Genomic DNA, 56,933 nt, shown 5'->3' on the forward strand with positions numbered 1-56,933 from the left:
AAAAGGGGAAGCTGTTCGCTAAAGACGAGTGGACGATTGAAGGAGACCCGACAGAAGGTGCGCTACTCGTCGTCGGAGCGAAGGCCGGATGGTATGCCAATACACTGTCGCAAAAATGGAAGCGCGTGGAAGAAATTCCTTTCGATTCAGAGCGAAAGCGGATGTCGGTCATGCTTCAGTCTGAAGACGGCAAAACGGTCATTTATACGAAAGGTGCCCCGACGTGCTGCTGGATCACTGCTCGCACATCTTGTGGAACGGCCAGGTTCGCATGCTGACGCCACAATTGAAACAGCAAGTGTTGCGCCAAAATGAGACGTTGGCCGGTCTGGCCCTCCGCAATCTCGCATTTGCGTACCGCGAAGTGAAGGAAACGGCAAGACACAGTTTGGAGCAGATGGAGAAGGAGCTCGTGTTTGTCGGGCTGATGGGAATGATGGACCCGCCGCGCGAAGAAGTGAAAGAGTCGATTAAAACGTGTGATGAAGCCGGCATCAAAACAGTTATGATCACGGGCGACCACCAGTCCACCGCTGTCGCCATTGCCCGTCAGTTGGGCATACTGCCCCGGCACGGGGAGGTGATGAACGGAAGGGAATTGGCACGCTTGTCGCCGGAAGAACTGGAGCGTCGAGTCGACAACATTTACGTGTACGCGCGGGTTTCCCCCGAGCACAAACTGAAAATTGTGCAGGCGCTGCAGGCGCGCGGTGAAGTGGTGGCGATGACGGGAGACGGCGTCAACGACGCACCGGCGATTAAAGCCGCCGATATTGGCATCGCCATGGGCATTTCCGGGACAGACGTCTCCAAAGAAGCGTCGTCCCTCGTGCTAAGCGACGACAACTTTGCGACAATTGTCGCTGCAGTGGAAGAAGGGCGCGGCATTTACGACAACATTCGGAAATTCATTCGCTACTTGCTGGCCAGCAACGTCGGAGAGATATTGGTCATGTTTTTTGCCATGCTGTTGGCCATGCCCCTTCCCCTCGTCCCTATCCAAATTTTGTGGGTGAATCTCGTCACCGACGGTTTACCGGCCATGGCCCTCGGCGTTGATCCCCAAGAGGGTGACACGATGAAGCGGCGCCCGCGAAACAGTCGAGAGAACGTATTCGCCCGAGGTTTGGGGTGGAAAATCCTGAGTCGCGGGTTGTTGATCGGCGTCTGTACATTAGGGGCGTTTTGGCTGACGTATCAGCAAAACCCGGACGATCTCGCACGCGCTCAAACGGTGGCTTTTTCGACCTTGGTCATCGCCCAACTCATCCACGTGTTTGACTGTCGCAGTGAAATATCTGTCTTTCACCGCAACATCTTTGAAAACGCGTATCTCGTACTTGCCGTTATCTCGTCTCTGTTGCTCCTCCTCGTCGTCATCTACTACGAACCGTTACAACCGATCTTCCGCACTGTGGGGGTTGGATTCCGCGAGTGGTGTCTCATCTTAGTGATGGCAGGCATTCCCACTTTTGTTGCCGGTATTTTCCCGAAGGTGATGTTTGACCACCGCCGCAGAAGAGCGCTGCCTCAGTAAAAGAGAAATATCTCGTTTCCAAAAACTCTGCCCGGAAAGCGGCAGGGTTTTTGTTTGAACCAGTCTCAAGTTTAGGACGAACAGTCTCACCTTTGAAAGCAGAGGAGCGCGCATCGTTCTATTTTGTGATAGAATAAAAAAGGTTTAAGAGACGGGTTCCTTCATCCGTGTAGGACGTGTAGGAAAGGATGTGTTTCTCTTGTTATACATACAAAACGACTCGACTGATCCCCGCTACAACTTGGCTTTGGAAGAGTACGTGTTCAAACACTTAAAGTTTGAAGAAGACTTTATCATGTTGTGGCAAAACGAACCGTCGGTCATTGTCGGGAAAAACCAAAACACCGTCGAAGAGATCAACGTGGATTACGTGGAACAGCACGGCATTCACGTCGTTCGTCGGAGCACGGGAGGCGGTGCCGTTTACCACGACTTGGGCAATTTAAACTACACGTTTATTACGAAAGCAGACGGTACCGGCATTGATTTCCGCAAGTTTACCCAGCCCGTCATCCGCGTGTTGAACAGTCTCGGCGTACCGGCTGAATTTAACAGTCGCAACGACATCGCCATTCGGGGGAAGAAGTTTTCCGGCAATGCACAGCGAGTGTACAAAAACAGAGTATTGCACCACGGAACGATTATGTTTAACAGCAAACTGGAAGACGTGCACAACGTGTTGAAGGTAAAGGCGGAAAAGTTCAAGTCCAAAAGCGTCAAGTCCGTGCGGAGCCGAGTGACGAACATTAGCGACTATTTGCCTGAGCCGATTACGATTGACGAATTTAAGAAGTTGTTGCTCGAGCGCTTGTTTCTTGAGCAGGACAGTCCGAAGCGCGAATACTTGCTGACGGAAGAAGACCAGGCTGAGATTCGCAAGATGATGGAGGAAAAATACGCGAATTGGGAGTGGAATTACGGATATTCGCCAAAGTTCAACTACGAGAAGACGGACCGTTTTGACGGGGGAACCCTTCAGGTGCGCTTGAATGTCGTGAAGGGCATCATAGAAGAGTGTAAAATTTACGGGGATTTTTTTGGAGTTGAAGATGTACAAGATGTGGAAAACCGGTTAAAAGGTGTACGTTATGACAGGGCGGCGATTCAGGAGGCGCTGCAGGGCGTCGACCTTGATCCTTATTTTGGTGGGATCACGCGCGACGAATTGTTGAGCTGCTTTTTTTGACCTTGAGAACTGTCCGACGGCGAGAACGGGAGAAAATAGGCGAAATTGAGCGTTTACCCTTGTAAGTCGGCGATTATTCCAGTAAAATAAAGTAACGGAAGTGATCGGCGTGGTAAGAAGCATGACCGGATACGGTCGAAGCGAGTGCGTGGTTAACGGCACGCTGTTTCGTGTGGAAATCCGATCGGTCAACCACCGCTACTTAGACGTCGTGGTCCGCATGCCGCGAGAATTTTTGCTATTGGAAGAGAAGATAAAAAAGGAAGTACAGTCGACCTTCACTCGCGGTCGGTTGGATGTGTTTGTGACGATCGACGCTGGCGGAGGAGGGAGACGCCAAGCGGAGATTGACTGGGGGTTGGCGGAGCAAGTGATCCGGTCAGTCCGTGCGTTGAAGGAGCGTTTTGGGTTGGTCGGCGAACCGAGCGTATCCGATGTCGTTCACATCCCGGACGTATTGGCTGTACAAGAGGTCGAGGAGAATGTTGAAGAGTGGGAAGAGCCGCTCTTACGCGTTGTCCGAGAGGCGAGTGCTGCACTGTTGGAAATGCGTCAGTCGGAAGGGGCTGAGTTGACAAAGGATGTACTAAAACGTCTAGAACGCATTCAACTGCTGGTGGCGTCCATACGCGAACAGGCACCCAAAGTTGTGGAAGATTACCGGGAGCGCATCGCGGCGCGGGCGCGCGAATACGTACAAGACCTTGACATCGACGAAGGCCGCCTGTTGACAGAAGTGGTGTTGTACGCGGACAGGTCCAACATTGAAGAGGAATTGACGCGTTTGGACAGTCACTGCAAACAATTTGAACACATCCTGTCTCAAGATTCACCTAATGGACGAAAGTTAGACTTTCTCGTTCAGGAAATGAACCGTGAAACGAATACAGTCGGGTCAAAGGCGAATGACCTTGTGATCAGCCAGGCAGTCGTGGAAATAAAGAGCGAACTGGAGAAAATTCGTGAACAAGTACAAAACTTCGAGTAGACGGGGTTTAAGACGTCCTTTACAGGAGAACATGAGGACAAAGATGCAGAGGAGGTTCGGGAATGGGGATACGCCTGATTAACATCGGGTTCGGCAACATCGTTTCGGCCAACCGAATCGTGTCGATTGTCAGTCCAGAATCAGCTCCGATCAAACGCATTATTCAAGAGACGCGTGACAGGGGAACACTCATCGACGCAACGTACGGCAGACGGACACGCGCGGTCATCATCACGGACAGCGACCACGTCATCTTGTCAGCCGTGCAACCCGAAACGGTAGCTCAGCGTCTGTCGAGCAAAGATCAGCCAGAAGAAACAGATGAATAGAAAGGGCTGTACACGGTGACAAAAATGAGAGAGAGAGGGTTGCTCATCGTTCTTTCGGGGCCTTCGGGTGTCGGGAAGGGAACGGTTTGCGCCGCTTTGCGAAAGCGTTCGTCAAACCTCGTCTATTCCATCTCCGCGACGACGCGCAAACCGCGTCGCAATGAAGTGGACGGGGTGCACTATTTTTTTAAAGAGCGGGCCGAGTTTGAAAAGATGATCGAGGAGAACGCATTTCTAGAGTGGGCAGAGTACATGGGAAACTATTACGGGACTCCGCGGAAGTTTGTGGAAGACACGTTGGCACAAGGACGCGATGTCCTCTTGGAAATAGAAGTCCAGGGGCCTTGCAAGTGAAAAAGAAGTTTCCGGAAGGGGTTTTTATTTTTCTCGCTCCGCCTTCGATGCACGAGCTGAAACAACGTATCGCAATGAGGGGTACAGAAACAGAGGAGGCGATGACTGGACGCTTGACGGTAGCCGAGAAAGAAATGGCGCTCGTACACGAATACGACTACTCGGTCGTAAACGACCGTGTAGATCTGGCGTGCAAGCGAATTTTGTCCATCGTGGAAGCTGAACACTGCCGCGTTGACCGGTTGTTCTAAAAAAATGTCCCGCGCAGTGGGAGACGTCTCGCGAAGAGGCAGAGGGGGATGGCCCAAAACAGCTTCCAAGTTCTGTGACTTCCAACGGTCGCTTTTTCTCGAAGCGGCACTTCAAAAAACAACGAGCGAACGAGGGGGATCTATCGACATGATGCTACATCCGCCAATTGACAAACTGATGGAACTGAAACATATCGACAGCAAGTACACGCTGGTCGTAGCCGCGGCGAAACGCGCGCGGCAACTGCAAGATGCACATTTAGCGAATAAGTCAGAAGCGGACAAATTCGTCCGCGCGGCTCTCGAAGAAATCGTCCAGAACAAAATTAAAATTGTGACCCAAGGGGAGCAGCCAGACAAGTCCTAAGAGTATAACAACCGGAAAGGTTGTTATTTTTTCACGTTTAGATATGTGGCCTATCGGGGTAGGCCTGGAGGGTGAAATATGAGGGGAAAACGCATCGTTTTAGGAGTCACAGGCGGCATTGCGGCGTATAAAGCGGCGTCTATTTGCAGTCAATTGAGCCAACAGGGAGCTGACGTTCGCGTGATCATGACACAGGCGGCGACCCAATTTGTCACCAAGATGACATTTCAAGCGCTGTCCCGCCATGAGGTGTACAGTGACGTGTTTGACGAACACGATCCGTCCGTCATTGCTCACATCGACTTAGCCGATCATGCCGACCTCTTCGTCGTTGCACCGGCGACGGCCCACACCATTGCCAAACTGGCTTACGGACTTGCAGACGACATGCTCACGTCGGCCATGTTGGCCACACGGGCTCCGGTCGTCATAGCCCCGGCGATGAATGTCCACATGTACCAGCACCCCACTGTTCAGAAAAATATCGAAACGTTGAAAGCGCGGGGGTACCGCTTTGTAGAGCCTGGCGAAGGTCAACTTGCCTGCGGCTATGTCGGCAAAGGACGCATGGCGGAGCCGGAAGTGATCGTGGATGTTGCCCGTGACGTACTGATGAGAGAAAAGGACTTGCACGGCGTGCGCCTGTTGGTGACGGGCGGACCGACGGTGGAGCCCATCGATCCGGTGCGCTATGTGACGAACCGCTCTTCGGGCAAGATGGGTTATGCGATTGCTGAAGCGGCGGTTAGGCGGGGAGCGGACGTGACGCTCGTGAGCGGGCCGACCCATTTGGACCCTCCTGCCGGGGTGACGACCGTACAGGTGACGTCAGCGGAGGAAATGTACCGAGAAGTGTTAGACCGGTTTGAGGCACACGATATCGTCATCAAAGCTGCAGCTGTGGCCGACTACCGCCCGGCACACTACGCAGGGCACAAAATGAAAAAAAACGACAGCTCTCTCGTCCTCGAGTTCGTGCGGACGCCGGACATATTGGCCGAGCTCGGCAAGCGCAAAAGTGACCAGTTTCTCGTCGGCTTCGCCGCAGAGACAAACGACGTGGAGCAGCACGCGATCCACAAGCTCAAACAGAAGAACTTGGACTTGATCGTGGCGAACGACGTTTCAAAACCGGGGGCCGGGTTTGACGTCGACACGAACGTGGTGTCCATCTACAGCCGGGACGGGCTCGTGAAGGAATTGCCCAAGATGGACAAGCGGGCGGTGGCTGACGCTCTTCTCGATGAAATTAAGGGTATCCGTGATGGGTAAGCATTTGAAATTTGCATCTGTCGTCGTCGATGTACCGTCAAGAGGGACAGATCGCCCGTTTGACTACGAGATCCCGGAGGAGCTGGCAGATCAAGTCGAAGTCGGGTGCCGCGTCCACGTTCCATTCGGGTCCCGCATTGTCCAAGGGTATGTCGTCTCCTTGCGCCCACAACCTGAGGTGGCCAACGTGCGCCCCATCCGGGAGGTCATTGACCTTTTGCCGCCGCTGAACGAAGAGCTGGTCAAGCTGGCGGAATGGATGAGCAAGTACTACTTTTCTACGCGGTTAGCAGCCCTTGAAGTCATGATCCCTTCAGCGCTCAGGGCCCGTTACGACAAAATCTTAATTCCCGGCAGCAATGTGGTAGAAGAAGGTGCCTATTTGCTCGGGGAAGCGGAACGGCAGTTGATGGAAGCCGTTCAGCGTGCGAGAACCGGATTGTCGCTCAAGAAGGCAGAAGCGATAGAAGGTGTGACGCGTTCCCTCATCCGCAAACTGATCAGAGAGAAACGGTTGGACGTGGTGGAGCGTGTACGGGACAAGGTGGCGCCAAAGAAGGTGACGTGGGTAAAACCGGCTGAATCCGTACCGTTAGATGAACAGATGTCCCGCATACCGGCAAACGCGCACAAACAGCGAGCGATTGTTCAGTATTTTGTGAAGCACCCAGAGCCCGTCATGCTTTCCGAGCTTCTGACCGCCTTAAAGGCGACGCGGAGCAGTGTCATGCGCCTGGTCGAGGCAGGCATTTTGGTATGCGAAATTCGGGAACAAATGCGCACCCCTTATCACCGCCGCGTCGTTCAGGATCAGCCGCTTCCCTTGACCGAAGAGCAAGACGCAGCACTTCAAGCGATTGTGACCCGGTTGGAGTCGCGGGAAGCCCACACGCTTTTGTTGCACGGCGTGACCGGGAGCGGCAAAACGGAAGTGTATTTGCAGGCCATTGACGCGTCACTTGCCCAAGGACGGGAGGCGATTGTACTCGTGCCGGAAATTTCCCTGACGCCGCAAATGGTTGAACGTTTCAAAGCGCGTTTCGGCGAACGGGTAGCTGTCATGCACAGCGGCCTGTCTCAAGGCGAACGGTATGACGAGTGGCGCAAAGTGGTGAACGGTGCGGTCCAAGTCGTCATCGGTGCCCGTTCGGCTGTTTTTGCCCCTTTTCGTAACCTCGGGCTGATCATTGTCGACGAAGAACATGAATCGTCTTACAAACAAGACGAGACCCCGCGCTACCACGCCCGCGACGTGGCTGTAAAGCGGGCGGCACACTTCGGAGCCGTCACCGTCCTGGGGAGTGCGACTCCTTCCGTCGAGTCCTACTACCGTGCCAAAACTGGCAAGATGGTGTATTTGCCGCTAAAGCAGAGGGTGCAGGGGAGACCGTTTCCCGACATCCACATTGTCGACATGCGCCATGAACTTGACGCAGGCAACCGTTCCATGTTCAGCCGCAAACTGACCGAGGCCTTGACTGCGTGCGTGGAGCGAGGGGAGCAAGCGGTTCTGTTTTTAAACAGGCGCGGGTACTCGACTTTCGTTCTCTGCCGCCAGTGCGGAGCCAACGTTGAGTGTCCCCACTGTGATATTTCGCTGACGTACCACAGGGTGAATCGCACGTTGCGTTGCCATTACTGTGGATTCGCTCAAGCAGTGCCAGACCAGTGTCCCCACTGCGGGAGTGATCACATACGCTACTTCGGTGCCGGAACGCAAAAAGTCGAACAGGAACTGGCTAAGCGCTTTCCGGGATTGCGCATTATCCGCATGGACGTGGACACGACAGGGAGGAAGGGAGCCCATGAAAAACTGTTGACCGCGTTTCGGGAGAAAAAAGCGGACGTTCTCTTGGGTACCCAAATGATCGCCAAAGGGCTGGACTTTCCAGATGTGACGTTGGTAGGCGTGATTGCAGCCGACACGGTGTTGAATCTGCCGGACTTTCGCGCTGCAGAAAGAACGTTCCAATTGCTGACGCAAGTCGGGGGGAGAGCCGGACGCCACGCTCGCCCCGGCCGCGTCGTCATTCAAACGTACAACCCGGAACACTACAGCATCGAGATGGCAGCGAACTACGCAGCAACGGCTTTTTACCGGAAAGAGTGTCAGGCGAGAATGAAAAAACACTACCCGCCTTTTTGTTCCCTCATCGCGATAAAGTTCAGTCATCCCGATCAAGCCACAGTGATGAAAGCGAGTCAGCGCATAACGGACGCGTTAAAACAGTATTTGCCCCGAGAGGCGGAAGTGCTCGGACCCGTCAGGGCCCCTGTTTTTCGGGCGAGAGATAGATATCGGATGCAAACCATGATAAAATACAAAGGCGGTAAAGACCTTTCCGCCGCCATTAACAGGGCCCGGGAAACGGCTGAGGCTAGTTTTCCGGCTGGCGACTTAAGAATAGTGATTGATCGTGATCCGTACGTGTTGTTATAAGAAGCAAGGGGGGACTGCAAATGGCCGTGCGTGCGATTGTGAAACATCCGGATCCCATCCTGCGGGAGAAAGCCGTGAAAGTGACGAAATTCAATGCCAATTTGCATAAACTGTTGGACGATATGGCAGAAACCATGTACGAAACTGGCAACGGTGTCGGGTTGGCCGCACCGCAAATCGGCGTCTCTAAAAGGGTTGTCGTCATCGATGTAGGTGACGGGTTAATCGAGCTCGTCAACCCGGAAATTGTGGAGACAAAAGGGGAACAAATTGGTCCGGAAGGGTGCTTGAGTATTCCAAACGTAGTGGGGGAAGTGAAGCGAGCCAACTACTGTAGAGTCAAAGCCCAGGACCGCAACGGAAACCCCGTGGAATACGAGGGTGAAGCGTTTCTCGCTCGCGCTTTACAACATGAGGTGGATCATCTGAACGGCGTTCTCTTCATTGACATTGCGGAACGGTTTCTCGACCCGGAGGAGACAGAAAAGTCATGACTGTGAAGGTCGTATTTATGGGCACCCCGGATTTCGCGGTGCCTTCTTTACACGCGTTAGTCGATTTAGGTTACACGATTCAGTGCGTGGTGACACAGCCGGATCGCCCGAAAGGAAGAGAGCGGAAGATAACGCCGCCGCCTGTCAAAGTGGCAGCCGAGTCCCTCGGATTGCCCGTGTGGCAACCTGACAAAATCTCACGAAACGAGGCCGTGAAAAAATTACTGTCGTTAAAACCCGATGTGATTGTCACAGCCGCCTTTGGCCAAATCTTGCCCAAAGCTGTTCTCGATGCGCCGCGGCACGGCTGCATCAATGTTCACGCGTCACTGTTGCCCAAGTACAGGGGGGGGGCACCGATCCATCGGGCGATCATGGAAGGGGAGACAGAAACCGGCGTAACGTTAATGTACATGGTCGAGCAACTGGACGCCGGAGACATTCTCACGCAGTGCAAAGTTCCCATTGACAAAGAGGATACGGTTGGCACGTTGCACGACAAACTGAGTCAGGCAGGCGCCGATTTGCTGCGAAATTCTTTACCGTCGATTTTAAACGGAGAGATCGAGCCGAAAGCCCAGGACGAACGCCTCGCCACTTATGCGCCGACAATTAAGCGCGAAGACGAACGCATCGACTGGGAGATGTCGGCTGAGGCCATCCATAACCACGTACGCGGGTTAAATCCTTGGCCGGTTGCTTTTACGACGTGCGGAGGAAAACTTTTAAAAGTCTGGCGCACGGAAGTGGTGAACACTCGGGCGACAGCCGCCCCTCCTGGCAGTGTGACGCGCGTGGCCAACGGCGATTTAACAGTTGCGACGGGGAAAGGGGAGCTGAGGCTTTTAGAAGTGCAGCCGGCTGGAAAAAAACGTATGGACGTGGCTCAATTTTTGCGCGGGAACGCTTTGCAGCCCGGGACCCGCTTGGGAGACGCCCATGAACGGTCGTAACGCGCGCGATGTCAGTTTGGAAGTCCTCACTCGAGTTGAGCGCAAAACGTCGTACAGCAACCTCGAACTGCATCAAGTGCTCAGCCGTTCCCAATTGTCCCCCGTCGATCGCAATCTAGTGACAGAATTGGTGTACGGAACAATCCAACGACGCAATACTCTCGATTGGATCTTGGCTCCGTTTACCCCCAGGAAGCTCGAATTGTGGGTGCGTCAACTGCTGCGGATGAGTGTCTACCAACTGAAGTATTTAGATAAAGTGCCTGCTCGCGCTGCCGTACACGAAGCCGTCGAAATTGCAAAACGGCGTGGACACCGGGGTGTCGCGTCTGTTGTGAATGCCGTCTTGCGAAATGTTTTGCGCCACCCTGACCGCTTGGGAACAATTTCGGAAACGGATCCTGTCAAAAAGCTGTCCCTTGAGTATTCACACCCCGAATGGCTGGTCAAACGATGGCTCGACATCTGGGATGTGCACACTGTGAGGGCCATGTGCGACACAAACAACCGGGCCCCGTCTCACACTGTAAGGGTAAACCGTTTAAAATTGTCACGGGAAGAGCTAGCCACTCAGTTAGAGGCGGAAAACCCCCAGGTGAAGGTCCGCGAATCGGACATTTCAGCGTACGGTTTGATCGTAGAAAAGTTCGGCAACGTGGCCGACAGTGTTTTGTACCGGGAAGGGACGTGCACGGTCCAAGATGAAAGTTCAATGCTCGTGGGAGAGATTCTGAAACCGGCACCCGGTTCGACCGTATTGGATATGTGTGCAGCACCGGGAGGGAAGGCGACACACCTCGCGGAGTTGATGGATGACGAGGGAACGGTGGACGCATTCGATCTTTACAGACACAAAGTGGAACTCATCGAAGAACAAGTGAGACGGCTTGGCGTGCGCAGTGTGAGGGCGAGGCAGGCAGACGCCCGCCAGTTGCCCCGCCTTCTTTCTAAAAAGTACGACTACGTCCTCTTGGATGCGCCGTGTTCCGGACTAGGGGTCATCCGCCGTAAGCCGGAGATAAAATGGCGCAGGTCATTAGAGGACGTCGGCGGTCTCGTGGCGCTTCAGCAGCAACTGTTGGATGCCGCCGCCCAACTAGTTCAACCGGGTGGAGTGTTCGTTTACAGCACGTGTACGTTAGAACCGAAGGAAAACGAACAGCAAGTCGAGTGGTTCCTTAGACGATACCCCGCCTTTCAACCGGACGAATCTTTTGTTCGTACGTTACCGGTAGACGTACGGGAAAAAGCGTGGCTGGGTTCGGGAATGGTGCGCATCTTGCCCCAGTACTTTTGCTCTGACGGTTTTTTTATCGCGCGGTTCACACATATGGCGTAAGAGATATCCGTTTGGACAGAAACTTTTGTGACTGATATAATTTCAATGGCAAAGATGTCGCGAACGAGCGTGTTCAGGTGGTGAGAGAGGTGGCACAGGTGGAATGGGTATACAAGTCGGATGTGGGGCGGGTGCGTTCACACAACGAAGACAGCATGTTCATCCACGCCCCTGACGAGGAACTTGTCGCCGTTGTCGTGGCAGACGGGATGGGAGGCCACAAGGCGGGAGATGTAGCCAGTCAGTTAGCGGCGAAAGTGATGGAAGAACAGCTTGTCCAGATTAAGGCGGAACACACGCTGGACGAGTTGAAAACTTTTTTGATCGAGAGCGTGCAACTGGCTAACGAGCGCATCCTGCAAAAATCACGCGAAAACGCGTCCATGTCTGGAATGGGGACGACACTAGTCGTGGCGATTATTAAAGGTCAGCACCTCTTAATCGGGAATATCGGCGACAGTCGAGCATATTTGATGAATGACGAAAAGTGTGAACAGTTAACACAAGACCACTCTTTCGTTAATGAACTGCTGCACATGGGCGAAATTACGGAAAAAGAAGCGATGGCCCACCCTCAAAAAAACGTCATCGTGCGAGCTGTTGGCATTGACGATGAGGTCAAACCGGACGTCACGGTTCACACTTGGGCAGAAAATGATTACTTGCTCGTGTGCACTGATGGATTGACAGACATGGTGTCTGATGAAGAGATCCACTCTGTCATCAAAAAAGAGGATCAGATGGAGCGAAAGGCAGATCAATTGATCCAGCTGGCTCTTGACGCAGGAGGGGTGGATAATATTTCCCTCGCACTCGTAAAACGAACTGGAATGTCCTCGTCTCGGACGGGGTCTGCACAGGAAGCGAGGTAGCGCCGCATGATTGGCAAACGTCTAGGAAACCGTTATGAATTAGTGTCGCGTATCGGCAGTGGAGGAATGGCCGTCGTCTACTTGGCGAAAGATTTAGTGTTGGATCGGCACGTAGCGGTCAAAGTGTTGAATGACTCTTTGAGTCACGACGACAATTTCGTCGACCGTTTTCGGCGCGAAGCACGTGCAGCAGCGAGACTGTCGCATCCGAACGTCGTGAACATATACGACGTAGGGGAAGACGATGCCATCCACTACATCGTGATGGAGTACGTTGACGGAAAGACACTGAAAGATCGCATTAAGGAAGAAGGGCCCCTCCCTGTTGACGAGGTTGTCTCCATCGGTGAGCAAATAGCGGACGCCCTCGATCACGCCCACGAAAACGGCATCGTCCACCGCGATGTGAAATCGCACAACATCATGATCGGCAAACGCGGACGTGTCAAGGTAGCTGATTTCGGGATTGCCCGAGCAACGAGTTCCCAGACGATTACCCATACGGGTTCTGTCATGGGATCCGTGCACTACTTTTCTCCCGAGCAGGCGCGCGGTGGCCACATCGGAGAGAAGTCTGACATATATTCCCTCGGGGTCGTTCTGTATGAAATGGCCACGGGAACCCTCCCCTTTTCTGGTGACAGTCCCATTGCCGTCGCTTTAAAACATTTGCAGGAAGAACCGGAAGAGCCTATTGACAAACGACCCGGTTTGCCGCAAAGCGTAGACAATGTCATCCGGCGGGCCATGGCGAAAGACCCGCTCCACCGTCACGCATCTGCCCGTGAGCTGCAAAAAGACTTGAGCACAGCCTTAAAGCCGATGCGGCTAAACGAACCCCGCTGGGAACCTGCCGATCCTGACGGAGAGGACACGATTGTCCTCCCTGCCATCAACCCTTCGGATCTCGCAAGCGGAGATCGTGAAAAGACGGCTGAAACGGCCCATGACGATACAGAAGAAGCGCCGGTTCTCGGAGAAGAAGACCCTCGCCCCCTTCAGTCCAAAATCTATCTCGTCTGGAACGTGCCAAAAAAGTGGTCGGCGGCTCTCCCGACGGGATTCCATTGTGGAAAAAAACAGGGTTTATCTTGTTGACTGTTTTACTGATTGGAATATTGAGTGCCGTCGGACTGAATGCCGTTTGGACGTTTATGAGCAACGACAGCGTTGAAGTACCGGAAGTCGTCGGCATGAGTTTGGAAGAAGCGAGTGCGGAATTGGAACGTGAGGGATTGACGTACGAAACGGTTGAACAGGCCCACGATTCAGAGAAGGGAACGGTATTCCGCCAATCTCCGAACCCGTCCCAACGCGTAAAACAAGGGTTTACGGTGACGCTGTACGTCAGTGCCCAGGAGGGCGTTTCAATTCCAAACATGATCAATACGCCGGAGGAAGAAGCGAAAAAAGCGTTGTATGACTTAGGCTTTACACCGGAAGATATCAAAGTCGAGCTGTTGGACGACGAAAACTACGCCCGGGGACATGTCGTTCGTCACGAACCGAAAAGCGGGGATACGGTAGCCCCAGGCGATCCGATCACGCTGTACGTTCGGCCGGAAGAGGATCTCGTCCAAATTCCGAATTTAAACGGCGAGTTCCAGAGCACAGCGGAAGAACGGTTGCGCGAACTCGGATTTAAAGTGTACCGGAACGGGGAGAACGGCGCCATTTACGACCGCAATGCCAACGCGCCACTGTACAAAGTGTACGGTTCAACCCCTTCTCCCGGGACGTATCACCCGAAAGGAGAGGTCGTGCGACTACACGTCAGTCTCAATGAGTCGTACGGCAGAGGAGGCGGCGACCGATCTTCCGACGATGACGACGGCGAAGACGGGAATGGGGAAGAGTAAACGACCAAAGGAAAGTGGTAAGGCTGCGAAAGAACTGACATGACGCAGGAGGTGCTTCATGCCTGAAGGGCGCATTGTCAAATCGTTAAGCGGATATTATTACGTGAAATCAGGCGGACAGCTGTGGCAGTGTCGCGCCAGAGGTCTGTTCAAGAAGAAGCAGTATTCTCCCCTGGTGGGAGACTGGGTTCATTTTGACGAGACGGAGAACGGAGAAGGGTATATTCAGTCGATCGAACCACGCAAGACTGAACTTGTCCGTCCGCCCGTCGCCAATGCAGACCAGGCGGTCATCGTCCATTCAGTCCGTGAGCCTGACCTTCAGCCGCTGTTAATTGACAAATTTCTCGTTCACGCCGAACGGGCCGGCATGAAGCCGTTTATCGTGTTCACCAAAATCGACTTGGGCGCCCCTAAAGGAGAGTTGGAAGAATTAATCGCCGTGTACGAGGGAATCGGTTATCCCGTTGTCCTCACGAGCGTCGTGAAAAATTGCGGTCTGGAACAACTGGGACAAATGCTGGACGGTCACATATCCGTGTTGGCCGGCCAGTCGGGGACAGGGAAGTCGTCCCTTTTAAATGCGCTGATTCCGGAAGTGCGTTTGAAAACAGGTGACATCAGCCGTAAATTGGGGAGGGGACGACATACGACCCGGCACGTGGAAATGCTGGAACTGTCCACAGGGGGATGGGTTGTCGACACGCCGGGATTCAGCCGGTTGTCTTTTGACGGTTGGGAAGCTGAGGAACTGGGTACGTATTTTCCTGAAATGGCGCCTTTGGCTGACCAATGTAAGTTCCGCGGATGCTTGCACTTCCGTGAACCGCAATGCGCCGTCAAGGGCGCTGTCGACACCCAAACGGTCCATGCCCTGCGCTATGAACACTACCTTCAATTTTTAACCGAAATTCAAGAGCAGCGGAGGTATGAGTGATGATTGTAACGGCCCCGTCGATACTCTCTGCCGACTTTGCGAAGTTAGGGGATGAAATAGCAGATGTTGAAAAGGGAGGGGCGGACTGGATACACGTGGACGTGATGGACGGGCATTTTGTCCCCAACATTACCATCGGCCCCCTCATCGTTGAAGCCATCCGGCCCCGCACGTCGTTGCCGCTCGACGTTCATTTGATGATTGCGAATCCTGACCAGTACATCGAATCGTTTGTCAAGAGCGGGGCAGATTGGGTGACGGTTCACCAGGAGGCGTCGCCGCACTTGCACCGGACCATTCACAAAATTAAGGAGCACGGTGTTCGCGCCGGTGTGGCACTAAACCCGGCGACGCCGCTGTCAGCCATCGAGTACGTGCTAGAAGACCTTGACATGGTGCTCATCATGACGGTCAACCCTGGATTTGGGGGGCAAACGTTTATTCGGTCCACCCTTCCGAAAATCCGCGCCTTGCGTCAAATGGCAGAGGAGAAGGGGCTCTCACTCAACATTGAAGTGGATGGAGGCATAAACGAACAGACGGCTTGCGATGCAGTCCATCACGGCGCCAATGTGCTGGTCGCCGGGTCGTACATTTTCGGAGCATCAGACCGCCGGACAAAAATCCAATCGTTAAAACGAGTAGAGGGTGCGATATGAAGGGGAAGGATAGCCGCGTCGTCATCGCCACTGGCGGGCAGTGGGGCCCAGACGATCACGCGTTGATCGCAAAAGACGATTTTGTCATCGGGGTGGACGGCGGCAATGACGAGCTGTTGCAGCGCAATATCACACCGCATTTAGCAGTCGGTGACTTTGATACTGCCCAACTCGAACGGGTGGAAGCCCTGCGGTCCCTCGGAGTACCGGTCGAGCAACTCCCTCGGGATAAGGATGTCACGGACACCGACTATGCCGTGACAAAAGCGTTGCAACGCCAGCCGAAAGAAGTGTTGCTTCTCGGGGCATGGGGAACGCGGTGGGATCATACTCTCGCAAACGTCAATCTGTTGGAAAGAATAGAGAGGGCGGGCGTGCGCGGCGTGATGCAAAACTACTTGAACCGCATGGAATTGGTCGGTCCAGGACAACACGTAGTACGGAGACAGCATTATCACTACATGTCAATGATCGCGTGGCAGGGGGCGGTAAAAGGCATCCACCTGTCAGGCTTTCGGTTTCCCCTTGTTGACGCCACGCTTGAACGTATGAGTTCTCTCGCCATCAGCAATGAGTGGATTGGGGAAAGCGGGACAGTCAAACTTCGGGAAGGAAAACTTTTGATCATCCAGAGCCGCGACCTGGTGTGTTAGTGTAAATGCTTTGGAAATGTGGTTCTAGGCACATTTCCTTTTTTATAGAATATAACTAATAAGGTATGGGGATTCAGTTTGCGATATGACAAGGAGGGCTAGCGGTGAAGTTTTACACGATAAAGCTGCCACGGTTTCTCGGAGGGATTGTCAAAGCGATTATGGGCGCCCTTTATCGCCAAAAGTGAACGCGACAAAATGGCCGGCGGGACTTTTGTGACGTCGTCAAAAAAGCACGTGGGGTGACGGTCTAAGTGCATAGGGGCGGGAAATGCTGTTTCTTGCCAAGTGAAAAAGCACCGCTTCAGGTGCTTTTTAATGCGTTACGGGCGCTCGACTAGCCCCGATTTTAAAGCTTTCGTACTAACGTAGACGCGCTTCGGCTTGCCGTTGACCAAAATTCGCACTTTTTGTAGGTTGACACCCCATTTGCGTTTCGTCTTTCTATGTGAATGGCTGACGCGGTTACCAGATTTTCCTCGCTTGCCTGTTACATAGCATTTGCGTGCCAATGGCTCCACCTCCTTACCCATTTCAACACGAAACAACTTTATCACAGAGACACGTGTTTTTCAAGGACTGGGACAGTCGAGAACGTCAGGTTTTACAAAAGACGTTGTTGTCTTTCCGCTCCCTTTTTCTTTTTTTCTCCAGTAGGTTATTGTACAATGATAATAATGTCAATTGGCAGGTGGGCACCCTCAAAACACAAGGAGGATTGCGTTCATGGCAGTTGAAATGTCGAACGACATGGGCAATATCGACGTGTCCGACGAAGTGATTGCAACGATAGCCGGCGGTGCTGCTTTGGAATGTTACGGTTTAGTCGGCATGGCGTCCCGAAGTCAGATCAAAGACGGGATTGCCGAACTTCTCGGGCGCGAGAACTTGAGCAAAGGGATCGAAGTGCGTACTCTCGAAGACGGCATCGAACTGGACCTGTACATTATCGTCAGTTACGGTACAAAAATTTCGGAAGTCGCCCACAATGTACAGGCAAAAGTGAAATACGCTTTGAACCAAGCGTTAGGTTTGCATGCCCGAGCCGTCAATATTTATGTGCAAGGCGTTCGTCTGACGAACGAGTAGAGGAGGTCACATCGTGACAAAGAACGAACTAGATGGACGAATGTTCGCCCACATGGTGTCCGCGGGAGCTCAGCATTTGTCACAGTCAGCCAAACAAGTCAACGCACTGAATGTGTTTCCAGTCCCGGATGGCGATACGGGAACGAATATGAATTTGACCCTCTCTTCCGGTGTCGACGAAATGAACCGGAACGCATCCAGCCATATTGGAGAAGTGGCAGGAGCGCTTTCTCGCGGTTTATTGATGGGGGCGAGGGGCAATTCGGGTGTCATTTTGTCACAGCTGTTTCGAGGTTTTGCGAAAGAAGTGCAGGACAAAGAGCGGGTGACACACCGCGAGTTTGCACAAGCCCTGCAACACGGTGTCGATACAGCCTACAAAGCCGTGATTAAGCCGGTGGAGGGAACGGTTTTGACCGTCGCACGGGAAGCTGCCAAACACGGCAAGGTGGCGGCCATCCGCGTAAACGATGTGGCGGAATTAATGGAAGAAGTGCTTCACGCGGCCAAAAAAGCGTTGGATCAAACCCCCGATCTTTTGCCGGTGTTGAAGGAAACGGGAGTCGTCGATGCAGGCGGACAAGGTTTGGTATACATATACGAGGGGTTTTTAGCAGCATTAAAAGGCGATGAAATCAGTGAGAGGCGAGAACAGACCGAATCGCTGGACACGTTGACCGAGATAGCGCACCAAAAGAGCGCCCAGTCCCACATTGCGACAGAAACCATCGAATACGGCTACTGCACCGAATTTATTATTCAGATTATTCCCGAGAAGGAATCTACCCGCCCATTTGATGAAGCGGCTTTTCGCGAAGCGTTAAACGCCCACGGTGATTCCTTGTTAGTCGTCGCCGACGACGATTTAGTGAAGGTCCACATACATACGGAAGAACCGCTAAAATTGATCGAATACGGTTTGCAGTACGGAGACATACGCACGGCTAAAATTGAGAACATGCGCGAGCAACACCGGTCCATCGTGGAGAAAAACACAGCACTCGAAACAAGTGATGACGTCAAGCGTTACGGCGTTGTCGCCGTGGCCATGGGGGACGGAATCGCTGACATTTTTCGCAACATGGGGGCGGATGAGGTGATCGCCGGCGGACAGACGATGAACCCGAGTACGGAAGACATCGTGAACGCGCTGAGAGGGGTACGTGCAGAACACTACATCGTTTTGCCGAATAACGGCAACATCGTCATGGCCGCTGAGCAAGCAGGAGAGATTTTGGAAAAGCCGGTGACGGTGATCCCGAGTAAAACGGTTCCCCAAGGGTTGTCAGCGATGCTCTCGTTCAACGCCGAAGCGGGGATCGAGGAGAACCGGCGTGCGATGATGGAAGCGGTCGAGCACGTCAAAAGTGGACAAGTTACCTATGCAGTACGGGATTCGCAAGTGGACGGCCTCTCGATACAAAAAGGCGATTTTATCGGGATCATTGACGGTAAAATTGCCGCGACCCACCCTTCTTTGCTGGAGACGGCCCAACAGTTGTTGCTGGGGATGGTGTCGGACGACACGGAAATTGTAACAGTTTTTTACGGGGAGGAGACAGAAGCCAGTCAAGTGGAAGATTTGGAGCGCTTTTTGACAGAGCGGTTTCCAGATGTGGAAGTAGAAGTACATAACGGCGGGCAGCCATTGTATTACTATCTTTTCGCCGTAGAGTAAGAACGGTAAAGGGGTTGATTCAATGAGTCGCCGGGTGAAAGTTGTCACGGACAGCACCGCGGATATTCCGGAACCGATTCGCAAGGAACTGGACATTGAAATGGTTCCGTTAAAAGTGCACCTGGAAGGGGAAACGTTTTTGGACGGCATCACCTTGAGGCCGGAAGAGTTTTATGAGAAATTGGCCCAAGCAAATGAATTGTCGACGACATCTCAGCCGTCACCCAATGAATTCGTAGAAGCGTACCGCAAAGCGGCAGGGGAAGATAAACATGACATCCTGTCCATTCACTTGTCTGCTGCTTTGAGCGGAACGTATCAATCGGCAGTGCTGGCGAAGTCGATGTTGGAAGATGAACTGAAGATTGACGTTTTTGACGGGAAAAAGGCGTCATACGCTACCGGCATGATGGTCGTCGCCGCGGCCGAAGCGGCAAAAGCGGGAAAAAGTCTTGAAGAGTGCCGGAAGATCGCCGAATCGTTCAGACGGGAGATGCGCGTGTACTTTATGGTTGACACGTTGAAGTATTTGCAAAAAGGCGGGCGCATCGGAAAAGCTTCCGCTCTCCTCGGTTCGGTACTGAACATAAAGCCGATATTGATGTTGGACGAGGACGGTGAAGTGGCGCCCGACGAGAAAGTGCGGGGTAAAAAGAAGGCGATGAACCGCATGTACGAGAAACTGCAGCAATATGCCGGGGACGAGCCCGTGTGGGTCGGGTTGTTACACGCCCAGTCCGAAGGTGAGACAGCGTCGATCTCTGCAACGTTAAAAGAGAAGTTGAACATTTCGCGTTTAGATGTCGTGGAACTCGGTCCCGTCATCGGGACGCATGCTGGTCCTGGAACGATCGGCGTTGCCGTTATGAAAGAGAGTGCCATCGCTTAGATCGGAGTTAGGAGAGAGTGGACAGATGACAAAGGTCAGCCGTCTCCCCGTAACGGAAGTCGCGGGTATTGGTGCCCAGCGGGCGAAACATTTGGCTCAGCTGGGCATCTATACTGTCTTGGACTTGTTTGAATACCTTCCTTACCGATATGAAGACTACCGGATTCGGGACGTACACGATGCAGCGCACGAAGAGACGATCACGGTGCGGGGAAAAGTGGCGGGCGTCCCTGCGGTACGCTGGTACGGGCGCAAAAAGTCGCGCATGTCTGTCAAAGTTCAAACAGATGGCGTATGGGTGAACGCGGTGTGGTTTAACCGGCATTACTTAAAAGACAAGCTTTACCCCGGGCGCACTGTCGTCCTCGTCGGCAAGTGGGATCGGCATCGACTGCAGCTGACGGTGAAGCGATCACTTTTCTCCGAGAAGGAACAAAAACGGCTGTTGGGGCGGTTGGAACCCGTTTACTCTGTCAGCGGTTCCGTCCGCATCGAGTGGCTGCGCAACGTCATTCGGCAGGCGTTCGACCAGTTTGGCGATGACATCGAAGAAACGTTGCCGCCTGAGCTCATCCGGCGCTATAAACTGCTCAATCGGCGGGATGCGCTGTACGTGATGCACTTTCCGCGGGACAGTCGTGATGGCCACCAGGCGCGGCGCCGCATGGTGTACGAAGAGTTGCTCATGTTCCAGTTGAAATGGCAGGTGTTGCGCCATACCCGTAAAAAACGGTTAAACGGGACAGCCAAGAACGTGCCGCTTGACAAGGTGCGCGAGTTTATAAAGGCGCTGCCGTTTACGTTAACGGACGCTCAGGCGAGGGTATTAAAAGAGGCACTGGCCGACTTACAACAGCCGGTGGCAATGAATCGTCTGCTTCAAGGAGATGTCGGCTCAGGGAAAACGGTGGTGGCCGCCGCCTTGTTGTACGCGAATTACGTCAGCGGGTTTCAAGGTGCTTTAATGGCGCCGACAGAGATACTAGCCGAACAGCACGCCCACACGATCCGCGAGTACCTACAACCTTACGGGGTGGACGTCGTGTTGCTCACAGGCAGTATGACGGCAAGGGAAAAACGGGAGGCCCTCGGCATGGTGCAAATGGGATTAGCCCATGTCGTCGTGGGCACCCATGCCCTCATTCAAGAATCCGTCCACTTTCACCGCCTGGGGCTAGTCATTACCGATGAACAGCACCGGTTTGGCGTTAACCAGCGGGCCAAACTGCGCGAAAAAGGAGAAGACCCGGACGTGCTGTTTATGACGGCCACCCCCATTCCGCGCACCCTCGCCATTTCTGCTTACGGAGATATGGACGTTTCGACCATCGACCAATTGCCGGCGGGTCGGAAGCCCGTTAAGACAGTGCAAGTGAAACCGAACCAGTTCGGCAGTGTGATGGAATTTATCCATAAGGAGTGCCGCCGCGGACGTCAAGCGTACGTCATTTGTCCCCTCATTGAGGAGTCAGAAAAACTTGACTTGCAAAATGCGTATGACGTATTGGAACAGCTGGAACCGGCGCTCCAGCCGTACCGGACGGGACTCATACACGGGAAATTGCCTGCCAAGGAAAAAGAACGCGTGATGGGCGAATTTGTCTCCGGCAAGATACACGTCCTCGTGTCGACGACCGTTGTAGAGGTAGGCGTCAACGTCCCGAACGCGTCAGTCATGGTGATTTACGATGCCGAGCGATTCGGACTCGCCCAACTGCATCAGCTCCGGGGCCGTGTCGGCCGCAGCGACGAACAAGCATACTGTATCCTCGTCGCCGATCCCAAGTCTGATACGGGGAAAGAGCGGATGCGGATCATGACGGAAACTGACGACGGGTTTGAAATCGCCCGCAAAGATTTAAAAATTCGCGGTCCTGGAGATTTCTTCGGTGTCAAACAGAGCGGTCTCCCCGAGTTTAAAGTGGCCGATTTAATTGAGGATTACCGGGTGCTGGAAGTGGCGCGGCAAGATGCAGTAAAACTGGTGAACAGCGACGCTTTTTGGGAAGAGGAGCGCTTTCGTCCACTGCGTGAGCAACTGGAAGGGGAGGACGTACTGTACAGGAAAAACTTTGATTGATCGGTGTCAATGTTTCGACGGCCGCCGCATACGGTAGTGTAAGAAAATGAGCGGAGGTCGAAAGTGTGGACCATTACCAAGCCCTTTACCGGGAGACGGCACGTTACGTCAACAAAGTCATAAGGCGTAAAGCGATTACGACCAAAATGATTCAACGGTGGGTAGAAGACGCCAAGCGAATTAAACAGACGAAAGGGACCGTGGGACTGGTGTCCCACTACAAAAGGCTGTACAAACAAGTGCTGACCGAACAAGAAATCGAGCGGTTGAAGCATTCGGCGCGCAAGACAGAGCTGTCGTTTCGCCTCATTGACGTCCTCGTAGAGGAAAAGGTGTTGACAGCGATACAAGCGAAATGGGCCAAACAGTACGTCACGAGGTCATCCTAGCATACGGCCTAAAACACTTCATCACCTTCTGCCATAAAATGTACTACATCTATTCGCGGGTTGGTAAGAGGTGTCCCGTATGTCAAGGCGTTTGAGCTCTTCTTTTGTTTCAGGGGGTATCATTTGGATAACCGCCGTCGTCTTATTTCTTATCGGGTTGGTTTTCTTTTTCAGAGGGGGGCTAACATTTTAAAAAATGGGCACCGATGTCCTTCCGAAGCGCAATCGAGATCATAACATATACTGATCGAGCGATCGCAAGCTTCGGAAAGGAGGTTTTTCGCATGTCCATCAGAGAGTGGTTGAACCGTTTGAAAGAACAAAACCCGAATCTAGAACTTTTACAAGACAGACTGAAGACGTTCATCCGCGAGAAAAGGAAAGATCGCGGCTTTCACGGGCCACCTTTTGGCGGACTGTTCCCAGAACGAGAACCGTTGGAACCGTTGAACCCGCCGCCGTTGGGAATATTTCCGCCCGGCCCGCCGACTCCCGACGCACGTGCGGCCAACCATTGGGGACCTGACGACGTTGGGAGGGGAACGCCGCCCTTTCCTCATTGGAGTCGGCCGCCGGTCTTTCCACCGGGTCCGCCCTTCTACCCTTACCCGGAAGAACTAGAGGCAGAAAATCCCGTTCATCCGCAGTTGGACAGCAGCCGAAAGGGTTATCATCGGTCGGGAGTTTCCGGGGATGAAGAGGCGAAACGGGACCGTCGCGTTTGGAACGGCGAACAGTCCACAGTTCGGATAAGGCACAAAAAAAGAGTCAATCGGACACATCACCGCTAGGTGGTGTTTTTTTGGGTTTAAATGGTTAATTTTTTGAGAATACTGAAGTATAAAGACACCATGTAGGAGGTTAACGATTGATGTACTACGTCATTCGCGAGGAAAACGTTCCGAGAGCTACTGTCATGCACGAGGACGACTATTTTAAGTTTTTCAACCCGTTGAGGCGGGATCACCGGATCGAGTACAGCGGCTCTCAAAACAACTGTTACCGGTATTTTTACGGGAAATACCCGCGTATCCAATAAAGGCACAAAAAGGACCCGCATGGTTTCAAAACCGTGCGGGTCAATTCGTATCTGAGGAACCTCAGATACCTATATGGGAGAGGAGAAACCGGAGGAAGAGCTTATGGGGAAAAGTAAGTCTTCTCCGCGGTTGTCGACAACGCTCGGTGAACGTTGTCATCTATATCATTGCCGCGATTAAAGAAAATATACATGTCGGCCACGACTTTTTTCGCTTTTTTCGCCTGATCGTTTTATGGTAGGATAAACGTGTCATTGGGGGGATGTCGTGTGCGGGTGATAGCCGGGACCGCCAGGGGGCACAAGTTGTCTGCCGTTCCGGGAAACAGAACGCGGCCGACGGCGGATCGAGTAAAAGAAGCTGTTTTTAACAAGATCGGTCCGTTTTTTGACGGCGGGGTTGGATTAGACCTGTTCGCAGGTACGGGAGGTCTGGGAATTGAAGCCCTCAGCCGCGGTTTGGACAAAGTCGTGTTCATCGATCGCGACAGAGCCGCCTGGGCGACGATTCGCAAAAATTTAGCGGCGACGAATTTGAGTGAAAAAGCAGAAGTTTATTGTACCGATGCGCTCAAGGCTCTCCGTTTGTTCAAGCGTCGCCACTGTCAGTTCGACCTCATATTCCTCGATCCTCCTTACAATAAGAACGCCCTCCGGCCCGTCCTTGAACAAGTGGCGCGCTGTTCCGTACTCCGCCCGAACGGTGTGATCGTCGTTGAACACACGGAAGACGAAACGATTCCGAATCAAGTTGCGGATTTGGACCGGAATTTTACAAGGCGGTACGGAAATGTGCACATTTCACTGTTTCAACATTGCGACAAAGCGGCACTCTAGGAACAGGAAGGAGGGGCACCATGTTTATCACCGTGTATCCAGGCAGTTTTGATCCCGTGACGTACGGACACTTGGACATTATTCAACGGGGCGCAAAGGTGTTCGACAAAGTCATCGTCGCCGTATTAGAAAATCCGTCGAAACAGCCGCTCTTCACAGTTGAGGAACGCGTTCGCCTGTTAGTCGAGGTGACGCAAGAGATAGAAAACGTCGAAGTTGACTCGTTTGACGGACTCCTCGTCGACTACATGCGTTTAAAGTCGGCGAAAACGATTATTAAAGGGTTGCGGGCGGTGTCAGACTTTGAATACGAACTGCAAATGGCCTCCATTAACCGCAAACTGAACGACGAGGTTGAAACGTTTTTTATGATGACGAATAACAAATATTCTTACTTAAGTTCGAGTATCGTTAAAAATGTCGCCCAATACCGCGGGTCGGTCAAAGATTTGGTCCCTTATCCGGTAGAAAAGGCGCTGCAACAAAAGTTTTCGTCGTAGAATCGGACGGTGAGCTCATCCTGCCTGAGGAATCAGCTCAGTTAGGCGTGTTTCGAGGCCGGAGAGACGTGTCTCGAAAGCGGAAGAACCTTTTATCTTTTCTTTCGGCTGACGATCGTTTGCACGGCATTGATTAGGATGGCGATGCCAATGAGCGCCAGTAAGAGCAGCAGCACTCGAAAGCCGATAAATTCGAGGCGAGACCACAGATTGGAAAAGCTGTTATTCGGCAGCTGTTGTAAGAAAGCCGGAATGGCCGCGTCGGATGTGAGGAGGTAGCGCTGTACGGGATTCCAAACGATGACAGTGATCACGCCCGCTAACAGGCCGTGTAACATGCGGGCAAACAAGTACGGTTTATATCGAATGTCCGTCGTGCTGAGCAGGCTGGCCACTTGTGCGTGGACACACAGGCCGCTCCAGGCGACAATTGTACTGACGATTGCCATTACGTAAATCATCGGCAAGGTGTCTTTAAATTCACTAGTGGCCTTGGCGCCTAATGTAATTTCAAACAACCCTGAAATCATGGCCGTTGAGAGATCGGTTGGAAGGCCTAACAACATGAGGATAAAGGCAAATACGTGTGCGAGCAGCGTCGTGATGTCGATCAGGGACATCACTTCGATTAGGACGGAAAATATCATCATGAGCCCACCAATCATCAAAAGGGTCTGAATCGAATTCATGACGGAATCCCCGATCAGTGTGCCGAAGGGGCGGCCGTCTTTAAGCCGCGCATTGTGCATCGCTTTCACAGCGCGAACGAGAAAAAATTCTCGGGATGTTTCCATCGGCGGAGATGTTTCTCCTCTCGGGTCGTGGAAACGCATGGCGATCCCCGTGAGCAAACTCGAAGAGTAGTGTGCAACGGCCAGCGTAACGCCGAGGCTCACATCGTGGAAAAACCCGACGGCGACAGCCCCGAACATGAACAGCGGATCCGCGGTGTTCGTAAACGAGACGAGCCGCTCTCCTTCACTGCGGGTGATCAATCCCTGTTCCCTTAAGCGAGACGTTAATTTTGCGCCTATGGGATAGCCGGAAGCCAACCCCATAGCCATGACGAACGCGCCGGGACCCGGTACGCGAAAGACCGGTCTCATAAACGGTTCCAGCAGAACGCCGAGAAAGTGAACGACTCCAAACCCCATCAAAATTTCAGAAGCGATAAAAAAAGGGAGAAGAGCCGGAAAGACGACTTCCCACCAAATTTGCAGCCCTTCTAAGGAAGAATTAAAGGCCGTCTCGGGGTACAAAACTAAAGAGACGACGAGAAACAGGGCGCCTCCTCCCAGGAGAAAACTTTTGAGCCAGGCACGGTTTGCCTTTATGCCTTTACGCATGAAGCATCCTCCAGTCGTGGCCATCGTTGTTATTCCATGTGTACGCGTTTGTCCACAAAAATAGACCAAGCATATCTGGCTGCCAAACGAATAGGGACGACGCCAGGCGTACCGAGTTCAGAGGACCGTTAGCCGGACTGATGATGAGACTGGAAGTATACAACCAACTGGATATCGCATTGTAGGGTCAGAGACGTGTGAAACAAAAAGTTGTCGCCGCCGATGCAAAGGAAGTTCGAGATTTTCTTCAGGCCGAAAGACATCGAGGCGGCGACCGGAACGAAGCGGGAGCTGTTTCGCACCGTGAAAAAGTTGGAAACCGAGGTGAGAATCGCACCTGTCGCGAGCAGGACGCTATTCATTGTTAGGAATCATTTGTCAGAACGGACGTAAACAGGGGTTCGTCTAAACTCTTCCATAAACGGCAGTCGCCAGCCGGTAGCCAAGTTGTACAGGCGACTGGCACGTATATCCCACTCCAACATGGACGGGCGGTCTTTGGAAATGCGCGTAATGATTGGCAGTGTGGCAGTTTTCTTCATCTGCTTTAATAAAAGGCGGCCCTTGTCCGAAAACCCGAGAACGCGCAAGTACGCCGGGCCACCGGCCAAGAGGGATCGGTTGACGTCTGCCTTCGTCCATCCGAGCAGTATCGCGGTCATGACTCGCTGTAACCTGTTCCACGTGTAGCGCTTTGTTTTTAACGCCGTCATGTACTCGTTGACTGTGTGGGAGTGGGACAACTGCTGAAGCAGCCGATGCTCCAACCCCTCATCTACGTTGTAGTAAAGGGATAGTTCTTCCGCTGTAGCCGTCATCAGTTTGGCGAACAACATGGGGTGGAACGACTCCCAAGTCAACGGCGGGATGCCCTTTTCAGTTCGGTCTTTAAGTAGAAGGAAGGTCGTGGGAGGGACAAACGGTTCAATGGCGTTAACATCACCTGATTCCAGCCATTGACGGCGGATGGCTGTCGCACTGGCGATGTGGTGATCCGTTAGCTCCCTTTGGTGGTAACCCGCCTTTTCCCGGCGCACAGTAAAAGGACGAATCGGGCTTTTTGTCTTATGCAGTGCAGCTAAGTAGCTAATCCCTAAAATATTGTTAGGCTCCGCCAGTTCAGAGGGGATGTCGGGGTGATAGTCGTGCAGCGTGCGCCCGTAAGCGTCGGGATAACTTAACCCGTCCTTTAAGTACTGCTGCAACCGCTGTCGGAATGAAGACGGTTCTCGCGCCAGCGTTCGGGCGACTTCTTGCATCCACGTCAAGTCACCGCTCTCACTGCCAAAACAGAGCGTGTCGACGACGCCAGTCGCATTGAGCACTGCGACAGCGCCGTATGCAAACCATTCAGCCGGTTGACTGGCGAACACAGTGGGAAGTTCCAGGACGAGATCGGCACCGCCTAGAAGGGCCATTTCCGTACGCGTCCACTTGTCGACAAGGGCCGGTTCGCCTCGTTGCAAAAAATAACCGCTCATCACGGCGACGACCGCGTCGGCAGCCGTCACCTTTTTCGCTTGTTGCAAGTGGTAGAGATGTCCGTTGTGGAACGGATTGTACTCGACGATTACCCCTACAGTACGCATCAAGGACACCTCCTTTTTTCACAAAACGCCTTCATAAGCGGGAGAGGGGATGTCTCATGTCAGTGAAAGAGAGCTTCCTTAATAGAAAACGCCATTCCCACGACGCTGCAGAGAGGTGGCTTCGGAGACAGTAGTCTCGAATTGTCACTTTTACTAAAATAGTCCATGAAACACCCCTCACACCTCGCGCCATGCTCAATCCCAAAAGGGTGCCGTCAAACAGCACGGGGTCTTTTCTGACACGGCAGCGCACGTCAAGGGCGGAGAATACGCACTATTATACAATGACCTTTCACACGTTGACAATTGATGGCGGCTTTCGCTATAATTACGGATGTTTGATTGTGTTTGGCGTCATGTTGATACGTGTGATGCCTCTCGACGTGGGAATAATGATTACATGACCGCGAGCATGGTTTTAAGGAGGGATCACCGTGCGCATCCAGTTACGCGAACTGAGACGCCAACAGGAACAGGACCTCAACTTCTCCGTGGATGTGGATTTAACTAAGGTCCATCCCAACGTAGAAAAATCCGTCAAAGTATTCGTGAAAGCCCGTGCCCGTTACAGTGAAGATCTGTACGTCATAGACGGGCGATTGAACGCAGTGCTCACGTTAAAGTGCTCCAAATGTCTGACGGCGTACGATTGGCCCCTTGAATCAGATTGGCACGAAGTATTTTCCCGGGAGCAGCCGGCCCAGGCAGAGGAAAAGGACGACACAAACATTCACGTTGTCGAAGAGGACGAGGTAGACCTTTTACCGTACATTCGCGAAGTGTTGCTGTTGGAGATACCGTTCGTCCCCGTTTGCCGCGACGACTGCCGGGGGTTGTGTCCTGTTTGCGGCGTGAACCGCAATACAGACGATTGTGATTGTAAACAAGAAACGATCGATCCAAGGTTGGCCGAGTTAAAAAATTTTTTTTCGTCCAAAGACAACACGTAAACAAGAACGAGTACTTAGGAGGTGTTAAATGTGGCCGTACCTAAACGAAAGACGTCGAAAGCGCGTAAAAACAAGCGTCGAACTCATTTTAAACTGTCTGTGCCGGGGATGGTGCGCTGTTCCCAGTGCGGCGAAATGAAACTGTCCCACCGCGTGTGCAAACATTGCGGCACGTATAAAGGCGAAGAAGTTGTCGAAGTTTAAGGTATTCAATTAAAGAGGGGACTAGTCAAAAAAGGCAGAGCCGAACCGGTTTTGTCTTTTTTGTTGCCTCTTGTCTTGCACCGTGTTCACCTTTTTTTTTATACTGGAATTAGTACCAGGTATTATGATGAGGTGGTGAACGCTTTGCGTCTGTCCAAGCGACAGCGTCAGCAGGAACTTTCCCGCCAGTGGGCAGACAATCCGTTTATAACTGATGAAGACATGGCAAACAAATTTAACGTCAGTGTCCAGACCATTCGTTTGGACCGGATGGAGCTCGGCATTCCGGAATTGCGGGAACGAATTAAGAGTATGGCGGAGCAAGCTTACGGTCAAGTGCGATCACTGCCGCCAGACGAAGTGATTGGAGACATTATTGACCTTGAATTAGATCGCTACGGCATATCCTTGTTTGAAGTTGGGGCAGAGCACGTTTTTTCGCGCAATAACATCGCCCGGGGGCATTACTTGTTTGCACAGGCAAACTCACTGGCGATTGCGTTAATTGACGAAGAACTGGCTTTAACCGCCAAATCCACGGTGCGATTCCTCAAACCGGTTGTGCTCGGCGATAAATGTATAGCGAAAGCGAAGGTGGCGAGCCATGGGGAAGAGCGTTCAGAAGTTGAGGTTGAGACGCGAGTCGGCGAGGACAGAGTGCTTCACGGCCAATTTGACATTTACCACGGGCCGCTGGAAAGGGTGTCGAACAGATGATGCGCGTGGCGCTTGATGTAATGGGAGGTGACCACGCTCCTGAAGCTCCCCTTGCCGGAGCAGTAGAGGCTGCGCGCCTTTGGCCGGACATTCATATCTTGCTCGTCGGCCACGAACAAAAAATCGCCCAGGTGAGAGGCGAGGCCTTACCGTCGAATGTGTCGGTTGTGCATGCGGAAGACGTGATCCGTACAGGGGAAGAACCTGTTCGCGCTGTCCGGCGCAAAAAAGAATCATCCCTCGTCAAGGTTTGTTCCCTTGTGAAAACCGGCGAGGCCGACGTTGCGATTAGTGCAGGGAATACGGGAGCCCTGATGGCAGCCGGCCTGTTTCACGTCGGGAGAATCGGAGGCATTGAGCGCCCGGCGCTGGCCCCGGTCTTTCCCACTGTGGACGAACGCGGTGTGCTCGTCTTGGACGTCGGGGCAAATGTGGACGCAAAACCAAGTCATTTAACCCAGTACGCATTAATGGGAAGTGTGTACGCGGAGAAAGTGCTCGGCGTTTCTGAACCGCGCATCGGACTGCTCAACGTCGGTGCCGAGGAGGGGAAAGGAAATGAACTGACGAAGACCGCTTATCCCCTGTTGAAGGAAATGCCCCTCAACTTCGTGGGGAACGTCGAAGCGCGCTACGTGCTTAACGGGGCGTGCGACGTTTTAATCTGCGACGGGTTTTCCGGCAACATATTGCTCAAAAGCATCGAAGGCGTGGCTGAGACAGTATTGTCTGCGTTAAAGGAGGAAATGAGGCGCAACCTGCCGAGTAAGTTGGCGGCGGCTGTGTTGAAACCTAGGCTCGTCCGTTTTAAAGAAAAAATGGATTACACTGAATACGGAGGGGCCCCCCTTTTAGGGCTGCAGGGGGCCGTCGTCAAGGGACACGGATCGTCAGACGGAAAGGCATTCAAAAACGCTATCAAACAGGCCAGGACGTTTGTCGAACGCGATGTGATCGGGCAAATCAGTCAAAATCTGGGGAGTTGAAAGAGAGTGACAAAAACGGTATCAGTTGGGATTGTCGGAACCGGAGCTTATTTGCCGGAAAAGGTGTTAACGAACAAAGATTTGGAAAAAATGGTAGACACGACCGATGAATGGATCGTCAGCCGCACCGGTATTCGCGAACGACGCATCGCGGCGAAAGATCAGGCGTCGTCCGATCTCGCCTTGCCGGCGGCTGAACAAGCGCTGAAGATGGCAGGAATCAGCGCGAGTGACCTCGATCTCATCATCGTGGCGACGGTAACGCCGGATATGTCGTTTCCCTCTACAGCGTGTGTGTTGCAAGATCGGCTAAAGGCTTCCAAAGCGGCGGCGTTCGACTTGGCCGCCGCGTGCAGCGGGTTTCTTTACGGGGTCGCCGCGGGCGTCCAGTTCATCCAGACGGGGATGTACCGTTACGTCCTCGTCGTAGGGGTTGAGTGTCTATCTAAAATTACGGACTGGACAGATCGCAATACGTGCGTCTTGTTCGGTGACGGTGCAGGAGCTGTTGTGCTCGGCCCGGTTTCTCAAGGGGAGGGATTTAAAGCGTTCGACCTCGGAGCGGACGGGTCGGGAGGGCCGCTCCTCAATCAACGGGGCGGGGGTTCCCGTTATCCGATGACGCCGGAAATGTTGGAACAGGGTTTGCAGTACATTTACATGAACGGTCGCGAAGTGTTTAAATTCGCGGTGCGTGTCATGCAGTCAGCCACCGACGAAGTTGTGGCCAAAGCGGGGTGGAGTAAAGACGACATCGACTTTCTCGTTCCCCATCAAGCGAACATCCGCATTATCGAACCGGCCCGCAACCGTCTGAATCTGCCAGAGGAACGGGTGATCGTCAACGTCGACCGGTACGGCAACATGTCCTCTGCTTCCATTCCCGTCGCCCTCGACGAAGCTGTGCGCACGGGCCGTATACGCAAAGGCGACAAACTGATTTTAGTCGGATTCGGCGGCGGTTTGACTTGGGGAGCGGCTGCTCTGACGTGGACGATGGAGAGGGTGGGATTGGATGGGTAAGCGCGCTTACGTATTTCCTGGACAGGGATCGCAGTCCGTCGGGATGGGGCGGGCTATTGCGGACAATAGCCGGCTGGCAAAAGGTGTGTTTGCCGAAGCAGACGAAGTACTCGATTTTCCTCTCTCCGCTCTCTGCTTTGAAGGACCGGAAGAGGAGCTTAATTTGACGGAGAACACCCAGCCCGCTTTGCTGACGACGAGTGTCGCCCTCTGGAAGGAGTTTGAAGCGCATGCGCCCGAGCCGGATTACGTGGCCGGGCACAGCCTAGGGGAGTACTCAGCTCTAGTAGCAGCCGGGTCGTTAGCTTTTGCCGACGCCGTACGTGTCGTTCGGGCCCGTGGACAGTTGATGGCAGCCGCTGTACCTGCCGGAAACGGCGCAATGGCTGCTGTTCTGGGCCTAGATCGGGAAACGCTCGAAACGCTGTGCCGGGATGTGAGCACTGAACGCGAAACGGTGGAGCTGGCCAATCTAAACTGTCCGGGGCAAATCGTCATCTCCGGTTCGTCAGCGGGCGTAAAGGCGGCGGCTGAACGGGCGAGGAAGGCAGGCGCCCGACGAGTCGTACCTTTGGCGGTGAGCGGCCCGTTTCACTCGTCACTGATGAAGCCGGCAGGGGAACGTTTGCAAAAAGTGCTGGAAGGCGTTCGCGTTCAGTCTGCGCGCATCCCTGTCGTGGCCAACGTGTGCGCCTGTCCTCTTCGGTCCGGAGACGATATCGAGCGGGCGCTCGTGCGTCAAGTAGCGGCGCCTGTCTTGTGGGAAGACAGTGTACGCTGGATGCTGGAGCAAGGGGTGGACACGTTTGTCGAAATTGGCCCCGGTCGGGTGTTGAGCGGCCTCATACGTAAAATCGATCGGAAGGCCAACGTCTATCACGTGGGAGATCCAGAAAGCTTGGAAAAGACGCTCCGTTTGTTGTAACAATACACAAATATTTTGGCTGAAAGGTGGACGAGTATGCTAAGGGGAAAAACAGCCCTCGTGACAGGAGCGTCCCGTGGAATTGGACGGGACATCGCGTTGACACTGGCTGAAGCAGGCGCAGACGTCGCAGTCAATTACGCTGGAAGCGAGGCGAAAGCAGGGGAAGTGGTCGACAAAATCAAAGCGATGGGCCGTCGAGCTTTCGCCGTGCAAGCGAACGTCGCGTCGTACAAAGACGTGGAAGCGATGGTGAAACGGGTGACGGTAACGTTTGGCCGTTTGGACATTCTCGTGAACAACGCCGGCATTACACGGGACAATCTGCTCATGCGGATGAAAGAATCCGAGTGGGACGAAGTCATAGAAACGAATTTAAAGGGTGTGTTTAACGGGATTAAAGCCGTTTCACGCCCGATGATGAAACAGCGTTCAGGGCGCATCATCAATCTTGCGTCTGTCGTCGGTGTCGCCGGGAACGCAGGGCAGGCCAACTACACCGCTGCCAAGGCGGGAGTGATCGGGTTGACGAAGACGGCGGCAAAAGAACTTGCCAGCCGCGGCATTACCGTCAATGCCGTCGCCCCCGGGTTTATCGAGACAGATATGACGGCAAAACTAGGAGACGAAATCCAAAAAAAACTGATAGAACAAATTCCGTTAGGGAAATTGGGCCAGCCGCAAGACGTGGCACGCGTCGTCCGTTTCTTGGCTTCCGATGACGCCGCTTATATAACCGGGCAAACGTTGCACGTCGACGGCGGAATGGTCATGTCCTAATGTTTTTCGTATAATACTGGAGAGGAGGTGAACGGCAGTGGCAGACACGTTTGAAAGAGTGAAAAAAATTATCGTCGATCGTCTCGATGTGGAAGAGTCTCAAGTCGTTCCGACAGCTTCGTTCAAAGACGACTTGGGGGCGGACTCTCTCGACGTCGTTGAATTGGTCATGGAATTGGAAGATGAGTTCGACATGGAGATTTCCGACGAGGAAGCGGAAAAAATTTCGACCGTACAAGAGGTGATCGATTACATCGAATCGCACCAGTAAGGTGATCTTTACGTCAACCCTTTGAGCAAAGTCCCGTTCGTGACACGGGACTTTGCCGTAAGGATTAAGTTCTTATTTTTTAGTTCATTCCATCCTCTCATCGCTTCCTCAAGTACACGGAAAAGAGGTGAACGTCATGAATCATCGGGTTGTCATTACCGGGATGGGGGTCGTGTCCCCGTTGGGAAACGACAAAGAAACTTTTTGGGACGCCCTGTTATCGGGAAAATCAGGCATCGGTCCGATCACGCACTTCGATGCGAGCCAGTACCCTTCTCGCATCGCGGGGGAAGTGAAACACTTTGACCCATTGAATTACATGGAGAAAAAGGACGCCCGGCGTATGGACCGCTTCGTGCAATTTGCGGTGGCTGCGGCCAAGATGGCGTTAGAAGACGCCGCTTTTGACATGCAGTCCATCGATCCCGATCGAGTCGGCGTCTACATAGGTTCAGGCATCGGTGGTTTAAACACGTGGGAAGAACAACACCGCATTTTGTTGGAAAAAGGCCCGCGGAGAGTCAGTCCGTTTTTCATTCCGATGATGATCGCCAACATGGCGTCCGGTCAAGTGTCGATCATGACGGGGGCCAAGGGACCGAACAGCGCGGCTATTTCGGCGTGTGCCACAGGTACGCACGCCATTGGAGACGCCTTTCGGATCATTCAACGGGGCGAAGCCGACGCCATGCTCGCAGGTGGGGCTGAAGCGACGATTACGCCCACCGCTTTTGCCGGCTTTTCCAGTATGAAAGCACTATCGACCTCGCGGAACGACGCGCCGACAAAAGCGAGCCGCCCCTTTGACAAGGACCGGGACGGATTTGTCATGAGCGAAGGTTCGGGAGTGCTGCTACTGGAACGACTGGAACCGGCCGTCGCCCGCGGGGCGAACATATACGCTGAAGTGGTAGGTTATGGCATGAGCGGTGACGCGTACCACTTGACGAGTCCATCCCCTGGCGGGGAAGGGGCAGCCCGTTGCATGAAGCGGGCGCTGCAAGATGCCGGACTGCGACCGGAAGACGTCGGATACATCAACGCTCACGGGACGTCGACGGATTACAACGACGCGCTGGAGACGATGGCGATCAAATCGACGTTTGGCGCACATGCTTACAAAGTAGCCATCAGTTCGACGAAATCGATGACCGGACATTTGCTCGGAGCAGCAGGCGCCGTTGAGGCGATTGCAACGGCATTAGCCCTAAAAGATCAAATCCTGCCGCCGACCATCAACTATGAAACGCCTGATCCGGAATGTGACTTGGACTACGTCCCCAACGAATCGCGGCGCGCGGAAATTGCAGCGGCCATTTCCAACTCCCTCGGTTTTGGTGGGCACAATGCAACCATCGCATTGAAAAAATTCGTTCCAGATGAGTAAGTAGGTGGAGACCGTGGATTTGACGCAACTTGAGCGCAAACTGAACATCACGTTTAAAAACCGAAAACTTATTCGTCAGGCGTTTACTCATTCATCGTATGTGAACGAACACCGCAGAAAAATGTTTAAGGACAACGAGCGGCTGGAATTTTTGGGCGATGCGGTTCTGGAGCTCGCCATATCCGAGTTTCTCTACCGTCACTTCCCCCACATGAGTGAAGGAGAAATGACGAAGATGAGGGCGAACATCGTGCGCGAAGAGTCGCTGGTCGCCTTTGCCGGCGAGTTGGACTTGGGGTCGTACATTTTGTTGGGAAAAGGTGAAGAACTGTCCGGGGGACGGAAACGCCCCTCGCTCTTGGCAGACGCCTTTGAGGCGTTTGTCGGCGCTCTCTACTTAGACCAGGGATTGACGGCGGTTCAACACTTTTTGCAGTCTTACATTTTTCCGCAGATTGACGAGGGCCGGTTCGCCCGGGTGACTGACTTTAAGAGCCAACTGCAGGAAAAGGTGCAGCACGACGGAATGGGCGAACTGAAGTACGTCATCGTGGAAGAGCGCGGGCCGGCGCACAACCGGGAGTTCAAAGCCGAGGTGCGCTTGTCGGGCATCGCGCTAGGGACCGGCGTCGGCCGGTCCAAAAAAGAAGCTGAGCAACGTGCAGCGTCAGAAGCGTTGTTAAAACTTAGAAAGTCAAATCGAAACATTCACTGACGTGTACCTCGACTGCCGCAGAAACTCAGAGTGAGAGTCAAGCTCTGAGTTTCTTTGCTTAAGCGTCCAGGCTCGTATATAATCGAAACGTAGTGCAAGGGGGCACGAGGCACAATGTACTTGAAACGGATCGAGATAAAGGGCTTTAAATCGTTTGCCGTTTACACGGAAATGGCTTTTGTACCCGGTATAACGGCTGTTGTCGGCCCGAACGGCAGTGGAAAAAGCAATGTGTCTGACGCCATACGGTGGGTGCTCGGCGAGCAAAGTGCGCGAACGCTTCGCGGCGGCAAGATGGAAGATGTCATCTTTGCCGGCAGTGACAGCCGACACGCAGTGAATTTTTGCGAAGTTTCCCTGACGTTGGATAACAGTGACGGCGAACTGCCGATCTCTTTTAGCGAAGTGACGGTGACGAGACGCTTGTACCGCTCCGGAGACAGTGAATACTACTTGAACCGGCAACCGTGCCGTCTGAAGGACATTACAGAACTGTTGATGGATACGGGACTGGGCAAAGAAGCGTACTCCATCATCGGACAAGGGCGCATTGAAGAGATTTTGAGCACGAAAGCAGAAGATCGCCGGGGCATTTTTGAAGAAGCCGCTGGCATTGTCAAGTTTAAAGTGCGCAAGGGGGAATCCAAGCGCAAACTGGAAGAAACAGAGCAAAACTTGGCCCGGCTTAACGACATCATATGTGAACTGAAAGAACAAGTCGGTCCCCTCTCTGAACAGGCCGAAAAGGCCAAAACATACCGAAAGCTACGCGAACAGCTAAAACAGTGTGAAGTGGGGCTGTACGTGTACAACATTGCCAGTGTACATAAGGAGTGGGAACACGCCAGCGAACAGCTTCAGCAGTTGGAGGAAGCACAGCTTGCGGCCGAGACGGCACTGAAACAGATAGAGCTTGAAATGGAACAACTGAAGTGGCAGCTTGAGCAGCTAGACCGTCAAGTGGAGGAGAAACAGCAACAGCTGCTGAAGACGAGTGAGGCGGTGGAAAAGGCCGAAGGGCAGCACGATGTGCTGCTGGAGCGCGAGCGGAGTCAGCGTGCAGAACAAAAGCGGCTCCTGGAACAAAGAGAGCACCTGAACAACCGCTTAGCACACGTTGACGACGACTTGACCAAAGTTGAAGAGCGGTTAAAGGCGAAAAAAGATGACATCGACCGAACGAGTGAAGCATTGCAACAGCGGGAGCACCGTTTAGAGCGTCTCGCGGCGAAGGCTGAAGAACAGCTGGAAGACGTCAAGTCGGACTTAATTGAACTCATGGGTGAAGCGGCCTCGTTGAAAAACGATTTGCGTCACCTCGATCAACAGGAACAGCAATTGCGCGAACGGCGCGAGAGTTTGGAGAGAGAACGAAAAGAAACCGAACAGCACGAGAATGAAATCCGCAATGAACTGACGTCGTTGGAAGAACTTCAGCAACGCAAAGCGAAGGAACTGCAGGCGTGTGTTGACGAATACCGGACAGTGGCCGAAAAAAGAGAGCTCGTCTTGACGAAGGAGAACCGTCTGACGGAACAGCTACAGAAGTTGGGGCAAACGCTCAACTCCCTCAGTTCCAGGCGGGACGTGTTGAAAGAGTGGGAGGCGGATTTTTCAGGTTTCTTTCAAGGAGTTAAAGAAGTGCTGAAAGCGAGGGAACGGGGAAAGCTGGACGGCATTGAAGGTGCCGTCGCTGAACTCGTCTCCGTACCGCATGACTTGGAAACGGCTGTCGAGACTGCTCTCGGCGGGGCGATGCAGCACATCGTCGTCGAAAGTGAACAGTACGCCAGGGCAGCGATTGACTACTTAAAAAGGCAGCGCCTCGGGCGGGCGACCTTTTTACCCATGGATGTGATAAGGGGGCGCCGCTTGACCGTGCAGGAATTGAATTCCGTTAAGCGGGACAGCGGGTTTGTCGGGATCGGTCAAGAGCTCGTTCAATTTGATGGACGATACGAAAACATTGTATCTTCACTTCTCGGGAACGTCGTCATCGCGCGGAAACTGGCGGACGCAAACCGAATCGCCCGTCTGTTGCGATACCGTTACCGGGTCGTCACACTGGACGGAGACCTCGTCAACCCCGGCGGTTCCATGAGCGGGGAAGTGCCCAGAAGCGCAGCCACAACTTGTTAGGGCGTAAGCGTGAACTGGAAAGTCTGGAAAAGAAAATAGAGGCATTACAAAGGGAGAAACACAAACTTGAAAAAGACGTAGAAAGATACCACCGCGAAAAAGATAGAATCGAAAACCAGTTGGAAGAGGTGCGTTCGCAAGGTGAGACGTTGCGACTGGAAGAACAGAAGCTGAGCAGCCAGCTGGAGCACAAGCGTTCTGAATGGGAGCACAGTGTGGAACGGCTAGAGCGACTCAAAGGTGAGGGGAGCCGCGCTGAGGCTGAGGCAGATCGGTTCAGACAGAAGCGTGCTGACATTGAGTCCCGCATCGAGGCGAACGCTGAGAAGGCACAAAAACTAAACGCCGAACGCGAGCGCCTTGAACAGGTCATTGCCGCCGAGAGGCAAGAAAAAGAGGCGGAGACAGGTCACGTGACCGAGTTAAAAGTCAAACTGGCGAAACACTTGCAGGAGCAAGAACACTTGTTAGAGAACGCTCAACGGTTGGAAAATGAGAAAAAAACGGTGGAAGAAGAACTGCGTGTCTTGGCCGAACGCGTCGTCGAACTGGAGGAGCTCTATCGTGAGAACGACGCAGAAAAAGCAAGTTATGCGCAAAAAATCCGTTCACTGCACGAGGAAAGGGAAAACATTCGCACCGAGCTCGAGGAGTTACGGCGCAATCGGTCGAAGCGGCAAAGCGAATTGAACGAGAGCGACGCTGTCTATCGCCAGCACCGCCAAACGTTGCAAGACGCGGAAACGAAGCGCCACAAGCAAGAGGTTGTCGTCAATCGGCTCGATGTGGAGCTGAACAATTTGCTCAACGCTTTGGGTGAACAGTACGAAATCAGCTATGAACGGGCGAAAGACCGATATCGTGTTCCGGACGACCCAAAGGCGGCCGAAACAAAAGTGAAACAGCTTAAGGAGCGCATAGCGGCGCTCGGAGAGGTCAACTTAGGTGCTGTTGAGGAGTACGAGCGCGTCAGCGAACGCCTGGCATTTTTAGAAGCGCAGCAACAAGACTTGCTGGAAGCCAAAGCAGCTCTGTACCAAGTCATCGACGATATGGACCGCGAAATGGCGGAACGGTTCGGGACGACCTTTCAGGCGATCCGACAGCAGTTTCAGACAGTGTTCGCTGAGCTGTTCGGGGGCGGCCGGGCAGACTTGAGGTTGACAGATCCGGACGCACTCCTTGAGACCGGTGTCGACATCGTCGCTCAGCCGCCTGGCAAGAAACTGCAACACTTAAGCCTTCTCTCCGGAGGCGAACGGACGCTCACTGCCATCGCCTTGCTGTTTGCCATTTTGCGAGTGAAGCCCGTACCGTTTTGCGTCTTGGACGAAGTCGAAGCCGCTCTCGATGAAGCCAATGTGGTGCACTTCGCCCGCTATTTGCGCCAATTCAGCAAAGAAACGCAGTTCATCGTCATCACCCACCGCAAAGGGACAATGGAAGCCGCCGATGTGCTGTACGGCGTGACGATGCAGGAGTCGGGAGTGTCGAAGCTCGTCTCGGTCAAGTTGGAAGGCGGGGCCGAGGAAGTGGCGGCAGCAGCCGAATGAACCATAGAGCGGCATCCGACAACTCGCGAGAAGCATCATCGCGTTAAAGGTGACAGATGGGGGACAATGGTGTCGTCGACCAAGAAAGCTGAAAGAATTTGTCAGCAACGTAACATTTAGTACTTGAGGGAGGAAGAAAGGTGAGTTTTTTTCAAAAACTGCGGGACCGCGTCTCGCAGAAGACGGAAACGGTAACGTCCAAGTTCCGGCAAGGGTTGACGAAGACGAGCCAATCGTTTGTCGGAAAAGTGGAAGCACTTGTGACGGGGCGCCGCAAAATTGACGAGGAATTTTACGAAGAACTGGAAGAAATACTGATTGAAGCGGATGTCGGCGTCATGACGGTGATGGAACTCGTCGACGAGTTGCGCTCGGACGTGAAGGAACGCAAAATTGAAAATCCGACAGAGTTGAGGCCTCTCCTGTCAGAGAAACTGGTCGCGTTGCTAGAAGACAAGGGAGAAAAGGCAGATCTGAACGTCAACGCCGAAGGCCTGACCGTGTTGATGTTCGTCGGCGTCAACGGCGTCGGTAAGACGACGACCATCGGCAAAATGGCCCACAAATTTAAATCAGAAGGCAAGCGGGTGTTGTTGGCCGCCGGCGACACGTTCCGCGCCGGCGCCATTGAGCAGCTAGAAGTGTGGGGCGAACGGGTCGGGGTTGACGTCGTTCGCCACCAGGCGGGTTCTGATCCCGCTGCTGTCGTGTTCGACGCCATACAGGCGGCCAAGTCCCGCGAAGTGGACGTATTGCTGTGCGACACTGCCGGTCGGCTGCAAAATAAAGTCAACTTAATGAAAGAGTTGAACAAAATCTACCGCGTCGTACAGCGTGAAGTGCCGGGTGCCCCCCATGAAGTGCTGCTCGTGTTAGACGCGACCACTGGTCAGAACGCCCTTAACCAGGCCAAGACGTTTAAAGAAGCGGCGGGTGTGACGGGGATTGTGTTGACGAAGCTGGACGGGACGGCGAAGGGCGGCATCGTTATCGCTATCCGCCATGAGCTGGATCTCCCGGTGAAGATGGTGGGCCTCGGCGAAAAAGTGGACGACTTGCAGCCGTTTGACGCCGAAGAATTCGTCTACGCTTTATTTGATCCGCTCCTTGCCGCACAAGACGATACTGACAAGTAAAAATGCTTGACACATCGTATTTGTTGGCGTATAGTATGTTGTGTCAACTGTCATGGGGATGAGCGAATGCTGGACAAAACGACGACGTTCAACTTGCTCTACGACTTTTATCGCCCGCTGTTAAAGGAATCGCAGCGCACGTTCATGGAGTTGTACTACGTCGAGGACTGGTCGCTTGGTGAGATCGCCGAACATTATTCCATCAGCCGCCAAGCGGTGCACGACCGCATCAAACGAGTGGAGAAAGCGTTGATCGCGTTTGAAAGCGCCCTGCGTTTGGTCGAGAAGTTCGAACAGCGGAAAAAGCTCGTCCGTGAACTGAAACAAAAACTTCGAACGGGGACCGACATTTCCCAAATCGAACAGCTGCTTGACCGGCTGTTGGAAATTGATTAAGGAGGCGGCGGCATGGCATTTGAAGGGTTAGCCGAACGATTGCAAGCCACCTTGAAAAAACTGCGGGGAAAAGGCAAAGTGACCGAGGCCGACGTGAAAGAAGCGATGCGCGAGGTCCGGTTGGCTTTGCTGGAAGCTGACGTCAACTTCAAAGTCGTGAAAGATTTTGTCAACCGCGTAAAGGAACGGGCCGTCGACCAGGAAGTGATGAAGAGTTTGACGCCCGGTCAGCAGGTTATTAAAGTGGTTAACGATGAACTGACGCAGTTGATGGGGGGAAGCCAGTCGAAACTGGCCCAATCCCATCGCCCTCCGACTGTCGTGATGATGGTCGGGTTGCAAGGTGCGGGGAAAACGACGACGACAGCCAAATTGGCGCGTTACTTGCAGAAGCAAAACCACCATCCGATGTTAGTGGCTTGTGACGTTTACCGTCCGGCTGCCATCAAACAGTTGCAAGTGTTGGGAGAGCAGTTGAATGTCCCCGTGTTTGCCAAAGGAGAAAACGACCGCCCGGTTTCCATCGCCCAAGAGGCCGTTACAAAGGCAAAAGAGGAGCACTGCGACTACGTGTTGATCGATACGGCCGGCCGGTTACACGTGGATGAAGAACTGATGAGCGAGTTAGCCGACATGCGCGAAGCCGTCTCTCCCGATGAAATACTCCTCGTCGTCGACGCCATGACCGGTCAGGACGCGGTTAACGTCGCCGAACGGTTCCACAGGGAACTGGAACTGAGCGGCGTCGTGTTGACGAAACTCGATGGCGATACCCGTGGCGGAGCTGCGCTGTCTGTCAAAGCAGTGACCGGTTGTCCGATCAAATTTGTGGGAATGGGTGAGAAGGTTGACGCATTGGAGCCTTTTCACCCCGACCGCATGGCCGGACGGATTCTCGGAATGGGGGACGTCCTCACCCTCATTGAAAAAGCGCAGGCGAACGTTGATGCCGAACGCGCTGCAGAATTGGAGAAAAAAATTCGCCAACAGCAATTTACGTTTGACGATTTTTTGGAGCAGCTCGAGCAGGTGCGCAATATGGGGCCCCTCGATGAAGTGTTAGGGATGCTCCCGGGGATGAACAAAATAAAAGGGTTCAAAAACTTGCAAGTGGACGAAAATCAGCTGGCCCGTGTAGAGGCCATCGTCCTCTCCATGACACCGGAAGAGAAGGCACACCCTGAAATCATCAACGCGAGCCGGAGACGGCGCATTGCACGGGGAAGCGGGACACAAGTGCAGGATGTCAACCGGCTGTTGAAACAGTTTAACGACATGAAGAAAATGATGAAACAGTTCACGAACATGACGAAGGGCGGTAAAAGGCGCCGGGGCGGCTTTAAGTTTCCCTTTATGCAGTAACTTTAGGAGGTGACGACAGATGGCAGTTAAAATTCGTTTAAAGCGCATGGGTGCTAAAAAAACTCCGTTTTATCGCCTGGTCGTGGCCGATTCTCGCGCTCCCCGCGACGGCCGCTTTATAGAAGAAATTGGTTATTACAATCCGACGTCTCAACCGGCTGAAGTGAAGATTGACGAAGACAGAGCGTTGAAGTGGTTGAAAAACGGGGCACAACCTTCTGACACTGTTCGCAACTTGCTGAGCAAAGCCGGTGTGATGAAGAAGTTCCACGAATCCAAATTGCAAAAGTAGTGTCCCGCGCCACCACCAGGGAGGGTGTGAAGTGAAGGAGCTTGTCGAAGTTCTGGCAAAATCGTTAGTGGATCATCCTGAAGCAGTTGAAGTGCGGGAAGTGACGGGGGAGAAGACGATCGTGTACGAGCTTTCCGTCGCTAAGGAAGATATGGGAAAAGTGATCGGCAAACAGGGACGCATTGCCAAAGCGATGCGCACGATCGTCAGCTCCGCTGCTCTGAAAGAAAACAAACGCGTACAGATCGAGATTATTTAATGGGAGTGGGTTGGAATCACCAACCCGCTTGTTGTATCGGGAGGTGGCTTCATGCGGATCAAGAGGCCGGTCACCGTGAAAATGATTGTAACGAACCGAACAAAAAGAGATCTGCTTCAGCAGTGCGAGCAGTCCATTCGCCAGTTGGAACTGGAGTTGGAACAGCTGTCATTTGAACGCCGAAAATTGATGCACCGCGCTGAAAAGCAAGGTCGGGACGTGATACAGCAAGCAGAGGAAAAACTTCAAAAAGAAGTGGCTGAACGCCAAAAAAAACGCGGTCAGTTGAAAGTTCAGTATGAACAAATCGAACAACTGCAGGAAGGGAGCGAAATCGTACACAGCCACGTCGAAAGCGACGTGACGGTTGAGATCGGAGATCGGTGGGAAGACCTGATGAAAAAGCCAGAGATCGTTTTAAAGGACGGTGTGGTGTACGAAATTCGCGGAGGGAAAGGGACGTGACAACACCGGAGTCGTTCGTCGTCGGCAATATCGTGAAACCGCAAGGGTTGCACGGAGAAGTGCGGGTGAAAATCAGGACCGATTTTCCAGAAATGCGGTTCTCACCTGGCAGCTCGTTGACGCTTGTCCACTCCCGCGCGGAACTTCCATCCAGCGTAACCGTTGCCCACAGTCGCCGGCACAGAGGAGTCTACATTGTAAAATTTCGCGAATTTGATTCTATTGATGAAGTGGAGAAACTGCGGGGAGCTGAGATCAGAATTCCTAAAGACGCTCTACACGAACTGGGAGAACATGAATACTATTTTCACGAGATTATTGGATGTGATGTGTTTACGACAGACGGAGCACACGTCGGGACGGTCAAAGAGATATTGCAACCTGGTGCCAACGACGTATGGGTCGTGAAGCGGCAGGGCAGTCAGAAAGATCTGTACCTCCCGTACATCGCCGATGTGGTCAAACAAGTGTTTCCCGAACAGAAGCGCATCGTAATCGAGTGGATGGAAGGGTTGGAGTGACGGCGCATGCATATCGATATTTTGACACTCTTTCCTGAAATGTTTCATCACGTCCTCCGTACGAGCGTTCTCGGCAGAGCCATTGATCGAGGCCTGTTAAAGGTAAACACTGTCAATTTTCGCGACTTCAGTGAAGACAAGCACCGGACCGTTGACGAACCTCCGTATGGCGGAGGTGGGGGAATGGTCATCAAGCCGGAACCTGTCTTCAACGCGGTGGAACACGTACTGGCGCTGAAGGAGAGGCCAGAATCCGAGACCCGCATCGTCCTCATGACGCCTCAAGGTGAGCTGTTCAATCAAGAGAAGGCGAAAGAACTGGCACAAGTCGATCATTTAATCCTCATATGCGGGCATTACGAAGGATTTGATGAACGCATCCGGCAATACTTGGTGACGGACGAGCTTTCCATTGGGAATTACGTTCTAACGGGCGGGGAACTTCCGGCAATGGTCGTCGTGGATGGCGTCGCCCGGTTACTGCCGGGTGTACTGGGAAACGAACAGTCAGCCCAGGACGATTCGTTTGCCGACGGTCTCTTGGAGTATCCCCAATATACGAGACCTGCAGAATTTCGAGGCTGGCGGGTACCGGACATCCTCCTCTCCGGCAATCACGCGGAGATCGAAAAATGGCGGAGGCTTGAGTCCATTAAGCGCACGTGGGAACGACGTCCGGAATTGCTGGACCAAGCGGACTTGAGCGAAGCAGAGATTCAGTTTTTGAGGCAACTTTCTCGCGGTGAGGGCTAAGTTTCGTTTGTCTTTCCAAAACCCGTGTGGTAGAATATCTGTTGTTGAATACAGCGGTCCGCTGTCGGGAAGGAACCGGCAAGAACGCTCGTGTGGAAGGAGGAACACTGATGAACGAGACGGTACGCCAAGTGGGTGAAAAGCAACTTCGCCAAGACATTCCGGACTTCCGCCCTGGGGACACCCTGAGAGTTCACGTGAAAGTCGTAGAAGGACAGCGTGAACGGATCCAGGTGTTCGAAGGCGTCGTCATCAAACGGCGGGGCGGAGGAATCAGTGAAACGTTCACCGTCCGTAAAGTGTCTTACGGGGTCGGAGTCGAGCGAACATTTCCGCTTCATTCTCCGAAGATTGACAAGATCGAAGTAGTCCGTCGAGGCAAGGTGCGTCGGGCAAAGCTTTATTACTTGCGTAAACTGCGCGGTAAAGCGGCACGGATTAAAGAAGCGCGACGATGAGGACAGGAAGGGGGCTTGGCAACAAGTCCCTTTTGCATATTATCACATGTTAAATCGGAAGCGAGGAGAACTGATGAGCGAAAGTGTCTCCCGTTCATCAAATCGTGTCAAATCGAGTTGGAAAGAATTTTGGGAATGGACGAAAGCCCTCTTAATCGCCATCGCACTGGCAGTGATCATTCGGACCTTCTTATTCGCGCCTTTTTTGGTGGACGGACAGTCCATGGTTCCCAACTTGGCGGACAACGAGCGCCTCATTGTCAATAAACTCATTTACTTTATAAGGGAACCCGAACGAGGAGAAATTCTCGTTTTCCACGCAACGGCTGAGAAAGATTACATAAAGCGGGTGATCGGTTTACCAGGTGAAACCGTCGAAATGGTAGATGACAAACTGTACATCAACGGTGAAGAACAGCACGAGTCGTATTTGCAAGGGGTGAAAGAGGAATACCGCGAGAACGGTTTGAACTACACGGCCGATTTTGGACCGGTAAAGGTTCCAGAAGGACACGTGTTCGTCATGGGAGACAATCGGCCGAACAGCGAGGACAGCCGCGAAATAGGCCCTGTTCCATTTGAAGCGATTGTCGGTCGGGCAGAGCTCGTGTTTTGGCCGCTGTCGGAAGTGCACATGCTGCACTGGGGAGGGGAAGGTACGTGAGCATCCAGTGGTTTCCCGGTCATATGGCCAAAGCGCGACGGCAGGTAGAAGAAAGGTTAAAACAAGTGGACGTGGTGATGGAACTTCTGGATGCGAGACTTCCCCTGTCCAGCCGCAATCCGATGATGCAAGAGATTCTGTCGGGGAAACCGCGTCTCGTCTTGTTGAATAAATATGACCTCGCTGATGCGAACGCCAACCGGTTGTGGCTGGAGTACTTTGAAACACGAGGGGTCCAGGCCGTCCTGATCGATGCCCGCACGGGGAAAGGCGTCCAGCAGCTTCCCCGCCTTGCGGCAGAGCTCATTGGCGACAGGCAAAAGCACTTGCAGAACAAGGGGATACAAAAAAAGACAGTGCGCTCGATGGTGGTCGGCATCCCAAACGTCGGGAAATCTTCGTTGATTAACCGCTTGGCCGGCAGGAGCGCGGCGAAGACAGGAGACCGTCCAGGAGTGACAAAAGCACAGCAGTGGATTAAAGTCGGTCGAAAGATGCAGTTGTTGGATACGCCCGGCATTTTGTGGCCGAAGTTTGACGACCCTGTGATCGGACAGCGTCTAGCTGCAAGCGGTGCCATCAAGGCAGACATCTTTCCAGTGGAGGAAGTGGCGCTGTTCGCTGTGAGCTACTTGCGTGAGCGCTATCCTAATGAGCTAAAGGAGCGGTACCAACTGGATGTGCTTTCCGAAGACAGTGTGCATGTGCTCGAGGAGATTGGAAAAAGACGAGGCTGCGTCGCAAGTGGTGGTGTCGTCGATTGGGAAAGGGCGGCAGACGCCCTCTTGCGCGATTTACAGAGTGGCAAACTCGGCAGAGTTACGCTGGAATTTCCCGAAGATTGGACCGAAAGGGCTAAATGAAACAGGCAAAGATGACGATTCAAGAAATAAAGCGCAAATTGGGAGAAGCTGACGTTTCAGAGGAGTGGGTGCTCCAATTGGAATCGGACGAGCGCAAGGGCGTTCAAAGACTGCTTGCCCGATGGAAGCGGCAGCGAGAGCGTGAACGTCTGTTGAGACAAAAGTGGCAGGAAATGTCGCGCTTTGAACGCTTTTACCGGGAGCAGGGACTTGAGCCGATTGCCGGTGTGGATGAGGTGGGAAGAGGCCCTCTCGCTGGCCCCGTCGTGGCAGCCGCCGTCATTTTGCCGCATGACTGTTACATACGCGGGTTGAACGATTCAAAGAAACTAAGTCCTCCTGAAAGAGAACGCTTATTTGCCGAGATTGACCGGATGGCGGTTGCATGGGCCACTTCTGCTGTGCCGGCACACCGTATCGACGAGATCAACATCTACCGTGCATCTCTGGAAGCGATGTCGCTGGCAGTCCGACAACTGACCCCTCAGCCGCACGTGTTGCTAAACGATGCCGTTGTGCTCCCTAACCTCGAAGTGGTGCAAGAGAAGATCGTTGACGGAGACGAAAAAAGTATCTCTGTCGCAGCGGCGTCGATTGTGGCGAAAGTAACGCGGGATCGGTTGATGAAAAGACTGGGGGAGCTGTATCCTCAGTACGGGTTTGAACGGAACATGGGGTACGCGACGGCAGAACATCTTGAAGCCCTCAAGCGCTACGGTCCGACAGCCGAACACCGCCGTTCGTTTGCGCCTGTGCGCGATTGTGTCGCAAGAGCGACATAGCGCGTACTGTCTGGGAGAGGGAGTGTAAAGGTGTTTGCACAACTGGTACAGGCTTTTTTACGTGTGGGCGAGGGGCGGTTTTCCGAACACCCCCTCACATACACCCCAGGGCAAATCGTGATCGGGGAAGTTGTCAGGACGTTGAGCGACCGGGAAGTCGTCGTCAAGATACATAACCAGACGTTTCGCGCTGTGACGGAAGTTCCGCTCAAAGCGCAGACACACCACTGGTTTCAAGTTCAGTCCGATCCTGACCACCTGGTCTTAAAAGTGGTGACGGACCGAAACACGGCGAAGCCAATCGTGCCGCCGACGGTTCCCGCGCTGTTAAAAAGCTGGGGGCTTACAGTCACCAGGCAACGCGTAGAAGCGGCCAATTTCCTTATCCGGCATGATCTCCCGCTCACGCGGCAATCCCTTGAGCAGCTGGCAACTGTTTGGCTGCGACTCGGACAGTCGGCGGAAACAGAGCGAGCCGTTTTGTTGTCCCTTGCCAAGCGGCTCCCGCTCAATGTGCCCATCGTTTCAGCCATCCACCAGTTTACGTCAGGTCCGCCGTTGTCGTCCCAGCTATCCAAGTTGAAGCAACGGCTACAACAGTGGGTCGAGACGGGAAGTACCCTTGAATCTAGTACGAAAGCCGAGGTCGCATCGGCTTTAAAACAGATAGAAGCGGTGATCAGATTCAACACACACCGTTCGGCGCAAGGGTCGGCCAATTCGACAGCGACGGCTCTCCCTCAAGGTGGAACGCACAGCGTCGTGACAGCGCCTCACACCTACGCACCCGACGGGGAGACTGCCAAAACTACGTACGGGTTGAGACCCGGTCAAGCCTCTCCAGATGCGCTCCACGTCCCCCGTTCTGCGCCTTCTCATCCTACCGCACAAGGGCGCACCTCAACTGGTGGCATTCCGGACTGGCCAAGCGAATCGGCTGCAGGGAGTCAAAGCGACCCCCTCGTGACCGTTCCATTCATACAAAAGTGGTTCAAAACGATCGGCGTGGACCGGGAGTGGAACGTCTTCCGCCTGATTCGCAGCGTGCCAGATCGACCATCGCACAGCGCACTGGCTGGAGAAACAAGCGTATCCAGTCTGAAAGAAAGTTTGATGCGTTTACTGCAACTTCCCATTCCCCCCACGCGCGGAAGGTGGCCGAAAACGCCGTCCAGTACATCACGGGGCAGCAACTGTTACTCAGCACGCCTCACGACGCAAACTGGCAGTACGTGCTCCTGCATCTTCCGCTTTATGCTGCCGAAGGTCGCGATGCTTCTGTTCACGTGTGGACTCGTCGCACGTCAAAGGGGAAATTGGATCAAGATAACTGCCGGGTGATGTTGCAACTGGAGTTGGAGCGATTGGGTCCAAGCTGTTTGATTGTCCACATTGTCGACCGTGTCGTGCACGTCGAGTGGTATTCGGACGACATTCGTTTGGAGGAGCAGATGCGTCCCTTCGAGTCGGATCTGCGCGAACGACTGGCGGCGACCGGGTACCGGTTGTCCAATGTCACCGTTTATCCACTGTCTCAGCAGCGAGAAAAGGTGAACGCAGCGGTGCACCCCTTGACGCTAGCCGGAAAAAAAGGAGTCGACATTCGCATATGAATCGGAACCAACCGTCTTCTCTTCCGAAGGCCGTCGCTTTGCGTTATCTCCCCCATGAAGACAGGGCACCGCGAGTGACAGCAAAAGGATCGGGAAAAGTGGCCGAAGAAATCTTGGAATTGGCAAAGAAACACGGAATTCCCATCCAAAAGGACGCTACCCTCGTTTCGGTCCTGTCTCAACTGGAGTTGAATGAACACATACCGGAAGACCTGTACCAAGTGGTGGCGGAAATTCTCGCCTTCGTATACCGGATGGATCGCCAGGAGGGTTCAAAAGGTGGACACACGTAAAATGACGGGGCAGCGAGGAGAGAAAATCGCGCAAGCGTTCCTTCGACAACAAGGATGGACAATCCTTGACGTGAACTGGCGATCACGTATCGGAGAGCTGGACATTGTGGCCATCCCGCCGGACAAACCTTGTCTCGTCATTGTGGAAGTGCGTACAAAGCGAAGCCCCCGTTTCGGTACCGCTGCAGAGTCCGTCGACTACCGCAAACAGCAAAAAGTCCGGCGACTCGGCTTGCAGTACGCCCAGCGACATCGGCTGTTGGACATGCCGTTGCGGTTTGACGTCGTAACCGTTACCCTGTCTTCTGGCAAACCGGATATTGTCCACATCCCCGGCGCTTTTTAACGTGCACGCGCACTGTCAACGCTGTTCTCGAAACGCGTCGAGCAAATCGCTGTAAAGTTCGTCTCCCCCGACGTGAACGCGGAGCGTCACCGTTTTTTCGTCGCGGAGGTGAAGGTGGTACAACTGCTTGACGAGCAGTTGAAATACACGTTTGATGTCCTGTTTTACAGGGCCCTTCACATCGACAAAAATACTGTACAGGTGGGATTGGTCGACTTTTTGGAAGGGGACCTCCATGGCGGCGAGAACGTCCTCCAGTCCTTTTAAGATTGCGGACATCCAATGGGGAACTGGCTTGTCCTTCTCCATAAAGTGAACCGTCACACACATGATGGGCAGGCGGTCCAGCTCTCGTTCCGACAGCTGAAGATCCGTCGAAGGACGGGGGTGAAAGTAAAAAAACTCGATATGCATGCGGTGCCGTTCATCCGATTGTTCTCTGAAAGCGCGTCCCTCTGATGAGTCACCGTCACCCGGGTGAACCTTTTGCTCCGGGTCGTTCGGCAGTTCCTCGCGATGCGGCTCAATCAGTTGTTTGATTTTGGACAGCAACCGTATCCCTCCAAACGTGTAATACTAGCTCCATAAACCATAACGATTCTATCAAGGTTTTCGTTTTCTGTACAGACGTCCGTACCCGCGTTTGGACGTCAGCAAAGGGTGACAACGATCCCTCGACATTCCTCTCCCGTGCGAACGAGACAGCAGGTGCTGATGTTGTAAACACGGTCGCACACGGTACGTTCCGCTAGATAGATCTCTATGCCGTCTATCCCACTGCAAAAGGAATAGACTCTTCCTGAAATGGCATAAAAATGTCACAAGGTGGTGCGGTTAAACCTTGCTTTTGTGCGAGCCTATTCATTATCATTAAAGATGTTACCGTTGGAAAACTTCTCTGTCTTTTGCTTAAGGAGCGATTATGAGTGTGCGTCAGTTGAAACTGAGTCTTCCGTTTGCGTTGTTATATCAAACGTATCGCCATGTATTTCCCCTCGTGCACCAGGAGCTGAAGCACTGGCGCACCGAAGCGGAAAACATTCCGGACTCGGAATTGAGAAGACAAGCAATCGCCAGTATGACGACCAAACAATTTCACTGCGAAGGCGGCAGCATATATGCCGTCACTGGAACGAAGTACCGTCGACAACTAGTGAAGTTAATCGTCGCTTTTCAAACGATCAGCGACTATTTAGACAATTTGTGTGACCGCAGCACGTCTTTGGACCCACGAGACTTTCGCCAATTACATCAGTCGATGTTAGATGCGATCAATCCAGACGAATCCGTCAAAGATTACTATCAGTACCGGAAGGAAAAGGAGGATGGGGGATACTTAAGTCACCTGGTCCAAGCGTGTCAGGAGCAAATTCGTCAATTTCCCCACTACGACCTCGTATACCAAGAAATACGGCGATTCGTCTCCCTCTACTGCGATCTGCAGGTGTACAAACACGTCGACCCTCGGGAGCGAGAACTGCTGCTGAAACGATGGTGGCAGACGTACCGGCCAGACTACCCGGAACTTAGATGGTACGAGTTTTCCGCAGCCACAGGATCCACGCTTCTAGTGTTTATGTTGTTTAAAGTTGCATGCGAGACGGACCCGGACCGAGAGCGAGTGCAACAAATCGTTCAAGCTTATTTTCCCTGGGTGTGTGGACTACATATACTGTTGGACTACTTGATCGACCAAGGCGAGGATGAGGTAGGAGGCGACCTGAACTTTTGTTCGTACTATAAAAGCACGTCCGACACGATTGCACGGCTGCAATACTTTCGCGAACAGGCGCGAAAGCACCTCCATTCTTTATCTGACCGTTCCTTTCACACCATGGTTGTAGAAGGCCTGTTAGGCCTGTACTTATCAGATAAAAAGGTGCGCGAACAGCCCTTAGTATCGGCTGTGTCCCACGGAATCTTAAAGCGATCTCGCTGGTCGACTGTTTTGTTTTACCTTAACAGCCGGCTGTATCGTTTTGTCACAAACTAGTCCACATGATCAGTCACATAATTGCCTCGTATGAGAATATAAATAAAAAGAACCTAGAGAAGGTGGCGCTTCTCTAGGTTCTGTAGGGAAAAGCCTTCATCACTCGTCATGGCCAGGTGGGGGCTTTTTTCCCTTTTTTCGGCGCCCCATAAATTGGATGATGGAGTCTAGGAGGCGGATGACAGCGGCGAAGAGCAAGATCCAATCATCCATATGATTCACCTCCTTATTAATGGGCGAATCAGTACAGGGTTACTACATCTTTATGCTGTTTGTGTACACAATATGGCAATAGGACGAAAAAACGTTCGGTTTTTTTTTAACTCTTAAATAATTATTAGGGAACTGGTGGGATTGGAACGTGTGGATGGCGACGTTGAGGCAGATTTAAGTAGATAGTTTAGAGAAGTTTAGAATGTGATGTGTATTTCTGCAACTACATTGTACCAATTGAAGGGTGTGTTCGTAAATACTTTATTCCAAAAATTTTTATTACATGATTAAAATTTAGATTTAACTTATCATTTTAACGGAGTGAATATCTTTTGCGGGAACGGATATGCTAAAAGGAGATTCTCAAAGAAGGAGGAGTCGTTGATTGGATCGTTTGGCGTTAATTTTGCTCATTGTGGGCGCCCTCAACTGGGGGTTAGTCGGACTGTTTAAATTTGATCTGGTTGCGTCCCTGTTCGGCGGAGAATTTTCCGTTTTGAGCCGCATTGTGTATACAATCGTCGGCATCGCCGGGATATACGGGATTTCCCTTTTATTTCGTGACAGGGAAGCGGCTGGGGAATCAAGCTAACCTTAACATGTTCTAAGAAAAGCCGAGGGACCTCGGCTTTTTTGTGTGTGCGAGTAGAATCCCTCGTGTAGGACCAATTGAAAATTCGGTGTGTGATCGTGAGTTTCACTGTTGACCGAAGGGGGATTTATGAGTTAGTCTAGAATTAAAGTAAATAGGTGTGGTGGTGAGACGGAGGAGATGAACACTGAACCCCTTGAACCGGCTGGGGATTGGTGTGCATCTTTTTTTATTATGGAGATTCGTCAAAAGGTCATTCCTGCTATACGCCGCATGAAAGACTTTGAATATGCTCTGGAACTCCCGGTGGAGTACGTCGTGTTGCTGGACAGTTCACTCACAAATTTGCACAACATCGTGCATTACGTGCAACAGCAGGATAAAAAAATACTGGTTCACGCCGATTTAATTGAAGGGCTTAAAACAGACGAATACGCAATCGATTACCTCGCCCAGCACGTGAAACCGGACGGTATTATATCGACGCGTCGCAACGTGATTTTGTCGGCAAAAAAATACGGCATCATCAGCATCTTACGTCTGTTTTTGATCGACAGTTTAGCCATGGAATCCGGAGTTCAAAATGCTCGCAGTACCGAACCGAACTTTATCGAGGTACTGCCAGGCGTCGCTTTTTCAGCGATCCGTGAGGTGAATCGTTTAACTGGGATTCCAATTATTACAGGGGGCCTGATCAAAAAAGAAGAAGACGTCGAAGCGGCGCTAGCGGCCGGAGCCGTGAGCGTGTCCACATCGAAAAAAGCGTTGTGGACTTTAAAGTTGAAACAGTGATGAAAGGCGCCAGGCCGTTCATACAATTATCAACAAAACGCGTAAGGAGGAGTACATATGGAAAGAGAGACGTTCATTTTAGCCCTTGACCAAGGGACGACGAGTTCACGGGCGATTCTGTTTGACCGGCAAGGCCATGTGAGGGGGACATCGCAACGGGAATTTAAACAGTACTTTCCGAAGCCGGGGTGGGTGGAACATGACGCCAACGAAATATGGGGCAGCGTGTTGGCCGTCATGGCTGATTTGTTCGGAAAGACTGGAATCGAACCGCAACAAGTGGCGGCTATCGGCATTACGAACCAGCGCGAAACAACTGTCGTGTGGGACAAGGAGAGCGGGAAGCCGATCTACCGTGCCCTCGTCTGGCAAAGTCGACAAACGGCAGACATTTGCCGAGAACTGGAAGAAAGGGGTTACAGTGAGACGGTGAGACAGAAGACCGGACTGCTCATCGACGCTTACTTTTCAGGAACGAAAGTCAAGTGGATTCTTGACCATGTGGAAGGAGCCAGGGAGAGGGCGGAGCGGGGAGAGCTGTTGTTCGGGACGATCGACAGCTGGCTGATTTGGAAACTGTCGGGCGGCAAAGCCCACGTCACAGATTACACGAACGCCTCCCGAACCCTGATGTACAACATTTACGAATTAGAATGGGACGAAGAGTTGCTGGCCATGTTGGGCGTACCCAAAACGATGCTACCAGAAGTCCGTTCGTCCAGTGAAGTGTACGCCCGTACAGTCCCTTACCATTTCTTTGGTCACGAAGTGCCTATTGCCGGTGTAGCCGGCGACCAACAGGCAGCTCTGTTCGGGCAAGCGTGTTTTGACAGCGGCATGGCTAAAAACACGTACGGAACGGGATGCTTCCTGCTGATGAATACCGGAAAAAAGGCTGTCGCATCTCAAAATGGGTTGCTGACAACCATCGCCTGGGGTGTCGACGGTCGCGTGGAATACGCGTTAGAGGGCAGTATTTTTGTCGCTGGAGCGGCGATCCAATGGCTCCGCGACGGGCTCAGAATGTTCAAAGAAGCCAAGGAGTCCGAGGCGTACGCCATGAAGGTCGACTCATCGGAAGGTGTGTACATGGTGCCGGCATTCGTCGGACTGGGGGCTCCCTACTGGGACAGCGACGTGCGCGGCGCTGTATTCGGTCTGACCCGGGGACAGAGAAGGAGCACTTCGTCCGGGCAACCCTCGAATCCCTTGCGTACCAGACGCGCGATGTGCTGACGGCGATGGAGAGCGATTCCGGCATCCGCTTGCAGGAACTGCGTGTAGACGGAGGGGCTGTAGCGAACGATTTTTTGATGCAGTTTCAGGCGGACATTTTGGGTTCATCCGTTGAACGTCCCAAAGTTTTGGAGACGACGGCGCTCGGTGCCGCTTATTTGGCCGGCCTCGCTGTCGAATTTTGGAAAGACAAAGAAGAAATTAAGTCAAACCGAGCCGTAGAAAAGCGGTTCGTCCCTGAAATGGATCAAGGGACGCGGGATAAACTGTACACGGGTTGGAAAAAAGCGGTACAAGCGGCGATGCATTTTAAATAGCGGATTGAGTCCGACGTGAAAGGGCCCTTTTGCGAGGGGCCTTTTTGCGTTTATCCCCTCATGTCGTCGTTCAGCTTTTTCAATCTTTTTTCAACGTCTCTCTTTTGGGGGGCGGGCTTTTTTTCAGTGAAGATTCCAGTTTCTTTAATTCGGCAAAGATTTTGCTGTCCGTCGTCACGTGGATCTCGTGTTTCGGATACGCGTTTCTCAGTTTTCCGTGGACGTCTTTGCGAATACTTTGCAGACGGAGGCGGTTGAAATTGCTTACGCGGACGGCTACCGAGAGGTCCTTGTCAGTGGCGACAGCTGCCGCTTCATCCACCCGATTGTTTTGTAAGGCGATCTGTTTCGCCTCCTCAGACGTTTGAATATGTAAATTGGGCCGTTTTTGGGACAACTGCTCTACTTGCTGGGGAGATAACGGTTCTTGCGTCGTGGCGCCGCAACTTGCAAGGGCCAGTGTGAGGACGACACAACTGGCGATGGCGAATGTCTTCTTCATCTCATTCATACCCCTTTCCACTAACATGTTTTGCATAAAAAAATGTTTTATAACATGTTTTGCATAAAAAAATGTTTTATAACATGTTTTGCATAAAAAAATGTTTTATGTATCACAATCAAAATGTCAGACCATCAAACGGAGCAGCTTGACATGTTGGAGGACCTGGACGATTCCTCTTGACCCTCAAGAACCGTTGCGAACAGTTCGTGACGGACCGGAGGATATACGGGATGCCGTTGTCAAACGAACGAAAGCTTTTTTTGACGAAAACGAGGTGAATCAGATGTCCGACCAAAAGAAAAAAAAGTTGAAGGAAGTCCAAGAAGACTATCAGGCATTTGCTAAAGACCGCGAAATTAAGCGACCTGTCGCGAAAAATTGTCTGATGGCCTTTCTCTTCGGAGGAACAGTCTGCCTCATCGGGCAATGCATTCAGACGTTTTATATGCGGTTTTTTGAGTTTACGGAGAAAACGGCCAGTGACCCGACAGTCGCGACCCTTATTTTCATTTCGGCATTGTTGACAGGTTTGGGCGTCTACGACCATATCGGGCAAGTGGCTGGGGCCGGAACTGCTGTCCCCGTTACTGGTTTCGCCAATTCCATCACTTCTGCAGCGATCGAACACCGGACAGAGGGGTATGTACTCGGCGTGGGCGGCAACATGTTCAAGTTAGCCGGATCGGTGATCGTGTTTGGTGTTGTCGCGGCTTTCGTTATCGCCATTGTGAAGACGATCGTTCAAGGATTAGGGGGATTGTCGTGATCCAGGGGAGAACGTGGGTTTTCCAAAATCGTCCCGTCATTACGGCTGCTGCCGCGATCGGAGGTCCCTTTGAAGCGAAAGGGCCGCTTGCGGAAGACTTCGACGTGTTGCACGAGGATCTGTGGCTCGGCGAGGACAGTTTTGAAAAAGCGGAGAAAAAACTTCTGGAACAAGCGTGCGAGCGTGCCGTCGACAAAGCTGGCATGCAAAAGGAAGATATCCAGTTCGTCATGTCGGGAGATTTAATGAACCAAATTATCTCCAGCAGTTTTGCGGCGCGCACGATGGCAGTGCCTTACATCGGCCTTTTTGGCGCATGTTCGACGTCGATGGAAGGATTAGCTTTGGCTGCGCTGCTCGTAGACAGTGGCAACGCAGAACGTACGATGGCGGCGACAGCGAGCCACAATGCCACGGCGGAGAAGCAGTACCGCTATCCGACGGAGTACGGCGGTCAGAAACCCCCGACAGCACAATGGACGGTGACGGGAGCAGCGGCGGCAGTCGTCACATCAGAGGGGGCGGGACCCCGTGTGACGGCGGCGACCATTGGCCGCATCGTGGATATGGGGCTGAAAGACCCTTTCAACATGGGAGGGGCGATGGCGCCCGCCGCCACGGATACTCTTGAAGCCCATTTCCGCGATTTGGGGCTTTCAGAAACGGAATACGACCTCATTTTAACAGGGGATTTGGGAAAAATTGGTTTCAGGACGATGGTGGACCTTTTAGATGAACAC

The 56,933-nt window shown here is 52.9% G+C and carries 64 protein-coding genes and 3 pseudogenes (2 of these 67 cut by a window edge); 62 read left to right on the forward strand and 5 right to left on the reverse strand.

Features of this window, described 5'->3' with window-relative positions; translation table 11 throughout:
* The 18 genes and pseudogenes from B0W44_RS06890 to spoVM form a co-directional block, all read left to right on the forward strand.
* Positions 1 to 1,537, forward strand: a pseudogene (locus tag B0W44_RS06890) (calcium-translocating P-type ATPase, SERCA-type) (it extends 1,240 nt beyond the left edge of the window).
* A 199-nt stretch (positions 1,538 to 1,736) separates the two neighbouring features.
* Positions 1,737 to 2,723 (forward strand): lipoate--protein ligase, encoded by a 987-nt coding sequence (locus tag B0W44_RS06895; protein WP_077719417.1) that lies wholly within the window; start codon positions 1,737 to 1,739, stop codon positions 2,721 to 2,723.
* A gap of 121 nt (positions 2,724 to 2,844) precedes the next feature.
* Positions 2,845 to 3,711, forward strand: a complete 867-nt coding sequence (locus tag B0W44_RS06900; protein ID WP_169835460.1) for a YicC/YloC family endoribonuclease — start codon at positions 2,845 to 2,847, stop codon at positions 3,709 to 3,711.
* 62 nt (positions 3,712 to 3,773) lie between these two features.
* Positions 3,774 to 4,040 (forward strand): extracellular matrix/biofilm regulator RemA, encoded by a 267-nt coding sequence (gene remA / locus B0W44_RS06905; RefSeq protein ID WP_077719419.1) that lies wholly within the window; start codon positions 3,774 to 3,776, stop codon positions 4,038 to 4,040.
* A 24-nt stretch (positions 4,041 to 4,064) separates the two neighbouring features.
* Positions 4,065 to 4,645 (forward strand): annotated as a pseudogene (gene gmk / locus B0W44_RS06910) (guanylate kinase).
* A 151-nt stretch (positions 4,646 to 4,796) separates the two neighbouring features.
* Entirely contained in the window at positions 4,797 to 5,012 is a 216-nt protein-coding gene (gene rpoZ / locus B0W44_RS06915) for a DNA-directed RNA polymerase subunit omega (protein ID WP_077721282.1), read from the forward strand.
* Positions 5,013 to 5,090: 78 nt separating this feature from the next.
* Entirely contained in the window at positions 5,091 to 6,284 is a 1,194-nt protein-coding gene (gene coaBC, locus B0W44_RS06920; protein ID WP_077719420.1) for a bifunctional phosphopantothenoylcysteine decarboxylase/phosphopantothenate--cysteine ligase CoaBC, read from the forward strand.
* Complete coding sequence (gene priA, locus B0W44_RS06925; protein ID WP_228441582.1) at positions 6,277 to 8,724, forward strand: primosomal protein N'; 2,448 nt, start codon at positions 6,277 to 6,279, stop codon at positions 8,722 to 8,724. The genes coaBC and priA overlap by 8 nt, the downstream gene beginning before the upstream one ends.
* Before the next feature lie 20 nt (positions 8,725 to 8,744).
* The gene (def, locus tag B0W44_RS06930; protein WP_077719421.1) at positions 8,745 to 9,218 is read left to right on the forward strand and encodes a peptide deformylase; all 474 of its coding nucleotides are present in this window, start codon (positions 8,745 to 8,747) and stop codon (positions 9,216 to 9,218) included.
* Positions 9,215 to 10,171, forward strand: a complete 957-nt coding sequence (fmt, locus tag B0W44_RS06935) for a methionyl-tRNA formyltransferase (RefSeq protein ID WP_077719422.1) — start codon at positions 9,215 to 9,217, stop codon at positions 10,169 to 10,171. Before def ends, fmt begins: the two co-directional genes overlap by 4 nt.
* Positions 10,158 to 11,510, forward strand: a complete 1,353-nt coding sequence (gene rsmB, locus B0W44_RS06940; protein WP_077719423.1) for a 16S rRNA (cytosine(967)-C(5))-methyltransferase RsmB — start codon at positions 10,158 to 10,160, stop codon at positions 11,508 to 11,510. Before fmt ends, rsmB begins: the two co-directional genes overlap by 14 nt.
* Before the next feature lie 89 nt (positions 11,511 to 11,599).
* Positions 11,600 to 12,382, forward strand: a complete 783-nt coding sequence (locus B0W44_RS06945; RefSeq protein WP_077719424.1) for a Stp1/IreP family PP2C-type Ser/Thr phosphatase — start codon at positions 11,600 to 11,602, stop codon at positions 12,380 to 12,382.
* 6 nt (positions 12,383 to 12,388) lie between these two features.
* Positions 12,389 to 13,480 carry a Stk1 family PASTA domain-containing Ser/Thr kinase gene (gene pknB / locus B0W44_RS06950; RefSeq protein WP_077719425.1) on the forward strand — a complete coding sequence of 364 codons (1,092 nt, stop codon included), beginning with the start codon at positions 12,389 to 12,391 and terminating at the stop codon, positions 13,478 to 13,480.
* A 20-nt stretch (positions 13,481 to 13,500) separates the two neighbouring features.
* A complete protein-coding gene (locus B0W44_RS06955) occupies positions 13,501 to 14,241 on the forward strand; it encodes a PASTA domain-containing protein (protein WP_169835461.1) in 741 nt (246 codons plus the stop codon).
* Between the two features lie 58 nt (positions 14,242 to 14,299).
* Positions 14,300 to 15,178, forward strand: a complete 879-nt coding sequence (gene rsgA, locus B0W44_RS06960) for a ribosome small subunit-dependent GTPase A (RefSeq protein ID WP_077719427.1) — start codon at positions 14,300 to 14,302, stop codon at positions 15,176 to 15,178.
* On the forward strand, positions 15,178 to 15,837 hold the full coding sequence (gene rpe, locus B0W44_RS06965) for a ribulose-phosphate 3-epimerase (RefSeq protein WP_077719428.1): 660 nt from the start codon (positions 15,178 to 15,180) through the stop codon (positions 15,835 to 15,837). The genes rsgA and rpe overlap by 1 nt, the downstream gene beginning before the upstream one ends.
* Positions 15,834 to 16,490 carry a thiamine diphosphokinase gene (locus B0W44_RS06970; RefSeq protein ID WP_077719429.1) on the forward strand — a complete coding sequence of 219 codons (657 nt, stop codon included), beginning with the start codon at positions 15,834 to 15,836 and terminating at the stop codon, positions 16,488 to 16,490. Before rpe ends, B0W44_RS06970 begins: the two co-directional genes overlap by 4 nt.
* Positions 16,491 to 16,594: 104 nt before the next feature.
* The gene (spoVM, locus tag B0W44_RS06975) at positions 16,595 to 16,678 is read left to right on the forward strand and encodes a stage V sporulation protein SpoVM (protein WP_077719430.1); all 84 of its coding nucleotides are present in this window, start codon (positions 16,595 to 16,597) and stop codon (positions 16,676 to 16,678) included.
* 135 nt (positions 16,679 to 16,813) lie between these two features.
* On the opposite strand, the gene rpmB is transcribed toward spoVM, so the two are convergent.
* Entirely contained in the window at positions 16,814 to 17,002 is a 189-nt protein-coding gene (gene rpmB, locus B0W44_RS06980; protein WP_077719431.1) for a 50S ribosomal protein L28, read from the reverse strand.
* Between the two features lie 214 nt (positions 17,003 to 17,216).
* Here rpmB and B0W44_RS06985 point away from each other — a divergent pair, with 214 nt between their 5' ends.
* The 9 genes from B0W44_RS06985 (at position 17,217) to coaD (ending at position 24,991) form a co-directional block, all read left to right on the forward strand.
* Positions 17,217 to 17,579, forward strand: coding sequence for an Asp23/Gls24 family envelope stress response protein (locus B0W44_RS06985; RefSeq protein ID WP_077719432.1), 363 nt, complete (start codon positions 17,217 to 17,219; stop codon positions 17,577 to 17,579).
* A 13-nt stretch (positions 17,580 to 17,592) separates the two neighbouring features.
* The gene (locus B0W44_RS06990; protein WP_077719433.1) at positions 17,593 to 19,257 is read left to right on the forward strand and encodes a DAK2 domain-containing protein; all 1,665 of its coding nucleotides are present in this window, start codon (positions 17,593 to 17,595) and stop codon (positions 19,255 to 19,257) included.
* Between the two features lie 22 nt (positions 19,258 to 19,279).
* Positions 19,280 to 20,146 carry a DegV family protein gene (locus B0W44_RS06995; protein ID WP_077719434.1) on the forward strand — a complete coding sequence of 289 codons (867 nt, stop codon included), beginning with the start codon at positions 19,280 to 19,282 and terminating at the stop codon, positions 20,144 to 20,146.
* A gap of 25 nt (positions 20,147 to 20,171) precedes the next feature.
* On the forward strand, positions 20,172 to 22,226 hold the full coding sequence (gene recG / locus B0W44_RS07000; RefSeq protein ID WP_077719435.1) for an ATP-dependent DNA helicase RecG: 2,055 nt from the start codon (positions 20,172 to 20,174) through the stop codon (positions 22,224 to 22,226).
* 65 nt (positions 22,227 to 22,291) lie between these two features.
* Positions 22,292 to 22,615, forward strand: coding sequence for a hypothetical protein (locus tag B0W44_RS07005; protein WP_077719436.1), 324 nt, complete (start codon positions 22,292 to 22,294; stop codon positions 22,613 to 22,615).
* 284 nt (positions 22,616 to 22,899) lie between these two features.
* The gene (locus tag B0W44_RS07010; protein WP_077719437.1) at positions 22,900 to 23,406 is read left to right on the forward strand and encodes a hypothetical protein; all 507 of its coding nucleotides are present in this window, start codon (positions 22,900 to 22,902) and stop codon (positions 23,404 to 23,406) included.
* 80 nt (positions 23,407 to 23,486) lie between these two features.
* Entirely contained in the window at positions 23,487 to 23,654 is a 168-nt protein-coding gene (locus B0W44_RS18050) for a hypothetical protein (RefSeq protein WP_169835462.1), read from the forward strand.
* Between the two features lie 270 nt (positions 23,655 to 23,924).
* A complete protein-coding gene (gene rsmD, locus B0W44_RS07015) occupies positions 23,925 to 24,491 on the forward strand; it encodes a 16S rRNA (guanine(966)-N(2))-methyltransferase RsmD (protein WP_077719438.1) in 567 nt (188 codons plus the stop codon).
* Between the two features lie 20 nt (positions 24,492 to 24,511).
* Positions 24,512 to 24,991 (forward strand): pantetheine-phosphate adenylyltransferase, encoded by a 480-nt coding sequence (gene coaD / locus B0W44_RS07020; RefSeq protein WP_077719439.1) that lies wholly within the window; start codon positions 24,512 to 24,514, stop codon positions 24,989 to 24,991.
* 92 nt (positions 24,992 to 25,083) lie between these two features.
* Here coaD and ylbJ read toward each other — a convergent pair whose 3' ends face one another.
* Positions 25,084 to 26,337 (reverse strand): sporulation integral membrane protein YlbJ, encoded by a 1,254-nt coding sequence (ylbJ, locus tag B0W44_RS07025; protein ID WP_077719440.1) that lies wholly within the window; start codon positions 26,335 to 26,337, stop codon positions 25,084 to 25,086.
* Positions 26,338 to 26,559: 222 nt separating this feature from the next.
* Between ylbJ and B0W44_RS18055 the strand changes: the two genes are divergently transcribed.
* Entirely contained in the window at positions 26,560 to 26,730 is a 171-nt protein-coding gene (locus tag B0W44_RS18055) for a hypothetical protein (protein WP_169835463.1), read from the forward strand.
* Here B0W44_RS18055 and B0W44_RS07030 read toward each other — a convergent pair.
* Entirely contained in the window at positions 26,709 to 27,926 is a 1,218-nt protein-coding gene (locus B0W44_RS07030) for a nucleotidyltransferase (RefSeq protein WP_077719441.1), read from the reverse strand. The genes B0W44_RS18055 and B0W44_RS07030 overlap by 22 nt on opposite strands.
* Before the next feature lie 434 nt (positions 27,927 to 28,360).
* Here B0W44_RS07030 and B0W44_RS07035 point away from each other — a divergent pair, with 434 nt between their 5' ends.
* The 28 genes from B0W44_RS07035 (at position 28,361) to B0W44_RS07165 (ending at position 49,779) form a co-directional block, all read left to right on the forward strand.
* Positions 28,361 to 28,876, forward strand: a complete 516-nt coding sequence (locus tag B0W44_RS07035; RefSeq protein WP_169835464.1) for a YceD family protein — start codon at positions 28,361 to 28,363, stop codon at positions 28,874 to 28,876.
* Positions 28,877 to 28,906: 30 nt separating this feature from the next.
* Positions 28,907 to 29,080, forward strand: a complete 174-nt coding sequence (gene rpmF / locus B0W44_RS07040; RefSeq protein ID WP_077719443.1) for a 50S ribosomal protein L32 — start codon at positions 28,907 to 28,909, stop codon at positions 29,078 to 29,080.
* Between the two features lie 150 nt (positions 29,081 to 29,230).
* On the forward strand, positions 29,231 to 29,797 hold the full coding sequence (gene fapR, locus B0W44_RS07045) for a transcription factor FapR (protein WP_077721283.1): 567 nt from the start codon (positions 29,231 to 29,233) through the stop codon (positions 29,795 to 29,797).
* A complete protein-coding gene (gene plsX / locus B0W44_RS07050; protein ID WP_077721284.1) occupies positions 29,797 to 30,783 on the forward strand; it encodes a phosphate acyltransferase PlsX in 987 nt (328 codons plus the stop codon). Before fapR ends, plsX begins: the two co-directional genes overlap by 1 nt.
* A gap of 6 nt (positions 30,784 to 30,789) precedes the next feature.
* Complete coding sequence (locus tag B0W44_RS07055; RefSeq protein WP_077719444.1) at positions 30,790 to 31,806, forward strand: beta-ketoacyl-ACP synthase III; 1,017 nt, start codon at positions 30,790 to 30,792, stop codon at positions 31,804 to 31,806.
* A complete protein-coding gene (gene fabD / locus B0W44_RS07060) occupies positions 31,799 to 32,731 on the forward strand; it encodes an ACP S-malonyltransferase (RefSeq protein ID WP_077719445.1) in 933 nt (310 codons plus the stop codon). The genes B0W44_RS07055 and fabD overlap by 8 nt, the downstream gene beginning before the upstream one ends.
* Positions 32,732 to 32,767: 36 nt before the next feature.
* A complete protein-coding gene (gene fabG / locus B0W44_RS07065) occupies positions 32,768 to 33,511 on the forward strand; it encodes a 3-oxoacyl-[acyl-carrier-protein] reductase (RefSeq protein WP_077719446.1) in 744 nt (247 codons plus the stop codon).
* Positions 33,512 to 33,548: 37 nt separating this feature from the next.
* Positions 33,549 to 33,782: an acyl carrier protein gene (gene acpP, locus B0W44_RS07070; protein WP_077719447.1), complete on the forward strand. Its 234-nt coding sequence runs from the start codon at positions 33,549 to 33,551 to the stop codon at positions 33,780 to 33,782.
* Between the two features lie 136 nt (positions 33,783 to 33,918).
* A complete protein-coding gene (gene fabF / locus B0W44_RS07075; RefSeq protein ID WP_077719448.1) occupies positions 33,919 to 35,169 on the forward strand; it encodes a beta-ketoacyl-ACP synthase II in 1,251 nt (416 codons plus the stop codon).
* A 13-nt stretch (positions 35,170 to 35,182) separates the two neighbouring features.
* The gene (gene rnc / locus B0W44_RS07080; protein ID WP_077721285.1) at positions 35,183 to 35,884 is read left to right on the forward strand and encodes a ribonuclease III; all 702 of its coding nucleotides are present in this window, start codon (positions 35,183 to 35,185) and stop codon (positions 35,882 to 35,884) included.
* 114 nt (positions 35,885 to 35,998) lie between these two features.
* Entirely contained in the window at positions 35,999 to 38,023 is a 2,025-nt protein-coding gene (gene smc / locus B0W44_RS19325) for a chromosome segregation protein SMC (RefSeq protein WP_472462586.1), read from the forward strand.
* Complete coding sequence (locus B0W44_RS19330) at positions 38,017 to 39,576, forward strand: coiled-coil domain-containing protein (protein ID WP_472462587.1); 1,560 nt, start codon at positions 38,017 to 38,019, stop codon at positions 39,574 to 39,576. The genes smc and B0W44_RS19330 overlap by 7 nt, the downstream gene beginning before the upstream one ends.
* A 140-nt stretch (positions 39,577 to 39,716) precedes the next feature.
* The gene (ftsY, locus tag B0W44_RS07090; RefSeq protein ID WP_077719449.1) at positions 39,717 to 40,712 is read left to right on the forward strand and encodes a signal recognition particle-docking protein FtsY; all 996 of its coding nucleotides are present in this window, start codon (positions 39,717 to 39,719) and stop codon (positions 40,710 to 40,712) included.
* A 66-nt stretch (positions 40,713 to 40,778) separates the two neighbouring features.
* Positions 40,779 to 41,108 carry a YlxM family DNA-binding protein gene (gene ylxM, locus B0W44_RS07095; protein WP_077719450.1) on the forward strand — a complete coding sequence of 110 codons (330 nt, stop codon included), beginning with the start codon at positions 40,779 to 40,781 and terminating at the stop codon, positions 41,106 to 41,108.
* Between the two features lie 12 nt (positions 41,109 to 41,120).
* Positions 41,121 to 42,470 (forward strand): signal recognition particle protein, encoded by a 1,350-nt coding sequence (ffh, locus tag B0W44_RS07100; RefSeq protein WP_077719451.1) that lies wholly within the window; start codon positions 41,121 to 41,123, stop codon positions 42,468 to 42,470.
* Between the two features lie 19 nt (positions 42,471 to 42,489).
* On the forward strand, positions 42,490 to 42,762 hold the full coding sequence (rpsP, locus tag B0W44_RS07105; RefSeq protein WP_077719452.1) for a 30S ribosomal protein S16: 273 nt from the start codon (positions 42,490 to 42,492) through the stop codon (positions 42,760 to 42,762).
* 31 nt (positions 42,763 to 42,793) lie between these two features.
* Entirely contained in the window at positions 42,794 to 43,021 is a 228-nt protein-coding gene (locus tag B0W44_RS07110; RefSeq protein ID WP_077719453.1) for a KH domain-containing protein, read from the forward strand.
* A gap of 51 nt (positions 43,022 to 43,072) precedes the next feature.
* Positions 43,073 to 43,486, forward strand: coding sequence for a YlqD family protein (locus B0W44_RS07115; RefSeq protein ID WP_077719454.1), 414 nt, complete (start codon positions 43,073 to 43,075; stop codon positions 43,484 to 43,486).
* On the forward strand, positions 43,483 to 44,007 hold the full coding sequence (gene rimM / locus B0W44_RS07120; protein WP_077719455.1) for a ribosome maturation factor RimM: 525 nt from the start codon (positions 43,483 to 43,485) through the stop codon (positions 44,005 to 44,007). Before B0W44_RS07115 ends, rimM begins: the two co-directional genes overlap by 4 nt.
* 6 nt (positions 44,008 to 44,013) lie before the next feature.
* Positions 44,014 to 44,760, forward strand: a complete 747-nt coding sequence (trmD, locus tag B0W44_RS07125; RefSeq protein WP_077719456.1) for a tRNA (guanosine(37)-N1)-methyltransferase TrmD — start codon at positions 44,014 to 44,016, stop codon at positions 44,758 to 44,760.
* Between the two features lie 110 nt (positions 44,761 to 44,870).
* Positions 44,871 to 45,218, forward strand: a complete 348-nt coding sequence (gene rplS / locus B0W44_RS07130) for a 50S ribosomal protein L19 (RefSeq protein WP_077719457.1) — start codon at positions 44,871 to 44,873, stop codon at positions 45,216 to 45,218.
* A 73-nt stretch (positions 45,219 to 45,291) separates the two neighbouring features.
* Positions 45,292 to 45,882 (forward strand): signal peptidase I, encoded by a 591-nt coding sequence (lepB, locus tag B0W44_RS07135; protein ID WP_077719458.1) that lies wholly within the window; start codon positions 45,292 to 45,294, stop codon positions 45,880 to 45,882.
* Entirely contained in the window at positions 45,879 to 46,745 is an 867-nt protein-coding gene (gene ylqF / locus B0W44_RS07140) for a ribosome biogenesis GTPase YlqF (protein ID WP_077719459.1), read from the forward strand. Before lepB ends, ylqF begins: the two co-directional genes overlap by 4 nt.
* A complete protein-coding gene (locus B0W44_RS07145) occupies positions 46,742 to 47,527 on the forward strand; it encodes a ribonuclease HII (RefSeq protein ID WP_077719460.1) in 786 nt (261 codons plus the stop codon). Before ylqF ends, B0W44_RS07145 begins: the two co-directional genes overlap by 4 nt.
* A 30-nt stretch (positions 47,528 to 47,557) precedes the next feature.
* The gene (locus tag B0W44_RS07150; protein ID WP_077719461.1) at positions 47,558 to 48,868 is read left to right on the forward strand and encodes a hypothetical protein; all 1,311 of its coding nucleotides are present in this window, start codon (positions 47,558 to 47,560) and stop codon (positions 48,866 to 48,868) included.
* The gene (locus B0W44_RS07155) at positions 48,844 to 49,140 is read left to right on the forward strand and encodes a flagellar hook-length control protein FliK (RefSeq protein WP_149026945.1); all 297 of its coding nucleotides are present in this window, start codon (positions 48,844 to 48,846) and stop codon (positions 49,138 to 49,140) included. The genes B0W44_RS07150 and B0W44_RS07155 overlap by 25 nt, the downstream gene beginning before the upstream one ends.
* Complete coding sequence (locus B0W44_RS07160; RefSeq protein WP_077719463.1) at positions 49,137 to 49,433, forward strand: EscU/YscU/HrcU family type III secretion system export apparatus switch protein; 297 nt, start codon at positions 49,137 to 49,139, stop codon at positions 49,431 to 49,433. Before B0W44_RS07155 ends, B0W44_RS07160 begins: the two co-directional genes overlap by 4 nt.
* On the forward strand, positions 49,420 to 49,779 hold the full coding sequence (locus tag B0W44_RS07165) for a YraN family protein (RefSeq protein ID WP_077719464.1): 360 nt from the start codon (positions 49,420 to 49,422) through the stop codon (positions 49,777 to 49,779). Before B0W44_RS07160 ends, B0W44_RS07165 begins: the two co-directional genes overlap by 14 nt.
* A 15-nt stretch (positions 49,780 to 49,794) precedes the next feature.
* Here the strand turns inward: B0W44_RS07165 and B0W44_RS07170 are convergent, their stop codons facing one another.
* On the reverse strand, positions 49,795 to 50,331 hold the full coding sequence (locus B0W44_RS07170; protein ID WP_077719465.1) for a hypothetical protein: 537 nt from the start codon (positions 50,329 to 50,331) through the stop codon (positions 49,795 to 49,797).
* 370 nt (positions 50,332 to 50,701) lie between these two features.
* Here B0W44_RS07170 and B0W44_RS07175 point away from each other — a divergent pair, with 370 nt between their 5' ends.
* From B0W44_RS07175 to glpK, 4 genes and pseudogenes are all read left to right on the forward strand, one after another.
* Positions 50,702 to 51,772: a tetraprenyl-beta-curcumene synthase family protein gene (locus tag B0W44_RS07175; RefSeq protein ID WP_077719466.1), complete on the forward strand. Its 1,071-nt coding sequence runs from the start codon at positions 50,702 to 50,704 to the stop codon at positions 51,770 to 51,772.
* Between the two features lie 598 nt (positions 51,773 to 52,370).
* Positions 52,371 to 52,577, forward strand: a complete 207-nt coding sequence (locus tag B0W44_RS07180; protein ID WP_077719467.1) for a DUF378 domain-containing protein — start codon at positions 52,371 to 52,373, stop codon at positions 52,575 to 52,577.
* Between the two features lie 180 nt (positions 52,578 to 52,757).
* Positions 52,758 to 53,369: a glycerol-3-phosphate responsive antiterminator gene (locus B0W44_RS07185; protein WP_228441586.1), complete on the forward strand. Its 612-nt coding sequence runs from the start codon at positions 52,758 to 52,760 to the stop codon at positions 53,367 to 53,369.
* A 57-nt stretch (positions 53,370 to 53,426) separates the two neighbouring features.
* Positions 53,427 to 54,922, forward strand: a pseudogene (gene glpK, locus B0W44_RS07190) (glycerol kinase GlpK).
* A gap of 79 nt (positions 54,923 to 55,001) precedes the next feature.
* Here the strand turns inward: glpK and B0W44_RS07195 are convergent.
* Positions 55,002 to 55,424, reverse strand: coding sequence for a YhcN/YlaJ family sporulation lipoprotein (locus B0W44_RS07195; RefSeq protein ID WP_169835465.1), 423 nt, complete (start codon positions 55,422 to 55,424; stop codon positions 55,002 to 55,004).
* Positions 55,425 to 55,710: 286 nt separating this feature from the next.
* Between B0W44_RS07195 and spoVAC the strand changes: the two genes are divergently transcribed.
* Together spoVAC and spoVAD are read left to right on the forward strand one after the other, a co-directional pair.
* Positions 55,711 to 56,193 carry a stage V sporulation protein AC gene (gene spoVAC / locus B0W44_RS07200; RefSeq protein ID WP_077721287.1) on the forward strand — a complete coding sequence of 161 codons (483 nt, stop codon included), beginning with the start codon at positions 55,711 to 55,713 and terminating at the stop codon, positions 56,191 to 56,193.
* On the forward strand, positions 56,190 to 56,933 hold the 5' portion of the coding sequence (gene spoVAD / locus B0W44_RS07205) for a stage V sporulation protein AD (RefSeq protein ID WP_077719469.1). The gene runs 258 nt beyond the window's last position; only the first 744 of its 1,002 coding nucleotides appear in the window; its start codon is at positions 56,190 to 56,192; its stop codon lies off the right edge, out of view. Before spoVAC ends, spoVAD begins: the two co-directional genes overlap by 4 nt.

Source organism: Novibacillus thermophilus (assembly GCF_002005165.1).
GTDB classification, from domain to species: Bacteria; Bacillota; Bacilli; order Thermoactinomycetales; family Novibacillaceae; genus Novibacillus; species Novibacillus thermophilus.

Bases quoted from the DNA above. Each gene is read 5' to 3' on its own strand.
- B0W44_RS06900 (WP_169835460.1), top strand. From the start codon at position 2,845: ATGACCGGATACGGTCGAAGCGAGTGCGTGGTTAACGGCACGCTGTTT.
- remA (WP_077719419.1), top strand. From the start codon at position 3,774: ATGGGGATACGCCTGATTAACATCGGGTTCGGCAACATCGTTTCGGCC.
- rpoZ (WP_077721282.1), top strand. From the start codon at position 4,797: ATGCTACATCCGCCAATTGACAAACTGATGGAACTGAAACATATCGAC.
- coaBC (WP_077719420.1), top strand. From the start codon at position 5,091: ATGAGGGGAAAACGCATCGTTTTAGGAGTCACAGGCGGCATTGCGGCG.
- priA (WP_228441582.1), top strand. From the start codon at position 6,277: ATGGGTAAGCATTTGAAATTTGCATCTGTCGTCGTCGATGTACCGTCA.
- def (WP_077719421.1), top strand. From the start codon at position 8,745: ATGGCCGTGCGTGCGATTGTGAAACATCCGGATCCCATCCTGCGGGAG.
- fmt (WP_077719422.1), top strand. From the start codon at position 9,215: ATGACTGTGAAGGTCGTATTTATGGGCACCCCGGATTTCGCGGTGCCT.
- rsmB (WP_077719423.1), top strand. From the start codon at position 10,158: ATGAACGGTCGTAACGCGCGCGATGTCAGTTTGGAAGTCCTCACTCGA.
- pknB (WP_077719425.1), top strand. From the start codon at position 12,389: ATGATTGGCAAACGTCTAGGAAACCGTTATGAATTAGTGTCGCGTATC.
- rsgA (WP_077719427.1), top strand. From the start codon at position 14,300: ATGCCTGAAGGGCGCATTGTCAAATCGTTAAGCGGATATTATTACGTG.
- rpe (WP_077719428.1), top strand. From the start codon at position 15,178: ATGATTGTAACGGCCCCGTCGATACTCTCTGCCGACTTTGCGAAGTTA.
- B0W44_RS06970 (WP_077719429.1), top strand. From the start codon at position 15,834: ATGAAGGGGAAGGATAGCCGCGTCGTCATCGCCACTGGCGGGCAGTGG.
- B0W44_RS06985 (WP_077719432.1), top strand. From the start codon at position 17,217: ATGGCAGTTGAAATGTCGAACGACATGGGCAATATCGACGTGTCCGAC.
- B0W44_RS06995 (WP_077719434.1), top strand. From the start codon at position 19,280: ATGAGTCGCCGGGTGAAAGTTGTCACGGACAGCACCGCGGATATTCCG.
- recG (WP_077719435.1), top strand. From the start codon at position 20,172: ATGACAAAGGTCAGCCGTCTCCCCGTAACGGAAGTCGCGGGTATTGGT.
- B0W44_RS07010 (WP_077719437.1), top strand. From the start codon at position 22,900: ATGTCCATCAGAGAGTGGTTGAACCGTTTGAAAGAACAAAACCCGAAT.
- B0W44_RS18050 (WP_169835462.1), top strand. From the start codon at position 23,487: ATGTACTACGTCATTCGCGAGGAAAACGTTCCGAGAGCTACTGTCATG.
- coaD (WP_077719439.1), top strand. From the start codon at position 24,512: ATGTTTATCACCGTGTATCCAGGCAGTTTTGATCCCGTGACGTACGGA.
- ylbJ (WP_077719440.1), bottom strand. From the start codon at position 26,337: ATGCGTAAAGGCATAAAGGCAAACCGTGCCTGGCTCAAAAGTTTTCTC.
- B0W44_RS18055 (WP_169835463.1), top strand. From the start codon at position 26,560: ATGCAAAGGAAGTTCGAGATTTTCTTCAGGCCGAAAGACATCGAGGCG.
- B0W44_RS07030 (WP_077719441.1), bottom strand. From the start codon at position 27,926: ATGCGTACTGTAGGGGTAATCGTCGAGTACAATCCGTTCCACAACGGA.
- plsX (WP_077721284.1), top strand. From the start codon at position 29,797: ATGCGCGTGGCGCTTGATGTAATGGGAGGTGACCACGCTCCTGAAGCT.
- fabD (WP_077719445.1), top strand. From the start codon at position 31,799: ATGGGTAAGCGCGCTTACGTATTTCCTGGACAGGGATCGCAGTCCGTC.
- fabG (WP_077719446.1), top strand. From the start codon at position 32,768: ATGCTAAGGGGAAAAACAGCCCTCGTGACAGGAGCGTCCCGTGGAATT.
- fabF (WP_077719448.1), top strand. From the start codon at position 33,919: ATGAATCATCGGGTTGTCATTACCGGGATGGGGGTCGTGTCCCCGTTG.
- smc (WP_472462586.1), top strand. From the start codon at position 35,999: ATGTACTTGAAACGGATCGAGATAAAGGGCTTTAAATCGTTTGCCGTT.
- ylxM (WP_077719450.1), top strand. From the start codon at position 40,779: ATGCTGGACAAAACGACGACGTTCAACTTGCTCTACGACTTTTATCGC.
- ffh (WP_077719451.1), top strand. From the start codon at position 41,121: ATGGCATTTGAAGGGTTAGCCGAACGATTGCAAGCCACCTTGAAAAAA.
- rpsP (WP_077719452.1), top strand. From the start codon at position 42,490: ATGGCAGTTAAAATTCGTTTAAAGCGCATGGGTGCTAAAAAAACTCCG.
- B0W44_RS07115 (WP_077719454.1), top strand. From the start codon at position 43,073: ATGCGGATCAAGAGGCCGGTCACCGTGAAAATGATTGTAACGAACCGA.
- trmD (WP_077719456.1), top strand. From the start codon at position 44,014: ATGCATATCGATATTTTGACACTCTTTCCTGAAATGTTTCATCACGTC.
- rplS (WP_077719457.1), top strand. From the start codon at position 44,871: ATGAACGAGACGGTACGCCAAGTGGGTGAAAAGCAACTTCGCCAAGAC.
- lepB (WP_077719458.1), top strand. From the start codon at position 45,292: ATGAGCGAAAGTGTCTCCCGTTCATCAAATCGTGTCAAATCGAGTTGG.
- B0W44_RS07145 (WP_077719460.1), top strand. From the start codon at position 46,742: ATGAAACAGGCAAAGATGACGATTCAAGAAATAAAGCGCAAATTGGGA.
- B0W44_RS07160 (WP_077719463.1), top strand. From the start codon at position 49,137: ATGAATCGGAACCAACCGTCTTCTCTTCCGAAGGCCGTCGCTTTGCGT.
- B0W44_RS07175 (WP_077719466.1), top strand. From the start codon at position 50,702: ATGAGTGTGCGTCAGTTGAAACTGAGTCTTCCGTTTGCGTTGTTATAT.
- B0W44_RS07185 (WP_228441586.1), top strand. From the start codon at position 52,758: ATGAACACTGAACCCCTTGAACCGGCTGGGGATTGGTGTGCATCTTTT.
- B0W44_RS07195 (WP_169835465.1), bottom strand. From the start codon at position 55,424: ATGAAGAAGACATTCGCCATCGCCAGTTGTGTCGTCCTCACACTGGCC.
- spoVAC (WP_077721287.1), top strand. From the start codon at position 55,711: ATGTCCGACCAAAAGAAAAAAAAGTTGAAGGAAGTCCAAGAAGACTAT.